Origin of the sequence: Agarivorans sp. 2_MG-2023 (genome assembly GCF_030548085.1) — a bacterium.
GTDB lineage: Bacteria > Pseudomonadota > Gammaproteobacteria > Enterobacterales > Celerinatantimonadaceae > Agarivorans.
Window position 1 is genome coordinate 1 of sequence record NZ_JAUORQ010000004.1, and the last position, 57671, is coordinate 57671.

Genomic DNA, 57671 nt, shown 5'->3' on the forward strand with positions numbered 1-57671 from the left:
GGAGCGGCACATCAGGTTCGAACTGATGACCTCAACCTTGGCAAGGTTGCGCTCTACCAACTGAGCTAGTGCCGCTTCTTTGCTTTGCTTGCTAATTAGATAACTAGTCAAGTTCAGCTTTTCAACACTCCAGCGTTGCCGCTGAATGTGCTGTGCATTTTAGCGGCCAGAATCCTTACGTCAACTGTCTTTTAGCAAGTTTCGTACTGTTCGTTGGATTTTTAGACTAAAGCTGCGATTTATTAGCCATTCTGCTTTAATTGTGGCCATGCCAGCATTAAATAACTGACCATCGACCATAACGTTAATATGGTTGCGACATAAAACAAGCCATAACTTGCTTGGGTAACCAGCGGATCAATTTGTGCAGTAAGGCCGGTAATAGCTGCCATTTGCGCAGCTGTTTTGTATTTGCCAATCCAAGACACGGCTACGCTTGAGCGTTTACCTAACTCAGCCATCCACTCTCTTAGAGCTGAAATTATGATCTCGCGAGAAATCATTATCACCGCAGGCACGGTAATCCAAAATGTTTGGTAATGCTCAACCAATAGCACCAAGGCAGCAACCACCATGGCTTTATCGGCTACGGGATCTAAAAACGCGCCAAACGGAGTGGTTTGGCCTAGGCGACGCGCTAGGTATCCATCTAAATAATCTGTTGCAGCTGCTAAACCAAAAATGAATGCAGCAGCAAGCATGCCCCACTCTACAGGAAGGTAAAAAGCTAAGACGAAAAATGGAATTAATACAATTCTAAACGCGGTTAGTAAATTTGGAATATTTATCATTATTTTTCATTTATAAAACTACTGCCGCTATGTTGCCTAATCTTGCCTAGTGATGCAACGTATCAAAAATCTTTTGCGCTAAAGTCGGGCTAATTCCGGGAACTTTTTTCAATTCGTCTACGCTGGCGTTTTTCATTTGTTGCATTCCACCTAAATGGGTAAGCAACGTTTGCCTACGTTTAGCCCCTATACCTGGAATATCTTCAAGCACACTGGTTTTACGTGCTTTGTCGCGCCTATTTCGATGACCTGTTATCGCGAAGCGGTGGCTTTCATCACGAATATGTTGAATTAAATGCAGAGCAGCTGAGTCACTCGGTAGATGAATCTCAGTCATTGCCTTACCAATTAGCAATGTTTCTAAGCCAGGTTTACGTGTTACACCTTTAGCGACACCTACCAACAATGGCATCGGATCGAGATTTAAAGGTTCAATACTGGAAAATGCCGCGGATAACTGCCCTTTCCCACCATCAATAAACAATACGTCGGGGATCTTTTCAGCCAATTGGGCTTTTTGATAACGCCTTTTTAGGGCTTGTGCCATAGCCGCATAATCATCTCCGCCGGTAATACCTTCAATATTGAAACGCCGATACTCTGATTTGTTAGGCCCCTGCCTATCAAATACCACACAAGACGCCACGGTACGTTCACCTTGGGTATGACTGATATCAAAACACTCCATCCGTTTTATCGGCTTATCTTGTTCAAGCAAGCTCTCTAACTCGGTCACTCTATGATGAATAGTCGCTTCTTGGTTAAGCTTAGTGAGTAGAGCGTTCTCCGCATTGGTATTGGCCAAAGCCACAAAACGGAGTTTTTCGCCACGCTTAGGTGAAGTGAGTTTTACCTTCGTACCTAGTTCGGATTCTATCGCCGCTTCAATCTCAGGCCAATCGCCTTCAACGTCAGGGAGCAATACCTCATTAGGCTGGTTACCTTTGCGCTGTTCAGAAAAATAATACTGCATCACAAAGCTTCGTAATACTTCTGGCAACTCTGCTTGTTTTGGCACTTTAGGGTAGTAGGAACGACTACCCAGCACTTGGCCATCACGAATAAGTAATAAATGAACCACTGCAATACCGTTTCTAAAGGCAAAGCCAAGTACGTCACTATGTTCGGTATTGCCGCTAACAAACTGCTGCTCTTGCACCTTCCGCATGGCTTGAATTTGGTCTCTAAAGCCTGCCGCAGCCTCAAAATTCAGGTTATCGCTAGCAGCTGACATTTTATCAACCAGCTGATTAATCACCTGCTGGCTTTTACCTTTTAAAAACATGCTCGCAAGATCGACCTGCTGCTGGTAGTCAGGCTCTGAAATAAAATTAACACAAGGTGCTGAGCAACGCTTGAGTTGATATTGCAAACATGGCCGTTGACGATTGGCATATTCGCTATCACTGCATTGACGAATAGGGAATAATTTCTGCATTAAGTGCAGACTTTCGCGCACCGCATTGCCATTAGGATAAGGTCCAAAGTAGTCACCCTTGGTGCGTTTAGCGCCGCGGTGCATCGAGATACGCGGATGTTTATGATTACTGATTAAGATATAAGGATACGATTTGTCATCCCTAAGCAATACGTTGTATTTGGGTAAATACTTTTTAATCAGGTTGTGTTCGAGGATTAACGCTTCGGTTTCAGTATGAGTAACCGTTACTTCGATATTGGCAATATTCGACACTAACGCGCGGGTTTTATTGCTATCAACATTTTTTCTAAAGTAACTACTTAAGCGTTTTTTGAGTGACTTAGCTTTACCAACATAGATCACGTCGTTAGCGGCATTGAACATCATGTAAATGCCGCTAGCTTCTGAGACTTGGTTGAGAAAAGCCTTACTGTCGAATGGCGTGTTTTTGTCAGCCAAAATTACAATTTGTCAGTATCAATCATACCGTGGCGAATGGCTAAATGCGTTAGCTCTACATCGCCGCTAATATCGAGCTTGCTAAACAAGCGATAGCGGTATGAATTAACCGTTTTAGGGCTAAGACTAAGTTGCTCTGATATATCCGTGACCTTTTCGCCTTTGGTAATCATTAGCATTATCTGCAACTCTCGTTCAGATAAACTTTGAAACGGATTGTCTTCTGCTGGATTAAATTGGCTTAGCGCCATTTGCTGAGCGATCTCAGGTGATAAGTAACGCTGACCAACATTAACTGCACGAATGGCCTGTAGCATTTCGTCTGGGGCTGCGCTCTTGGTTAAATAGCCACACGCACCTGCCTGCATTACCTTGGTAGGAAACGGGTTTTCGGTGTGTATGGTTAATACAATAATCTTGGCATCTGGATCGTAACGTAAAATTTTACGGGTAGCTTCCAAGCCACCGATCCCGGGCATGTTCATATCCATTAGGATAACGTTGGCTTGATTGCTTCTGCACCACTGAACGGCTTTCTCGCCACTTTCAGCTTCACCAACAACTTTAAATCCTCGAACGTCTTCTAAAATGCGACGGATCCCTGTACGCACTAGCTCATGATCGTCAACCAGAAATACGTTTATCAAGCGTTCTCTCCGCTGTAACTAAAACATCAATCTACTAATTGGGCGGGTTGGCAGACGGAGTGTTGCCTGCGCAGCAAATGTTATATCCCATCAAGATAAGAATTTAAAGGATTAAGCTTTATAAGTTTAGATTAGAACCGTGTTTATTGGCAGGTTGCGCAATAAACTAGCAATTTATCAGTTATACTGGATTGGATTTAGCTAAGCGGAAAACAAAAAGCGCCGACTCATTAGTCAGCGCTTTTCGTTTAATATGGCGGAGGAGGAGAGATTTGAACTCTCGAAGGGCTATTAACCCTTGCCGGTTTTCAAGACCGGTGCATTCGACCACTCTGCCACCCCTCCGCAGCAACGGGGCGCATATTACCCCCCTATCTTGGGCTTGTAAACTGTCTTTTTAAGGTTTTTTGACAAGAGCATGCCAAGTGCACATTTAGCAAACAAATTTTGCTTATAAAAAAACCCAGCCAAAGCTGGGTTTTTAATCTTTTAAGGCGACTTACTTAGGCAGGTAGCTTTTACCCATTAAGAAGGTGTCTACTGCTTGTGCAGCACCACGACCTTCGTTAATTGCCCAAACAATCAAGCTTTGACCACGGCGAGCATCACCCGCAGCAAATACGCCTTTAACGCTAGTGGCATATTCATCGTAAGCTGCTTTAGCATTTGAGCGAGCGTCTTTTTCTACGCCTAACTCATCAATAATGCCGGCTTCAGGTCCCATAAAGCCCATTGCCAATAATACTAAGTCAGCTTTAATAACTTCTTCGCTGCCTTTTACTGGCTCAGGAATCATTTGACCATTGGCGTTTTTAGCCCAGTTGATCTTGGTAGTATGAACTTCAGTAACATTACCTTGTTCATCACCAGCCATTTTCTGCGTCATTACTAGGTAACGACGAGGATCTTCGCCTTGAATAGCAATAGCTTCGTCTTGACCGTAATCACGCTTCAACGTGCGTTTAAACTCAGGCCAAGGGTTATCTTGAGCACGCTCTTGTGGAGGCTGAGGCATAATCTCTAACTGCATCACGTTTTTACAGCCGTGACGTAGAGATGTACCCACACAGTCAGTACCTGTATCACCACCACCAATAACCACAACGTGCTTATCTTTAGCGCTAATGTAACGACCGTCTTCTAGGTTGCTATCTAGCAAGCTCTTAGTATTTTTACCTAAGAACTCCATCGCAAAATGAACACCGTTAAGCTTGCGACCTTCAACTGGTAAGTCACGAGGTACCGTTGCACCAGTTGCCAGCAGTAAGGCATCAAAATCATCGTTTAAGCGAGTAATTGAAATATCTTTGCCAATCTCAACAGAGGTTTTAAAGATAATGCCTTCTTCACGCATGATGTCGACACGACGCTGAACAATCTCTTTTTGCAGCTTCATGTTCGGAATACCGTACATTAATAAGCCACCAATGCGATCTGCTCGTTCAAATACCGTTACCGTGTGACCAGCAGAATTCAATTGCGCCGCTGCAGCTAAGCCAGCTGGGCCTGAGCCCACGATAGCAACTGTTTTACCGCTGCGTTTTTTAGGAATGTTAGGCTTAACCCAACCTTCTTTAAACGCGCGCTCAATAATGTTTACTTCTTGGCTCTTAATGGTTACTGGTGGAGCGTTAATCCCCAATACACAAGAATCTTCACAAGGAGCTGGACATACTCGCCCCGTAAACTCAGGGAAGTTATTGGTTTTGTGTAAACGGTCGATGGCATCTTTCCAGCGACCACGGTAAACCAAGTCATTCCACTCAGGGATCAAGTTGTTAATCGGACACCCAGCTACGCGCGGGGCGTAAGCTGAGTCACCTGAATGACAAAATGGGATCCCGCAATCCATACAGCGCGAAGCTTGGTCTTTAACCGCTTCCTCGCTCATAGGCGTTTTAACTTCTAGCCAATCTATCAAACGCTCTGCTGGGTCGCGGTCTGTCGATAGCTTCCTGTCTATTTCCATAAATCCAGTTGGATTTGCCATGTCTCTCTCCTAAACCGCTTCAGCTTTCTGTTTGGCTTGTTCAGCCTTGGCTTTTTTCGCTTGCGCAACGCTATCAAGGTGCATATCGAATGCAGCAACTGCTACATCGTAATCCGTTTCATATTCACCAGTAGCTTTAGCGTCTTTCATGTAATTTTGCATACGTTCATAATCAGTAGGCATTACACGAACAAACAGACTTAGCGCATTGTCCCAATCTTCCAACAACTCTTTGGCTACATCTGAGCCAGTGTGAGCTAAGTGGTTCTCGATTAGGGCTTTTAACTCGGCGGCTTCAGCTGCATCTTCGATGCCACCAAGTCTCACCATTTCCATGTTACAGCGAGAAGCGAACTGCTTGCTGCGGTCTAATACGTAAGCCACACCGCCAGACATACCAGCAGCGAAGTTACGGCCAGTTTCACCAAGAATAACCGCTTTACCACCGGTCATGTATTCACAACCGTGGTCGCCAACACCTTCTACAATGGCAGTAACACCTGAGTTACGAACACAGAAACGTTCACCAGCAATACCGCGAATGTATGCTTCACCCGCTGTACCACCAAAGAAGGCTACGTTACCTACAATGATGTTTTTGCGCGCTTCAAACGGTGCACTTGAATCTGGGTAAACCACCAATTTGGCGCCAGATAAGCCTTTACCGAAGTAATCGTTGGCATCACCTTCAAGTTCAAACTTGATACCTGTAGCCGCAAACGTGCCGAAGCTTTGTCCTGCACTACCGCTAAATTTAACGTTAATGGTATCTGCAGGTAGACCTTCAGCGCCGTAGCGTTTAGATATCTCGTTCGACAACATAGTACCCACACTTCGGTCGGTATTGATGATTTCAGAGCTTAAAGAAACTTTCTCTCCAGACTCTAGCGCAGCAGCAGCATCTTTAATTAATCGACGGTCAACAATGTCGTGAATTAAGTGTTTTTGCTCTTGGCTACAGTAAAGCGTCTCGTTTCCGCTATCGTCAGCTTTATACAAGATTGGCGATAAATCTACGCCTTTGTATTTCCAGTGGTCAACGTCGGTGCGAGGCGTTAAACATTGGCTCTGGCCTACCATCTCGTTGATGGTACGGAAGCCAAGTTCAGCCATAATTTCGCGTAAACCTTCAACCATCATTTGGAAGAAGTTAACAACGTGGTCAACTTGACCCGCGTAACGCTCACGTAAACGACGGTCTTGAGTAGCAATACCTACCGGACAAGTGTTCAAGTGACACTTACGCATCATGGTACAACCTTCAACCACTAGTGCAGCGGTTGCCACGCCCCACTCTTCAGCACCTAACAAGGTAGCTACTGCTAAATCGCGTGGTGTTTTAAGTTGGCCATCAGCTTGCACTGTAATACGGCTACGCAGTTTATTTTGAATAAGGGTTTGGTGTGTTTCTGCTAGACCCAGCTCCCACGGCAAACCTGCGTGTTTAATTGAGCTAAGTGGAGAAGCACCGGTACCACCATCATAACCAGCAATAAGCACTACATCGGCGTAACCTTTACATACACCCGATGCAATTGTACCTACGCCCGCTTCTGATACTAACTTAACGTTAATACGTGCGTCGCGGTTGGCATTTTTCAAATCGTAGATTAGCTGAGCTAAATCTTCGATTGAGTAAATGTCGTGGTGTGGCGGTGGTGAAATTAGACCTACACCCGGCGTTGAGCCACGTGTTTTACCAATCCATGCATCTACCTTATCACCAGGTAGTTGACCACCTTCACCAGGCTTAGCGCCTTGCGCCATTTTGATCTGTAATTCTTCAGCATTCGCTAAGTAATGGCTGGTTACACCAAAGCGACCAGAAGCAACCTGTTTGATCTTAGAGATCATTGAGTCGCCATTTTCCATTGGCTTGAAGCGAATTGGGTCTTCACCACCCTCACCAGAGTTACTCTTACCGCCAATGCGGTTCATGGCAATTGCCAAGGTAGTGTGAGCTTCCCAAGAGATTGAACCAAAGCTCATTGCACCTGTAGCGAAACGCTTTAGGATCTTGTCAGCTGATTCAACTTCTTCTAGAGGTACACTTTCGCGGTCAGTTTTAAACTTCAGTAAGCCACGTAGTGTAAAGGCTTCTTTCGCTTGGTTATCTACATTGGCTGCGTATTCTTTAAATACCTTGTAGTCATTAGTAGATGAAGCGTTTTGCAGCAAACGGATAGTCGTTGGGTTAAACAAATGGCGTTCGCCATCTTGACGCCAAGCGTAATCACCACCAGTTTTAAGAATCAAGTCATTAAACGGGTTATCATCCGCAGGGAAACCTTCGCGGTGACGATTTAAAGCTTCAGTGGCAATTCCATCCAGGCTTAAACCTTCGATACGAGTTACTGTGCCTGTAAAGTATTTCTTAACCACATCAGAGTTAATACCCAGCGCTTCAAAGATTTGCGCGCCTTGGTATGACTGAAGTGTAGAGATACCCATTTTCGAGAAGATTTTTAACAAGCCACTATTTACTGCATTACTGTAACGCGATATCACATCATCGTTAGACATGCTGCTATCAATAATGGCTTGGTCACGCATGTCTAGCAGTGTTTCAATGGCTAGATATGGGTTTACCGCCGCTGCGCCGTAACCTAATACAGTGGCTAGGTGATGCGTTTCACGAATGTCGCCTGATTCAACAATCAAGTCTGCGTGAGCACGGATACCTTCGCGGATTAAGTAGTGGTGAACAGCGGCTGTGGCCAATACCGATGGTACTGCAGCATGGTCGCTATCTACTCGACGGTCACTCAAAATAAGGATTGAGAATCCGTCATCTACAGCGTCTTTAGCATGACGACAAATACGGTCGATTGCTTTTTCTAATTCATTTTCCGCGCCAGTGGCTTGGAAAGTAGTAGAAATAGTCGCTGCTTGGAAATGGTTATGATCAATGCTACGTAGCTTAGCCAACTGTTCGTTGGTTAATACTGGCTGCTTGATTTCTACTTTACGACAATGCAGTGGTGTTTCTTCAAGTAAGTTTAAGTCCGCGCCTACGTAAGTACGTAGCGACATCACCATTTCTTCACGAATTGGGTCGATTGGCGGGTTAGTTACTTGAGCGAACAACTGCTTAAAGTAATGTGATAGATGCGGATTTTTGTCAGACAAAATCGCCAATGGCGTATCTGTACCCATTGCACCTAATGGTTCTTTAGACGTTCCAACCATTGGCTTAAGAACGGCATTAATATCTTCTTGGCTGTAACCAAAAGCTTTTTGACGTTTTTCTAGGCTGTGCTGCGTAGCAAAACGGTCGTAACCTTCGGGTAAAGGCAGGTCATCAAGAACAATCTTATTCTCTTCTACCCACTTGCCGTATGGCTGACTAGAACACACAGTGTGTTTAACTTCATCGTCAGCAATAATGCGACCTTGTTCTAGGTCTGCAATAAAGATTTTACCTGGCTGCAAGCGCCCTTTTTGAACCACTTTAGATTGGTCTACAACTAAGGCACCTGTTTCTGAACCCATGACAACTAGGCCATCATCGGTAACAAGGTAACGAGAAGGACGTAGTCCGTTACGGTCTAAAGTTGCGCCAATCACTTTACCATTGGTAAATGAAATTGAAGCTGGGCCGTCCCATGGTTCCATCATGCACGAATAGTACTCGTAGAAGGCACGCTTCACAGGGTCCATATCGTCTTGAGTTTGCCATGCTTCTGGCACAACCATCATCATTACTTGCTCAAGTGGGCGACCACTTAACACCAGTAACTCTACACACATGTCTAGGTTGGCTGAGTCAGAACGCGTGATATCACACACTGGATTAATCATATCCAGTTCTTCTTTGCTGAAGTTTACACTTGCAAGCAGCGATTCGCGGGCACGCATCCAGTTTACGTTACCTTTAACCGTGTTAATTTCGCCATTGTGGGCAATGTAACGGAAAGGCTGTGCTAAACGCCAAGCTGGGAAGGTATTAGTAGAGAAACGCGAGTGGAACATGGCAATTGCCGACACTACACGTGGATCTTGTAAGTCTAAATAGTATTTACGTACTTGCGCGGTTGTTAACTGCCCTTTATAGACAATAGTGCGCGACGACATCGACGCCATGTAAAAGCTTTCGTTTACACCAGCAACCGTTGCATCAGCAATGTGCAGCGTGTATTTACGTAAAACAAATAACTTACGTTCAAAAATCTGTTGGTCTAGATCAGATGGGCGCGCAATAAAGACTTGCTCAATTTGCGGCTCATTATCAACTGAGGCCTGACCCAAACTTGAGTTGTCTTTTGGCACTACGCGGTAACCTAATAAGGTTAAGCCTAGTTTCTCAATGTTTCGGTTTAATATTTCGCGACATTCGCGACGAATAGCTTCATCACGCGGGAAGTAAACCATGCCCACGCCATACTCACCTGGGTTAGGTAAGCTGAAACCTAGTTTTGTCGCTTCTTCGTTAAAAAACTCATGAGGAAGCTGAATGAGGATACCTGCGCCGTCTCCACTATCGACGTCACAACCTGTACCACCACGATGCTCCATGCAAGTAAGCATGGTTAATGCGTTTTCGATCACATCATGACTTTTACGCCCTTTTAAGTGGGCAACAAATCCGATACCACAGCTATCGTGTTCGAATTCAGGCCTATAAAGGCTCTTATTGTGTTGAGTTATGTTTGTCATCCAGTAATTCCTATTTACTGCTATATTGATGTTATTCAGACCGACAAGACCTTGAACATCAATAGTATTTTCATTTAAAGAGGAGCCACATCAGCTCTCGATGATGTGTGAATAATCGTCTTTATCAGTAGATTATCCTTACAACCTCCAAAACAACAGCATTCAATAACGCAGGAGCTAGTCCATTCGTCACGAAAGTAACGGAAATGCTATCACAGATATAATGAGAATTTCAGACTTGACTTGAAATTAAGTGTGATTTTTTTTTACAAAAACGCCTAAGAGACTAAATAAACGAGTTTTTTCTCACATTTTTTGCAGAAAAATTCATTAAGTGACGATAATAACAGTAAATACTGTTTAAAAAGTAATTAAATAACGTAATTTGTAAACTAAAATCAGCACGCGAGTTACTGAAAACGAAACTCAAAGTTAGAAAATTAATTTAGCGATCAACAAACACAAAAAAACCAGCCTAAATTGGCTGGTTTTTTGTACAAGGGTGAGTGTTTAACTGGCGTCAAACTCACGCTGTAAGGGCGGCATCACCTGCTTCTTACGGCTAACTACGCCAGGTAAATCAATAATGGAGCCATCAATGCTTCCACCTAAAGTAGACGCCACCAATGCGGCTTCATCACTACAGATTAAACCAGTAGAATTTAATGTAGTGATATCAGTAAGCAATACTAATGCGGTGTGGTAGTTATGAGCTTGTTTAAGCGCCACTAATTCTGTTTCTAACTCATCTAAGCGCGCCAATACCGGTGCAACCGAGGTTAACTCAAGCTGAGCGATAGCAAATTGCTTACCGTTAATCTCGTAAACCTTTTGGTCGCGAAGCACCAACTCTGATGCAGGCACTGATGCGACATCTGACTTAGCAGCAAACTGCTCATCAGCGAAGGCATTAATATCGGCTACGCCGGCCAATTTCGCTAAGGCTTCTGCAGCTTCGCGATCTACAGGAGTAAATGTAGGCGAGTTAAACTTAACCGTGTCGCTCAAAATAGCACCAAGCATTAGCGTTGCCGCTTCTTTACTTGGTGTAATGTTCGAGGCTTGGTACATGCTATAAACAATGGTACAGCTACAGCCCACTGGGCGGATCCAACACTCTACTGGCTCAGCAGTAGTAATGTCGCCGAGTTTATGATGATCAACAATACCGCGAATATTGGCTTTTTTAGCATCTTTAGGTGCTTGGCCCCAATCAGAGTAATCAATTAACCATACATCTTCACCGGCAATCTCGGTGCGAACTTCTGGCGCTTGAAAGCCGATTTTATCTAAAAGAAATTGTGCTTCAGGGTTTGGTTCGCCCTGAGCAATAGCAGTAGCAGGTGTACCTTGCTTAGTTAATAACTCTGCTAAAGATATTGCACCAGCAATACTATCGCAGTCTGGATTAGTGTGTCCTAAAACTAACATCTGTTATCCGTCTCACTTAATCGTTGAAGGGTTGAGGCAAACTGCCCTGTTAATGCGCTGATCATAGGGCTATGTGAAACCGAGTGCAACACTCGCATTAGTATAAGGTAAGGTGATTTTGCACTGACAAACATTCAAAAAGCTAAGTCTTTGAGTGCTTTATTAAATTTATCTGTGATGAATTGGTGACGCTACCAGCATTTTTAGATGGCGGATTTGATTTTTTTTAGTTAAAAACTGGTTATACTACAATTTCGGTTTATATAAACTAACCAACTAACTCAGCCTGAACGGAGTGAAATAATGAATCAGCCTAGCACGATAAACTATAGCGCTGCATCGAAACTGGAAACAAATAAGGTATTGCGTAATACATACGCTTTACTATCGATGACCTTGTTTACCAGTGCAATTGCAGCTTTCTTTGCAGTAGTCGCCGGTATTGGTCACATGGCGTCTATTGGTATGATGGTTGCCGCTATGATCATCGTATTCTTCGTCTTACCTCGCAGCATCAATTCTTCGATGGGGCTTGTTTGGACATTTGTATTTACAACCTTAATGGGTGCCTCGTTGGGTCCATTGCTTAGCGCTTACCTACAGTTTCCACAAGGCCCAGCCATTGTGATGCAAGCCTTAGGTATGACAGGTCTTATTTTCTTCGGCTTGTCTGGCTATGTACTCACCACCAAAAAAGACTTCTCATTTATGAGCGGCTTTTTAATGGCGGGTTTAATTGTGGTTGTAGTGAGCATGTTACTTAACTTGTTCTTACAAATACCAATGCTTAGCCTAGCCATTAGTGGTGCAGCGGTAATGTTGTTCTCTGGTTTTATTCTTTACGATACCAGCAACATCTTAAACGGTACCGAAACCAACTACATTCGAGCAACTATCTCTATGTACTTGAATATATTTAATATTTTCGTACACTTATTACATATCTTAGGTTTCTTGAACGACGACTAAGCCAGATTGGTAAAGGATAAATACGCCCTGCCTTTGCAGGGCGTTTTCATTTATGGCACTAACGTTAAAAATTGATTCATCTGCACTTAACTGGACTGTAGCGTTAAAAGCTGCTGGTTTAGCTACGTTAGTATTAAGCCTAGGCTTGCTGCTAGACGTAGATCTCGCACTTACTGCCACTCTCGGTATTGTGGCTGCGGGATTAGCCGACAGCCCCGACTTCTATCAGCAACGCCTGCAAAGCACAGCCTTAATGGTAACCAGTTTTACCTTAGCGACTGTATCGGTCACTCTATTGTTCCCTTGGCCGTGGTTGTTCGCTGTTGGTTTATTTAGTTCATGTTACTTGTTTATGCGCATGCCGGTGCTTGGGCAAAAATATGGTTCTATCTCTCTTTGTTCCTTGATTATTGCCATTTACACCATGCTTGGGTATTCCACCTATGCAAACCCTTGGGTGCAACCACTTTGGTTAGTGATTGGTGCACTTAGTTATGCGCTACTCTCGCTGGTTATTAACGCCCTTTACCCTACCCGCTGGGTAGACAAACAGCTGGACAATGTATTTCGCCAAATCAGTTTGTACCAATTAACTAAAACCCGGCTATTTCAACGCGCAGCTAATATCAACGACATTCAAGTTAAGCTAACAGCCCAAAGCGCTGATATTGCAGAGCAGCTAGGCGTTATACGCCACGGCTTGTATGTGCACCAACAGCGTAACAAACAGCAAGTTGGCTCAAGCCAAATGGACCGATTTTTTAAAGCCCAGTTACTGCATGAGCGCTTAAGTTCGTCCCATTTAGATTACGAACGTTTGCAAAAGGTTCTTCCAAGAACATTGCTCGCTGAAACGAGAACTATATTAGTTAAAATCGCCCGGGTTATTGGTGCAAGACAAACCCCGCCAGAAATAGAACAAGAACTTAACTATGCAATTGATACTCTTGAGCAAAACCGAGCTAATTTAAAAGATGTGCCACCGCGCTTTGCCTACATGCTCAAAAACTTAAAGAAAGTCACCGCTCTATGCTTTCATGAGCAGCACTTTCCTGAACCAGAACAAAGCTTTTCACCTTTTAGTTCTATTTCAATAAAACAATATTTGCAGCAAGCTTTCGACTTTACACTCTCCATAAACCGCCATGCCTTAAGAATGGCTACCATTATGTTAGCCGCTTATGGCTTAATTCAGCTCTCGGGAGATGAACACGCCTACTGGTTGATGCTAAGTTGTTTATTAGTAGTTAAGCCGAATTATCACGATACTAAAAAGCGAGTAGACAAACGAGTTTATGGCACTATCGTGGGTGTTGTGCTTGCAGCAGGACTCAGTTATTTAGCTCTTCCTGAGATCATTCTTATAGCATTGCTCCCAGGCTTTATATTGCTGTTCTTTTTGTTCTTCCATTTTAACTATGCTATCTCAGTGGCTGTTATTACTGTGTTTGTAGCCATGTCTTTAGACATACAGGGCTATCCCGCAAACGAAGCGTTAATGGTAAGAACCTTTGTCACTATTCTTGGGGCGGTAATGGCAATGACAGCGATGCGTTATCTGTGGCCCGATTGGCAACATAAGCAAAGCCGCAAAATTATTAGCCAGTTATTTGCCAATATTGCTAAGTATCAGCAAGCCATATTCGAGCAGTATTTCTCTCAAGCTACCGATGAGTCAACGGCCTTTCGCTTAAGCCGCTACCACGCCTATCAAAGCGAAGCCGAACTGGTTCGCCATTGGCAACATATGCTGGCAGAACCCAGTGCTAAGCAGCGATTATCACCTGATTTGTATCAACTGGTAGGTTTAAGCCATCATTTGCTGTCTCACCTGTCTGCCCTCTCTACGCATCGTAATCAGCTGCAATCTAGCCATGCTGCTGAACGCTTAGCGAGTCTAGGCGAGACCATTCAAAACGAGCTGTGTTTAATGCACGATTACCTGTTGCTAAAATCGGAGCAAAGGCCAAGTTTAAGCCTGCAGCATGAGGCTTTAATGCGCGCCATTAACCAACTATTGCCTCAATTAGTTGGCAACGAACTATTGATTGCTTACCAGCTACAGCTCATCGGTAAAGACTTAAAGAAAATTCGACAGTTATTGCTTAATGGTAAGTGGTAAACTAGCCGTGATAACAGGCTAATAAGGCACCAAACACTGGCATGATTGAATTTAACGGCAAACAATACCCTACCGATAAAAACGGCTACTTACTTGAGTTAGAGGTATGGACAGAAGCGCTAGCCGCTCATATTGCTGAACTAGAAAACATTGAAATGAATGAAGCCCATTGGGAAGTGGTTCACTTTGTTCGAAATTTCTATCTGGAGTTTAATACCTCACCAGCCATGCGGGCGCTAGTTAAAGCCATGGCCAAAAAGTTTGGCCCAGAAAAAGGCAATAGTCGATACTTATATAAGCTGTTTCCAGAAGGCCCGGCCAAACAAGCAACCAAAGTAGCTGGCCTACCTAAACCAGTTAAATGTATCTAAGTTAAATAACAAAAAAGCGCCTTAAGGCGCTTTTTTAATACTCTTTTATTAGTTAGTGCTAAGCAGAAATAAGCTCTACTCCGCCCATGTAAGGTTGCAGGACGTCTGGAATACGAATACTGCCATCAGCATTTTGGTAGTTCTCTAAAATAGCCACCAAGGTACGGCCGACTGCTAAACCAGAACCATTTAATGAGTGTAACAACTCTGGTTTTTTAGCGCCGGTTGGTCGAAAACGCGCTTGCATACGGCGCGATTGGAAGTCTTCACAGTTAGATACTGAAGAAATTTCTCGGTAAGCATCTTGCGCCGGTACCCATACTTCTAAGTCATAGGTCTTAGTCGCGCCAAAGCCCATATCGCCGGTACACAAAGTAACTACCCGGTATGGCAATTCAAGTTTCTGAAGAATATTTTCCGCATGTTGACGCATTTCTTCCAAGGCGTCGTATGATTTCTCAGGGTGAACCAGCTGCACCATTTCAACTTTATCGAATTGGTGTTGGCGAATTAAACCGCGAGTATCTCGCCCGTAAGATCCCGCTTCACTGCGAAAACACGGAGTATGAGCAGTCATACGAATGGGCAACTCAGTTTCATCTACGATGCTATCACGCAGCATATTAGTGAGCGGTACTTCGGCCGTTGGAATCAAACTCATGCCAATACCTTCTTCGGTTGCCGGCTGAGTATGAAATAAGTCTTTACCAAATTTAGGCATTTGACCCGTGCCATACAAAGAATCAGAGTTAACCAAGTAAGGCACGTACATCTCTTGGTAACCATGTTCTTCGGTATGGGTATCTAGCATGAACTGAGCAATGGCACGGTGTAACCTAGCAATTTTGCCTTTCATTACGATAAAGCGTGAACCACTAATCTTTACCGCGTTGGCAAAATCTAAACCTTGTAAGTCAGTACCTACATCAACGTGATCTTTAACGTCAAAATCAAAACTCGGTAGTTCCCCCCAAGTATGCAACTCTACGTTCTCGTCTTCGTCTTTGCCTATTGGCGCACTTGGATGAGGTAAGTTAGGTAGCGTTAAAGAATAATCTTTAATTTCTTCCAGTAACGCGTTTAGCTCACCTTTCGCGGCGTCGAGCTTCTCACCTAATTGGCCTACTTCGGCAAGTAACGGAGCAATATCTTCGCCACGGCCTTTGGCCTGACCGATTGATTTGGAACGGGTGTTACGCTCATTTTGTAGTTCTTGGGTGCGAACTTGTAGTTCTTTACGACGACTTTCTAATTCAGTCAATCGAGCTACATCAAGTTCAAATCCACGAGTCTTTAAGCGCTCAGCGGTGGTGTCTATTTCGCCGCGCAACAAATTAGCGTCTAACATTCAATAACCTACTTCCAATTCAATTTGATAATTAATCACAATACCCAGCCAAATAACGCCTAGTAAGGTATTGCTAAATGTTTGCTTTACAAAACTCGCTTATTATAGAGCAACTACCTACAGACACAATCTAGCTTTCGACTAGATCGCGCAATATAGGCGAATTACTTTGAATAAGTGAGTGCTTATTTGGCTTGCTGGTCGAGATTATGTAAATAACTCAGTTTTTCAGCTATCTGTTTTTCTAAACCGCGCGGTTGTGGATAGTAAAATTGGCTACCGTGTAAGGCGTCTGGCAGGTATTGTTGACCAGCCGAATAAGCATTGGGTTCGTCGTGTGAATAACGATACTCTGCCCCATACCCTAGCTCTGCCATCAATTTTGTGGGTGCGTTACGTAAATGTACTGGCACTTCTGCATCGCCGTATTCCCTGGCTGCAACACGGGCGGCTTTAAATGCGGTATACACCGCGTTGCTTTTAGGTGCGCAAGCCAAATAAACCACCGCTTGAGCAATCGCACGTTCACCTTCTGCAGCGCCTACTCGAGTAAAGCAGTCCCATGCACTAACCGCAATTTGCATCGCGCGAGGATCGGCATTTCCCACATCCTCTGAGGCAATTGCTAAGCAGCGACGCGCAACCGATAAAGGGTCGCCACTGGCTTCTAAAATACGGCTATACCAATACAAGGCAGCATCTGGCGATGAGCCACGAATTGATTTATGTAAAGCCGACAACAAATCATAAAACTTGTCGCCTCCTTTATCGATATGGCTATAACGCTCTCCAGCCACTTGCTTAAGCAGACTAAAGCTTAAGTACTTACCTTTCGCATCTACTTCAGCCAGCTCAGACATCATCTCAAGCAGATTGAGTGCACGACGCGCGTCGCCGCTCACTAAGCCAGCTAAGGCCTCAAGCACACCATCTTCGAAGTGCAGATTTTGTTGCTTTAGAAGTGAGTCATCGTTAATCGCACGATCTAGCAGCTGCATAATTGCCGCGCTATCTAGTGAGCGTAATACATAGGTTTTTGCCCGCGACAATAAAGCGTTGTTAAGCTCAAAGGAGGGGTTTTCGGTTGTTGCACCCACAAAAATAACGGTGCCATTTTCTACATATGGTAAAAATGCATCTTGTTGGCTTTTGTTGAAGCGATGTACTTCATCAACAAACAATATAGTGCGGCGGCTTACTTGCTGATTTTGTTGAGCCCGCTCAATAGCAGCCCGAACTTCTTTAATGCCACCAGTTACGGCAGAAATTTTTTCGACTTCTGCGTCAGCATAATGCGCAGCTAGCTCAGCAATAGTGGTTTTACCGGTGCCAGGCGGCCCCCATAAAATCATTGAATGTAGCTGGCCACTTGATACTGCTTTATACAAAGGTTGATCAGCCGCTAAAATGTGCTGCTGGCCAACGTAATGCGCTAATTCTGTAGGGCGCATTCTTGCTGCTAGAGGCCGAAAATCGGCCTCAAAGTTTAACTCCAAACTCATTAGCGTTGGTCGTCAATCATTGTATTTGCCGGAATATCGAATTGAAACAGTTTGCTATCAAACTTTGGGTTAGCTTTAAAACTGTCTAATGTAAATTCACTGCGCTGGCCGGTACTTTCAATGATGTCGAAACGCGAAATACTGCTATCGGCATTTAGTTTCACCCAAAACGCAGCTTGCATTGGATCTTGTTTAGATTTAACTAAATAACCCTGCTCTAACTTTTCTACCTGATAGTTCTGCCAACTCTCTTTACGATCGTCTGCTAGCAAAATAAAGGGCGATTGATTAATCGCTTCACCCGCATCCATGATGGTAACCTGCTCAACAAACGGGCTGTAATACCAAATAGTTGAACCGTCCGACACAATCATATCTTGCTCTGGCATCACTTGTTGCCAGTTAAGTTTGGCAGGCCTTGCTAAGCTAAGTTTACCTTCTGCCTCGTGAATATTAACACCGTCGGCATCTATCACCGTTTGTTTAAACTGTGCTTGAAAGCCCTGCAAGTCTGCAAGGTGTTGTTTTAATTCCGCAGCGGCGTCAGCCGCTACAGCCTGGCCTGATACCAATGCAGCGAAAGCAATACTTACTAATGTTTTCATCTTATCTCTTTAATCAATTCGAACAGGAGGTGGTGCAATCACTTCTCGATTGCCGTTGTGCCCTGGGGCACTCACAATGCCTTGAACTTCCATTTGTTCAACGATACGCGCCGCGCGGTTATAACCAATTTTAAACTTACGTTGTACTCCAGAAACAGAGCCGCGGCGAGTTTCGGTTACGTGCATTACCGCTTGGTCAAATAAAGCATCTAATTCTTCGTCGGATTCAGCGACTTCGCCAGGTAGCATTGCATCTGGGCCAGCTTCGCCGTTTAATATCTCATCAATGTAATCGGGTTCGCCGCGTTCTTTCCAGGCTGAAACCACTGCGTGAACTTCGTGATCGTCTACAAATGCACCATGCACACGTGTTGGAACACCGGTACCCGCTGGCAAGTACAACATATCGCCCATACCCAGTAAGGTTTCAGCTCCTTGTTGGTCCAAGATGGTTCGAGAATCGATACGACTAGAAACTTGGAATGCCATTCGTGTAGGAATGTTGGCTTTAATCAAACCCGTAATCACATCAACCGAAGGACGCTGTGTTGCCAAGACTAAGTGAATACCTGCAGCACGGGCTTTTTGCGCAATACGTGCTATCAGTTCTTCTACCTTTTTGCCTACAATCATCATCATGTCGGCAAATTCATCAATCACCACCACAATATGCGGTAGCTTTTCTAAGGTAGGCGCAATTTCTGCCATGCTGTCTTCTGGCTTCCACAGAGGATCGACAATAGGATTACCCGATGCCATGGCATCCAACACTTTTTGGTTATAGCCTTTTAGGTTACGTACGCCGAGTGCTGACATTAATTTGTAGCGTCGTTCCATTTCACCCACACACCAGCGCAGTGCGTTAGCCGCCTCTTTCATGTCTGTAACTACTTCAGACAGCAAATGAGGAATGCCTTCATAAACCGACAACTCCAACATTTTAGGGTCAATCATGATCAAGCGAACATCTTCGGGGGTAGATTTATAAAGTAGGCTCACGATCATTACGTTTACCCCAACAGACTTACCCGAGCCTGTTGTACCAGCCACTAACAAGTGCGGCATTTTGGCAAGATCGACCACTACAGGTTGACCGGCAATATCTTTACCTAACACCATAGTGAGTGGCGATTTAGCCTGATGAAATACTGGGCTATCTACCACTTCGCTTAAGTAAACTATTTCTCTGAAGCGATTTGGCAGTTCTAAACCTATCACTGACTTACCGGGAATAACCTCAACCACACGCACACTAATTGCCGATAAAGCTCGCGCTAAATCTTTAGACAAATTGGTGATTTTGCTTACTTTTACTCCAGGCGCTAAATCCAATTCAAAACGGGTAATTACTGGGCCAGGGTGCACTGCTACTACCGATGCTTGAATATTAAAATCCAGTAATTTGGCTTCGACTAAACGAGAAACTTGTTCTAACTCTTCTTGAGAAATCGGGTTTTGCTTTTTGTCTGGCCTATCCAATAAATTCATATCGGGTAGTCTGCTTAATCGAGGTTGAGCTGCTGCAGCCGGAGTTTGTGGCTGACTGGGTGCGACAGTTTTCGCCTTAGCGGGCATTGAGCCACCTTCAAAGGGGATATCAGGCATTGGCTCTGGTGGTGTTTGGTCAAGAATCACGCTTGGTGGGTCTACACTTTCGTCTTCAAAGGCAAACTCAATATCTTCTTTAGCTTGAGATAACTCTTCCTCAAATGAACTGTCTATTGAAAAGCTCGGTTCAATCACTTGTGAGCCCACTACAGGCTCCGCATCTAATTTTTCTTGTAAAGAGGGCTGCTGTTCATCTACAAAATCAGTTTGCAAATGAATATCAGACTCCATATTTGGCTCTGGCAATTCAGTGCTTTCTTCAGCTTTTGCTTCTGGTTCAAAGTCGCGCATTAATACATCTTGCTCTAATTCGCGTTGTTTCTTATTCCGCATTCGCTCGGGCAAAGATACCAGGCCACTATAGGCTGCGTTTAAAAGACTGCCCAGTTGCTCAACAAACTGAATCCAAGATACGCCGGTAAATAAGGTTACACCACCGGCAAATACTGCTAACAAAATAATACTAGTGCCTAACAAACCAAACACTGGGATCATTAGCTGAGTGAAAATATCTCCCACTAAGCCTCCTGAAGAAAAAAAGAAAAAATCATCAATATGAATGCTCGCTAAAGTGGTTAAACTCGCGAAAGTGAAAACAAACCCAATAACCCTTAAACCTAGAGTAAAGAAATTGAGTTGGGCAACCGGACAGGGTCGCCAAAATAAAGCCCAAGCTAAAAAACCACTTATCAAAGGAACGCTATAAGCCATAAAGCCAAAACTAAATAGCAGTAAATCGGCAAACCAAGCACCAGAACTGCCAGCTGCATTAGCAATGGATTGTTCAACTGCTGTTTGCGACCAACTCGGATCACTAGGATTAAATGTTAATAAGGCTACCATTAGGTAAACACCTAAAGCGCCCATTGCGATAGCGCATACTTCCGCAATACGAGCAAAGCCAGACAATCTGTTGTCTGTAAGATCTGTCACAAGCGTTCCCTTGAACTAAAAATATCCAATAAATGTTCTGTTTGGTTAAAAACAAAACAAGCGGCATTAGCCGCTTGTTTAACTTTATCAAAAATGAATTGGAGGGGGAAACGACTCCGTTAGTTTTTGATAACTAGTCGATTACTCTGCTTCACTTCTTCCATAACAACGTAAGTACGCGTGTCGTTTACACCAGGCAAACGAAGAAGAGTTTCGCCTAACAACTTACGATAAGCAGACATATCCGCTACGCGAGTCTTTAATAGGTAGTCAAAATCACCAGATACTAAGTGACATTCTTGAATTTCTTCAAGCTGCTGCACTGCATGGTTAAATTGTTCAAATACATCTGGCGCACCACGATTCAACGTGATTTCAACAAAAACCAACAGTGAAGCGTCTAAATACTGAGGATTTAAAATTGCGGTGTAACCGGTAATGTAACCTTGGCGCTCCAGGCGTCTAACCCTTTCTAGACAAGGTGTAGGGCTTAAACCTACGCGTTTTGAAAGTTCCACATTTGATATGCGGCCATCTTTTTGCAACTCATTAAGTATGTTGCGATCAATACGATCCAGTTCCTTCATTGGTCGACCTTTTGCTTCCATTAGTGGTGATACGATTGTTGTCCCTAAGTACACCAAGTTGAGCTGACTTTTTATGCATTATTACTGGTTGTCACTGCATAAACTATGTGGGTATCCCTTCACACATAAATAAGTCATTACAAGCGAGATGCAGAGCTAAAACCCAAGCGAACAGATTTTTCTAAACTTTTGTTTTATCCCCGAGCATTATTTATTCCACAAAATGCCCAGACTATCAAGTAAAAAGCCGAATTAAAGGCTAGATAAATACGCATATCCATATAAAGTTTTATTATTTGTTGGGATTAACGAAGACGATTATGCTGTATCCAACAAATTGGCTTGCCTGTGTAGACCGCAAGTTTTTCATATTTTGATGCTTGATATTGAGTTTTATACCCTCATATACCAAGCAAGGACTTTAAGGAATTGAAACAATCATGAGCAACGCGAAACATCATAAACTAATCATTCTCGGTTCAGGCCCTGCGGGTTACACTGCAGCGGTTTACGCTGCCCGAGCAAACCTTAGCCCTGTTCTTATCACAGGCATTCAACAAGGTGGCCAGCTAACCACGACCACAGAAGTTGAAAACTGGCCTGGCGATGCCGAGGGATTAACCGGTCCAGCGTTAATGGAACGGATGCAAGCTCATGCTGAAAAATTTGAAACTGAAATTGTGTTTGACCACATCAACGAAGTCGATTTTAAAGAGAAACCATATAAGCTTAAAGGCGACAGCGCTGAATATACCTGCGACGCTCTAATTATCGCTACAGGCGCTTCCGCTAAGTACTTGGGGCTTCCATCAGAAGAAGCATTTAAAGGTAAAGGTGTATCGGCTTGTGCAACCTGTGATGGATTTTTCTACCGCAACCAAAAAGTAGCTGTTGTGGGTGGCGGTAACACTGCTGTTGAAGAAGCCCTATATCTTTCAAATATCGCTTCAGAAGTTCACCTTATTCACCGCCGCGAAGAGTTCCGTAGTGAAAAAATCCTTACTAAACGCTTAATGGACAAGGTGGCAAACGGCAATATTGTTCTTCATTTAAACCAAACATTGGATGAAGTACTGGGTGACGAAATGGGCGTAACTGGTGTTCGCGTGCGAAACGTAAACGACGACACCACTCAAGATATCGACGTTATGGGCGCATTCATTGCCATCGGTCACCAACCTAACACTGGCATTTTTGAAGGCCAATTAGCAATGAAAGATGGTTACTTAACCATACAATCTGGTACCGAGGGCAATGCAACTCAAACCAGTATTCCGGGGATCTATGCCGCTGGTGATGTTGCAGACCACATTTACCGTCAAGCAATTACCTCTGCTGGCGCTGGCTGTATGGCTGCCTTAGATGCTGAGCGTTACTTAGATAGCCTAAACGACTAGAGTTACCACCTGCGTCAATCTAAAGCCGGCCTCAATGCCGGCTTTTTATTGCCTATTCACTTTGATTTTGCTGATATACTCAGCCAATAACCATTTTACATCCAAGTTATTTTGCAGCCGGTATATCTAGATCTTAATCGACCCTTTCCTGACCCACACCAAGCACTTAGCGATCCAAACGGGCTACTAGCTATAGGCGCTGACCTGAGCAGTAAACGGCTAATCGATGCATATAACAATGGTATTTTCCCGTGGTTTAGTGATGAGCAGCCAGTATTATGGTGGAGCCCCGATCCTAGAATTGGGCTAGAATTATCAAGCCATACCATTAGCAAAAGCATGCGTAAATTTATCCGTAAATCTTCATTAAAAGTCACCATCAATCGTGATTTTGAACAGGTTATTCGTCAATGTGCATTGCAGCGAGAAGGTGAGACCTGGATTAACAACGACATGTACCAAGCTTACATAAAGCTTCATCAACTTGGTCATGCTCAGTCAGTTGAAGTATGGCAACAACAGCAATTAGTCGGTGGCCTTTATGGCGTTAATGTAGGCCAGGTGTTTTGTGGTGAGTCGATGTTCCATACCGTAAGCAACGCTTCAAAACTGGCCTTTCACCTTTTCTGCCAGCACTTTGCTGCTCATGGTGGCGTTTATATTGACGGCCAAGTAGAAAACCCTCACTTGCTAAGTTTAGGTATGCAAGCTTTAGCAAGAGATGATTTTCTAAGTTTATTGAAAACTACCAAAGATAAACCGTTAAATCCAAACTGCTGGCGGCCACAGGAAATACGTTAATGCAATTGCCTATTGGCTTAAGTCAAATAAGCCCCTGCCCTTACCTACCTGAACAAAAAGAGCAGTTATGTTTTACCCTATGTAATTCTCAACAAAAGACCGACTATTACCCACAGTTATTGGCCTTAGGATTTCGCCGTAGCGGCAATGAGCTATATCGCCCAGCCTGCGAACACTGTCACGCCTGTCAGTCCTTACGCGTTGATACTCAAGCATTTAGCGCTAGCCGCTCTCAAAAACGTATTTTGAACAAAAACAAACTAGTGACAATGCAATGGGAGGAAGAACTTAATCAAGTTGATTACCAGCTCTTTGAACGTTACATAGCCGCACGGCATCAAGATGGCAGCATGTACCCTGCCAGCGAGGAGTCATTTTTTCAGTTTTTAAGTTGTGAGTGGTCAAATACTCGATATCTAAAACTGTTTCTAAATGACCAGCTGATAGCGGTATGCGTCACCGATGTACAAGAAAATGCCTACAGCGCGGTATATACATTCTTTGAGCCGAACTTAGCACAACTGTCACTGGGTAATTTGGCGGTACTAATGCAAATATCAGCCGCTCAACAAAACAATAAGTCATGGTTGTACTTGGGTTATCAAGTCGATAACTGCAAAAAAATGAACTACAAACGGAACTATTTGCCACATCAACGATTTATTAATGGGAAATGGCAATAGATTTGGAGGATAAACTTTACACAAGGCAGTAAATCTGGCATTCTCCCTGCGTTTTTATAAGTGCGTGTCAAACAGAGGACTCAATGGCGAAAGAAGACAATATTGAAATGCAAGGCACAGTGTTAGACACCTTGCCTAACACAATGTTCCGTGTAGAACTAGAAAACGGACATGTTGTTACAGCCCACATTTCTGGCAAAATGCGTAAGAACTACATCCGCATTTTAACCGGGGATAAAGTTACGGTTCAACTAACACCGTACGACTTGTCAAAAGGGCGCATTGTTTTCCGCGCGCGCTAATCCGCATATTGTTGTGAGCAACAATTAAAAAAGCCAGCTTATCGCTGGCTTTTTGCATATTGGCTTGATTTATACTTCAGCCACTTCATCTTCATATTGAAAATCAAGCTTGCCATCTTTCAAACCAATATCAACATGGCCACCTTGGTTTAAACGTCCAAACAAGATTTCGTTAGCGAGTGGTTTGCGTAGTTGTTCGCGAATAACCCTAGACATTGGCCTTGCGCCCATAGAGCGATCATAGCCTTGTTCAGATAACCACAAACGTGCTTCTGTATTCACTTCCATTGATACGCCATTAGCATCAAGCTGTGCTTGCAGCTCTACAATGAACTTATCCACCACTTGCTCGATGATGTCTTCACCTAAGTGATTAAACCAAATAATGTTATCTAAGCGGTTTCTAAACTCTGGAGCAAAAATACGGTTAATTTCTGCCATCGCATCAAAACTCATATCCTGCTCTTTAAAGCCAATCGCTGAACGTTGAGTTTCTTTCACACCAGCGTTACTAGTCATAACCAAAACAACATTGCGGAAGTCGGCATGACGGCCGTTGTTGTCGGTGAGTGTACCGTGATCCATTACCTGCAATAACAGATTGAATACATCTTCGTGTGCCTTCTCAATCTCATCGAGCAATACCACACAATGAGGATGTTTGAGTACTGCATCCGTTAACAAACCACCTTGGTCGAAACCAACATAGCCAGGAGGCGCTCCTATCAAGCGAGAAACAGCATGGCGTTCCATATACTCTGACATGTCAAAACGAATAAGCTCTACACCCATAGCTTTGGCTAACTGTTGAGTAACCTCAGTTTTACCGACACCAGTTGGCCCGGCAAACAAGAACGAACCGACCGGTTTTTGTTCTGCACCTAATCCTGAGCGGTTTAAGCGAATCGCATCCACTAATACATCAATGGCTGGATCTTGCCCAAACACCACCATTTTAAGGGTATCGTTTAAGCCGCGTAAGGTTTCCCGATCAGAAGACGATACTTTGGCTTCAGGAATACGCGCAATTTTTGCAACAATCGCTTCGATATCACCGGCACCAATGGTTTTTTTACGGCGACTTACCGGCAGCATTCGCATGCTAGCACCCGCTTCATCGATAACATCAATGGCTTTATCAGGTAAATGACGCTCATTAATATACTTGGCTGCTAATTCTGCAGCGCTGCGCATTGCTTGTTTGGTATAACGTACGTCGTGATGAGCTTCATAGCGACTCTTCAAACCCATCAAGATCTTAGTGGTATCCTCGACTGTTGGTTCCACCACATCAATTTTTTGGAAACGGCGAGCTAACGCTCGATCTTTCTCAAAAATTTGATTGTATTCTTGGTAAGTTGTTGAGCCAACACAACGCAATAAGCCGTTGCTTAAAAGAGGTTTAATCAAGTTAGCGGCGTCAAGTTGGCCGCCTGATGCTGCACCTGCGCCGATAATGGTGTGAATTTCGTCGATAAACAAAATGGCGTTTTCAGCATTTTCTAGCTGTTTTAGCAACGACTTAAAACGCTTCTCAAAATCACCGCGATACTTAGTACCGGCAAGCAAAGAGCCAATGTCTAAAGAATAAATAGTAGCGTCTTTAATGACATCAGGGACGTCTTCGTGAACAATTCTATAAGCAAGCCCTTCAGCAATGGCGGTTTTACCTACCCCTGCTTCACCCACTAACAACGGATTGTTTTTACGACGACGACATAATACTTGAATAGTACGCGACAGTTCTTTGTCACGACCAATAAGAGGATCGATTTTACCTTTCAACACTAAATGATTTAGGTTGCTAGCAAAACTCTCTAGTTGTTTAGTTTCTTCAGATTGCGCTTCAGTATCCGCTGCAGGGCCTTGCTCAGCACTTGGTTCATCATCTTTGCGAATACCATGCGATATAAAGTTAACCACGTCTAAGCGGCTAATATCCGCTTTTTTAAGGAAGTAAACCGCTTGGCTCTCTTGCTCACTAAAGATAGCGACTAATACGTTAGCCCCGCTAACTTCACTGTTGCCTGATGATTGAACATGAAACACTGCACGTTGCAGCACACGTTGAAAACCTAGAGTAGGCTGAGTCTCGCGCTCGCCATCGTCCTCTGGAATGATTGGGGTGGTTTGTTCAATGAAACTACTTAACTCTTGGTTAAGTTGATTGAGATTAGCCCCACACGCGACTAGGGCTTCTTTTGCGGCAGAATTTTCTAGTAAACCCAACAACAGGTGTTCTACCGTCATGAATTCGTGTTGCTGTTGTCTCGCTTCTTTAAACGCTTGGTTTAAAGTTTGTTCCAACTCTTTATTTAGCATGCATAGGCCCCCTAAAGACAATCAATACTACGTAGCTATGCTTTCTCCATGGTGCACATCAAGGGATGGTCATTTTGTTTAGCATAACTATTTACTTGTGCAGCTTTTGTTTCAGCTACTTCGGCCGTGAAAACCCCACAAACTCCTTTACCTTTATAATGAATGGTTAACATTATTTGTGTTGCTTTATCTAAATCCATATTAAAAAACAACTGCAACACTTCGATAACAAACTCCATAGGAGTATAGTCATCATTATTTAATACCACCTTATACATTGGTGGCGGTGCCGTCTCGCTTTTGGCCTCTTTGGTGAATTCTTCAACATCTAGCCAGTCAGATAATTTGCTCATAAAAACTATAGTAGTAAAAACGCGTTTCTGTATTCAACATAACCGCTTTGAGTTAACAAGGCTAGTAGAAAAATGCCTTGAAAACTTGACTGTAGTAAATATTTTACTAAATTGTTAAACAGCTGACTTAAAGTTGCGTCAAAAATGACCAACAAGTTGGTTTGGTAGATAAATTTAATAGGGAAATGTCGTATGCCAAACGGTACAGTTAAATGGTTTAACAACGCAAAAGGATTTGGTTTTATTTGCCCGGATACAGGCGGAGAAGATATCTTCGCTCACTATTCGACAATTCAAATGGAAGGGTATCGCACTCTTAAAGCTGGCCAGCCAGTTCAATTTGAAACTCAGCAAGGGCCGAAAGGTAGTCATGCTGTTAGCATTGTCTTTGACGATAGTCAGCAATGACCTTTTAATAGCAATACTCTGCTAGGCCAAATGCCAGTCTTAATGACTGGCATTTTATTTTCTAGCTCCCCCACTCTCATTTATCAGCAGATACAAAAAAGCCGATAACAATGTACCGGCTTATTGAAATGGCTTAGCTCGAAATTAACGCAAGCTATCAACTATTTCGTTAAAGATAGCACTTGGGCGCATTGCTGCAGACGCCTTAGCGGCATTAGGCTGGAAATAGCCGCTTAAGTCTACACTTGGGCCTTGAGCCGCATTTAACTGTTCTACAATCGCGCTCTCTTGCGCAACTAGCTTATCAGCAATGGCTGCAAACGCTTGCTTAAGCTCCTTATCACCTTCTTGCTCGGCTAAGCATTGAGCCCAGTACATACACAAGTAGAAGTGACTCCCACGGTTATCAAGCTCTTTAACTTTGCGTGAAGGCGACTTGTTTTGGTCCAAGAAAATGCCCGTTGCTTTATCTAAGGTCGCAGCTAGAACCGCAGCTTTAGCATTATTGGTGACTTGTCCTAAATGCTCCAAAGAAGCAGATAGAGCTAGAAACTCACCTAAAGAATCCCAACGTAGGTGGTTCTCTTTCTCGAATTGCTGAACGTGTTTCGGTGCTGAACCGCCAGCACCCGTTTCAAACAACCCACCACCATTCATTAGCGGTACAATCGACAACATTTTAGCTGATGTACCCAGTTCCAATATTGGGAACAGATCCGTCAGGTAATCACGCAATACGTTACCCGTTACTGAAATAGTGTCTAGGCCCAGTTTAACACGCTCTAGCGAGAACTGAGTTGCATCATTAGGTGCTAAGATCTTAATCTCTAAACCACTAGTATCGTGGTCACCTAAGTAGCTCTCTACTTTAGTAATCAACTGAGCGTCATGGGCACGGTTTGCATCTAACCAAAATACTGCTGGAGTATTGCTTAGGCGCGCACGGTTAACAGCGAGTTTTACCCAGTCGCGAATAGGCGCGTCTTTAACCTGACACATACGGAAAATGTCGCCTTGATTAACTGATTGGCTAAGTACTACTTGGCCATTTGCATCAATTACTTCAACCGTACCCGCCGCAGGAACAGCAAAGGTTTTGTCATGCGAACCGTATTCTTCAGCTTTTTGCGCCATTAAGCCAACGTTAGCTACAGAGCCCATTGTCGTTGGGTTAAATGCGCCATTCTCTTTACAGAAATCGATTGTTTGCTGATAAATACCGGCATAGCTACGATCTGGAATAACCGCTTTAGTATCTTGTTGCTTACCGTCGCTATTCCACATTTGACCAGAAGCACGGATCATTGCAGGCATTGAAGCATCAATAATCACGTCACTAGGTACGTGCAGGTTAGTAATCCCTTTATCCGAATCCACCATCGCTAACGCAGGACGCACAGCGTAAACAGCTTCAATAGCGGCTTTTATTTCTTCTTGTTGTGCACTGTCTAAGCTTTGAATTTTAGCGTATACATCGCCTAAACCATTACGTACGTCTACACCTAGCTCGTCAAATAACTCACCGTATTTAGCAAATACATCTTTGAAGAATACTTTAACTACATGGCCGAAAATGATTGGGTCAGACACCTTCATCATGGTCGCTTTCATGTGAAGTGAAAACAAAATACCTTTTGCTTTAGCGTCTTCTATTTCTGCTTCAATAAAGGCTGATAACTGGGCCACATTCAGTGCCGCAGCATCAATAACTTCACCGGCTAATACAGGGAAAGCCTCTTTTAGCGTGATAGTTTCACCAGCGTCAGTTTTTAATTGAATCGCTACAGTGCCAGCCTGTTGAATAGTTGCTGATACTTCACTACCGTAAAAATCGCCTTGCTCCATACTGGCTACATGGCTTAAAGAATCTTTAGCCCAAGCACCCATAGAGTGTGGATTGTTACGAGCATATTGTTTAACAGAACCAGGCGCGCGGCGGTCTGAGTTACCTTCACGTAGTACCGGGTTTACAGCACTGCCTTTAATTTTGTCATATCTAGCTTTAGCGTCACGCTCTTGGTCGTTGCTTGGCTCTTCTGGGTACTCTGGCAAGGCATAACCTTGAGCTTGAAGCTCTTTAATTGCCGCTTTTAACTGCGGAACAGAAGCACTAATGTTAGGTAACTTGATGATGTTAGCTTCAGGCTTTTTCGCCAATTCACCTAACTCTGCTAATGCGTCTGAGATTTGTTGTTGCTCAGTTAAGCATTCTGGAAAGCTAGAGATAATGCGACCCGCTAAAGAGATATCGCGGGTTTCTACGTGTACACCAGCAGCGCCGGTAAACGCTTGTACAATAGGTAGCAATGAATATGTGGCTAAGGCTGGCGCTTCGTCCGTTAAGGTATAAATAATCTTTGACGTCATGTCGGTCCCTAAAGTTGTGGTTGCTCTCGCTACGGCTGCCATTTTTTGAATAATGATCGAGTCCGCGAGGTGGTCAATTTTACATATAAAAGCAAATAAGCTGCTGTTATTAGCAACTGACCGTCCAATAATTCGGCCAAAATAATAAACCATTTACAAACGCATTAACATTGTTTTACTAGTGGTACATGCATTAGCTGTTACAATCGACGCTATGAATAAGTTTGCAAAAGCGCCAAAGCCGCGCCGTTTTAAACGAAAGGCTGAAGCTAAACCCATTAAACCGCTCAACGGCCCACGCCGTTTAGTTTTATTTAACAAACCTTTTGACGTACTCAGCCAATTTACCGATGGCCAGGGCCGAGCCACCTTAAAAGACTTTATTGATATTCCAGAAGTGTATGCCGCTGGCCGCTTAGATAGAGACAGCGAAGGGTTACTACTGTTAACAAACGACGGAAAGCTGCAACATCAATTAGCGAACCCTAAAGCCAAAACCAGCAAAACCTATTGGGTACAAGTAGAAGGTGCGCCAACAGAGCAAGATTTAACGCCACTACGTAGCGGTGTAACGCTCAAAGACGGCCCTTGTTTACCCGCCAAAATAAAAATAATAGCCGAGCCAAACCTTTGGCCACGCAATCCGCCCGTTAGAGAGCGTAAATCTATCCCTACTACCTGGCTCAGCATTAGCATTAAAGAAGGTAGAAATAGGCAAATAAGGCGCATGACAGCAGCGATTGGTTTCCCTACTCTACGCTTGGTACGTTATCAAATTGGTAGCTATACCTTAGATGGCATCAACAATGGTGAGTACCAACAATTAATTGGTGATCAACTAGCATAGTTTGGCTATGTGAAATGCTGTTTTCATCACAGATTTTCTGGTAGAATTCGCCCCAAATTTTTTCCAACTAGTTAGCATGAACTCAAACAACACTAAAAAAGTGATTGTCGGTATGTCCGGCGGCGTTGATTCCTCAGTTTCAGCCTACTTGCTTATTCAGCAAGGCTATCAGGTTGAAGGTCTTTTTATGAAGAACTGGGAAGAAGACGATAACAGCGAATACTGTGCAGCGGCTGAAGATTTAGCCGATGCCCAAGCTGTGTGTGACAAATTAGGTATTAAACTTCATACCATAAACTTCTCAGCGGAATACTGGGATAACGTGTTTGAACACTTCTTAGAAGAGTACAAAGCGGGTCGCACGCCAAATCCAGACATTATGTGTAACAAGGAAATTAAGTTTAAGGCATTCTTGGAATTTGCCGCAGAAGAACTGTCTGCCGATTACATCGCAACCGGTCACTACGTGCAACGCCGCTTTAAAGACGGCCATTGGCAAATGTTACGTGGCTTAGACAGCAACAAAGACCAAAGCTACTTTTTGTATACTTTAGAAGAGAAGCACGTGGCTCAAACGTTGTTCCCTGTTGGTGAAATCGAAAAACCAGAGGTTCGCCGAATCGCCGAAGAACAAGGTTTGATCACCGCCAATAAAAAAGATTCCACCGGAATATGCTTTATTGGTGAGCGTAAGTTTACTGACTTTTTGGCTCAGTACTTACCCGCTCAACCAGGTGATATAGAAACGTGCGAAGGCAAAGTAATTGGTACTCACCAAGGTTTGATGTACCACACCCTAGGCCAACGTAAAGGTTTGGGTATTGGCGGCACCAAAGACGGTGACGAAACGCCATGGTACACAGTAGATAAAGACATTGAGCGTAATGTGCTTATTGTTGGCCAAGGTCATGACCACCCTCGCCTTAAATCACAAGCTTTAATCGCCGCGCAACTACATTGGGTTGACCGCAAAGTGATTAAGCAGGAGTTGCGTTGCAGCGTTAAGATCCGTTACCGCCAGCAAGACGTAGCCTGCACCATTATCCCGCAAGGCGATGACGAAATTAAAGTCGTTTTCGATGAGCCTCAAATTGCCGTTACGCCAGGTCAATCTGCGGTATTTTACTTAGACGAAGTATGTTTAGGTGGCGGTATTATTGAACAGAAAATTGGCCTATAGCGCTTATGAGTAATCCTCTATCTGATCGTGTTATTGCCTTTGCAGGCATTTGCCAAGCGGCCAAGCTGGTACAAGACGTTGCTCGCACCAGTAACTGTGAAGAAGCCGGTTTAAGTACCTGCCTTAACAGTATTTTGGTTACCAGCCCTGATCAAACGGTTGAAGTGTTTGGTTCATTGGAAGAGCTAAAACTAGGTTTAGGCGTAATGAACGCTCAGCTTAGTAGCCAACAAGAAAAGCGCAACGCCGAAATCACTCGTTACTTGGTTAGCTTATTGGCGCTGGAACGACGTTTAAACAAACGCCCAGATCTTATGAATATGATGGGCGAGCGGATTACCCAACTCGATCGCCAGTTACAGCATTTTAACCTACTCGACCAACAAGTATTAGGCGGCATCGCTGATATCTATAGCGACATTATTAGCCCGCTAGGGCCACGCATTCAAGTTGCCGGTAACGTGAGTTACTTACAACAACCGGTGGTTCAACACAAAGTGCGTGCATTACTCTTAGCCGGTATTCGTGCTTGTGTACTGTGGCGCCAATTAGGCGGACAACGCCGCCAACTACTGTTTTCAAGAAAGAATTATTTACAGCAAACATCAACACTTTTACACACCATTGATTAGTTAATTTAGGAGAACACCATGGAACTGTCGGCCTTGACAGCCATTTCCCCGATAGACGGACGCTACGGGGATAAAACTTCTGAACTGCGCAGTATTTTTAGCGAATTTGGCTTAATAAAATACCGCGTAAGGGTAGAAATTCGTTGGTTACAAAAACTTGCCCAGCAAAACAACATTGCAGAAGTGCCTGCCTTTTCTCCTGAAGCCATTGCTTTTTTAGATAGCATTAACGATAACTTTAGCGAAGCCGATGCTGCTCGCGTTAAAGAGATTGAACGTACTACCAACCACGACGTTAAAGCGGTTGAGTACTTTCTTAAAGAAAAAGTAGCAGGTAACGCAGAGCTTAACGCCGTATCTGAGTTCATTCACTTTGCCTGTACTTCTGAAGACATTAACAACTTGTCTCACGCCTTAATGCTAAGCGAAGCACGTAGCGAAGTATTAGTGCCTTACCTGCAACAGCTAATTGATGCGATTACCAATCTTGCTAAAGAACTGCGTGAAACACCGTTACTGTCTCGTACTCACGGGCAGCCGGCTTCACCAAGTACTATGGGCAAAGAGATGGCTAACGTAGTAGCACGTTTACGTCGCCAGCTTAAGCAAATTGAAGCAGTGGAAGTTTTAGGTAAAATTAACGGTGCTGTAGGTAACTACAACGCTCACATCTCTGCTTACCCAGAGGTAGACTGGCACCAGTTTTCTGAAGAGTTCGTTACCAGTTTAGGTGTTCAGTGGAACCCTTACACTACGCAAATCGAACCGCACGATTACATTGCCGAGTTGTACGATGCCATTGCCCGTTTTAACACTATTTTGTTAGATTTCGACCGCGATGTTTGGGGCTATATCTGCCTTGGTCACTTCAAGCAAAAAACCATTGCTGGTGAAATTGGTTCTTCAACCATGCCACACAAAGTGAACCCAATTGATTTTGAAAACTCTGAGGGTAACTTAGGCATCGCCAACGCATTGTTTGGTCACTTAGCCGCTAAACTACCGGTTTCTCGCTGGCAGCGTGACCTTACCGATTCTACGGTATTACGTAACCTTGGTGTGGCAATGGGTTACTCGCTAATTGCTTATCAAGCTACGCTTAAAGGCGTAAGCAAGTTGCAAGTAAACGAAGAAAACTTATTGAAAGATCTTGATGGCAACTGGGAAGTATTGGCCGAGCCAGTACAAACCGTTATGCGCCGTTACGGTATTGAAAAGCCATACGAGAAACTGAAAGAGTTAACTCGCGGTAAGCGAGTGGACGCCGAAGCAATGCGCAACTTTATCGACGGTTTAGATATGCCAGAATCAGCGAAAGATGAGCTGAAGAAAATGACCCCTGCCAACTACATTGGCGATGCGGTTAAGTTAGTTGACCAGCTTTAAACGCTAGGCTCACTATCAAAAGCCAGTAGCAACGCTACTGGCTTTTTTGTATCTAAAGGCTAAACACCAAAAAGAAAAATCCCCGCCATAGAGGCAGGGATTTGTGTAAAAGTATCTATGCTAGAAAACCCTAACAGTTAATTTGCAGAAATAGTCTCTACCCATTGCATATTGTATTTAACCGCTTCCATAAACTGGCTTTGGTCGTCTTTTACCTTACCAATGAAGCTATAAGTATCTCCATCATTCAGAGCTCGACTAAAATCAAAGTCATATGCCGCTGATTGCACGCCATTTTCAACTAAATCGAAACATTCAGTACTGGTAACGCTAAAACCATCTGGGCCGTTTAAGGTAAAAGCACTATAAAACTCTCTTATCGTAGAGCAGCTAATACTTTCACCATTCGCAGGATCAAAGTAAAGATCCGCATCGTACAACGCTCCTAGGTCACTAGTGTCTTTTTTCATCGATAGTGACACCGTACCTAGCTGATACTGTAATGCTTCACTTTTAGGTAAGTAAAAATCGAATGCACGTTTGAACCAAGTATCACTGGATTTACTTTGTAAGCGTTTCTCCGCTTCTTGCAAATCACTATAATAGGCATAACGTTCGCCTCCGAACGCTTCAACCATAAACGCGCCCTCTGATAGATCATCAGCAAGGGCTTGAATAAATAGCTCGGTGTACTCAAATTGCGTTGCACTTATTGTATCGTCAACTTCAGCCGTAATACGGATAGACAGTTTATTGTTTACAATTTTGTACTCGCCCACTTCAACGTCTGCTTGTGTATCACAAGAGGTTAAATTTTCTGGACTACGACGGTTCATAAACATCTTACCGTCTTCAAACAACGCTGTATCACACCAAATACGGGTGAAGTTGCTGGTAGAATCATCACCATCGTCACTACCATATTCGGTGTAGTACCAGTTCTTACCAATCAACGCTTCGACATTGTGTTCAGGGTTTTGTGATGGGTTCCATTGTTGAATGGTACTTTCGATAAGCGTTAAGTTTTCTGACTCCAGCAAAGTAAAAAGCGATTCGCCCTCAGCTTGGTCATAAATGATACTTAACGCCTGCTCACCCTCACCAAAGGTGCGCATGTAAACCCAAGTGAAATCACCTTCATCTGAGCTACTTAGGTTTAATCGTTGTATGTCATTTTCAGCAGTAACAGTCCAGTCTCCACTAAACCCTTGTTCGCCCCAATTATGATGTGGCCACGTTGCTTCGAAGCTACCCGCTTTAAGCGCCGAGTTTACATAAATATTTTGGCTAGTTTGCTTGTAAACAACTTGCTGTAAGAATATATCAGTCCCATCGGGGTGATCTTCAATTGCTTGATATAAAGTATTGTTAGCGACTGGCACTGCTGCAGTGTGAGTAAACGGTATATCATTACTGTCGAGCCAGAATAACTCATTATCCATAGCAAACATGATCTGGTAATGGTTGTCTTTGGCATATTCAAAGGTGGCGACAAAAGAGAAGTCAGCATCTCCTTCGTCATCTCCAGCCATGCTTAAACTACCATCTTGATTCAAGGTAACCGGGTCACAACGCCACTCTTCTTCAGCGGGTGGATTTGCTTCTACGTCAACTAAATCGGCGGCATCTTTAATGTCATGCTCATGAGGGTTCCAACAAAATTGTTTTTCACCGTCAACGATACGCAGCGAAACCCAACCAAATTCAATCCCATCATGATCCATGCCTACTTCGCCCATGCGCCACGCGCCGGCCTTAGCAAAGTGCTCTTCTTTAAATCGGTACTTTACCGGAACCACTGGTTCAACGGGATCTACCGGTAGATCTGCTGCGGCAACCACTAAAGCAAAATTACTATCTACTGCTGGGTTTTCACTGTCAGTAGCAGATACCGTTAAACGGCCTGTTTGCTGCTTAGTTGGAGTGCCAACTAGTAGTAAGTTATCTGCTTCCAAGCTTGCACTTAAGCCAAGCACGTCGGTGCTTACCGTTAATGTGAAATCTTCATTATCGGTAAACAGATCACTCAGCGATATAACAGAGTCAACCGATGTAGCTACTTTAAGCTCTAATGCATTTAGCTGCTCTTGTACTAGGGCTTGAGCAGTTTTGTTGACTTCTGGGGCGTGGTTAAACGCTTTTGCTACAGCAATAGCAAAGTGAGCTCTTACTTCAGCATTAATTGAATCACTGGCGCCAATAGACAACACAAAGTCACCGCGTGTGGTCGGTGTACCACCCAATAGTAACTGCTCTTGTTCAACCCTTAGTGTTAACCCCGGTACATTAGAATCAGCAGAAATAATAAGCGCATCATCATCTTCAAATAGTTGCGTTAGATCGATTGTTTCGTTTACTTGCTCATTAGCTCTAAGTTCGAGTTTGAGTAACTGCTCTTGAATTTGTTGTTGCGTGGCAGTATTAACCATTGGCGCTTGGTTAGGCGAACTAACATTTAACTCAAGGACCAAGGGGTATGAGCGTGTTTTTTGATCGCTAGCATAAACATATAAAGTAAACTGCCCTGCGACTTGAGGCGTGCCGCTAATAATGCCTGAGTCAGAATCGATACTTAAACCACTATCAAAGGCATCCATTGAATAGCTAAGTACATCTGCTTCGTTAGCATCGTTGAAATAAAGGCTTACGTCTTGATCAACGCTTTCACCTAGCTCAATGCTAACCGGAGCGGGTAACTGCTCCAGATCTACATATGGGCGGTAATTTGTTTCTACTTTCTCGTAGCCATTTGTTGGGTCAACCACTACAACCGGAGAGTAGTGCTCTAAATCTTTCGCTGGGTCAGCAATAATTTCTGATGTCTCTTTTGACACATCTTCAATTACTTTTAGCTGCTCAGACGGATCTAAAACATCATCATTATCAACTAAAGTTTCACCTACAATGTTAACCGCTTCAGCCTTTTCGTCCCCGCTTTCAGCCGCTTCAATGTAGTCTCCAAAAATGTCTTGCTCGGTATACACCACGTCAGAATCTTCGCTATTAAACGAATCTACCACTGCGGCTTCAGCTTGCTCTTGGCTTAAGCTGTCGTCAGCAATCATTTGCTCAACCACTAGGTTAGTCATTGGACTAACTACTGCAGAACCCGCTGGAGCCGCTAATTCAAACTCATCTACCACTACCCCTCGGTTGGAATCAACGGTTACGCCAGCAATCGCTTTTATACAAATGGTTTTGTCTGCATGCTCTGCCGATAATGACAGTTCTCCCTTGTCATCTGTTGCGCCCACTCTTAACTCACAACTATCTCCAGCGTACACATCTGCATTGGCTAAATAGCCATCAATAGCGGTCACGGTGAACAGCGAAGGACTGCTCGGTGAATCATTTGAATCACTGCCACAACCAGACAACGCTAAGGCCACTGCAGCCGTTAGCAAACTAACTTTCTTCATCAATACAACCTTGTTATAGGATCAGATTACCTCAAGTTTTCTAACTCGAGGGTTTACGGGTCTATACAAGCCAAAAACGCCACTAAGCCATACCCTACCGGCAGACTTAATCTCAAATTTGAGGTTTGGATAATCGAGTGATTAACAATGACTAACAAATAACCTGGCGGTTAAACACTGTTCAGAAGTTGTCGTTAAAACGAGCGTTAAGTCATTAAAAAATCGCGCTAATTCTACTTATTTGCCCTAAGACAAGTTAACGCTAAATAAGACTTCAATTAAGTCGGTTTGCGACTTATAGTGCGCGGCAATATTAGGAGAGATTTTGCAAAAATTAGACACCAGAGCTTATGACCAGTTGTCATTAAAACTACTTAGAATATTACGTGCGGTATATGAAACATCCAGTACCTACAAAGCGGCACAACAGTTATACGTATCTCAATCGGCGGTAGCCAGGGGATTAGATAAGCTACGACAAATACTAAACGATCCCTTATTTGTAAGAAGTAATAATCAACTCATTGCTACACCATATTGTCAGCGAATTTACTTAAGAGTACCCCATTTATTAGATGCCTTATTGTCGACTATTTCTACACAAGCAGAATTTTTACCAGAGCAGTTAACTGAACAGTACTCAATTGCACTAAACAGTACTTTTAGCCACCAATACGGAAGCGCTTTTTCCAAAGCAATATTAACTCAGGCTCCCAATGCTACTTGGTGTTTTAAAACGTGGTATCCAGGCGCTGAAGTTGATATTCAACATAACCGTATATCTTATGGCATTCAATACCATAACAACGAGTTTCCATCCACTATTCATCAAGAACCCATTAGCCAGCAAACCATGGTGATGCTAGCAGGAGAAGATCACCCTCTCGCGAAACTACAGCGAAAAATTCGCTTAGAAGAGTTACAACACTGGTCTTTTATAAAGTTTTCGGTGGTTGGTTGGAACGATACTTATAGCAAAATTAAGCAACTGATGAGCGAGCAAGGTTTACCTTTTAAGCAATTGGCAGAAACCGACTCAGTGGAGAACTTAATTAGCACGCTTCAACAGCACCCCTTCGTTAGCGGTGGTTGTCGCTCTCTTGCCACCAAAGAGAACCGTTTAGTGGAGTTAGATATTGAGCAAAGCAAATACAGTAAGCATTACTGGCTTAATGCCTGCTATCCACGCTCAGCTAGTCATACAGCTTTAATACAATGGTTAAATGCACTCACCAAATCTTGTGCAAAACAATAAGTATATTTTTGGAATAAAAAAAGCAGCCAATGGCTGCTTTCTTGTTTAAGGATTCAAAGCAAACTTAAGCCGTTAGGCCTTGGCTCGCTAAGTACTCTTCGTAAGTGCCATGGAAATCAACAATACCTTCTGGCGTCATCTCAATCACACGTGTAGCCAAACTTGATACAAACTCACGGTCGTGGCTTACAAAGATTAACGTGCCAGGGTAGTTTTCTAAGGCTAAGTTTAATGATTCGATAGATTCCATATCCAAGTGGTTGGTTGGTTCGTCCATCACCATTACATTTGGTTTTTGTAAAATCATTTTGCCAAACAACATACGGCCTTGTTCACCACCAGAAATGACTTTTACTGACTTTTTAATATCATTTTGTGAGAATAATAAACGCCCTAGAGTACCGCGCATTACTTGCTCGTCGTCGCCCTCTTTACCCCACTGCCACATCCAATCAATCAAGTTTTTATCTTCTTCAAAGTCAGCTGAGTGATCCTGTGCATAGTAGCCAAGCTGCGCATTTTCAGACCATTTAATGCTGCCGCCAAATTCTGTGTCGCCCATCAAACACTTTAAGAACGTAGTTTTACCAATGCCGTTAGGTCCGATAACAGCAATACGCTCACCCACTTCAACCATTAGATCTAAATCTTTGAATAAGGTCTCTTCGTAAGTTTTCTCTAAACCTTCAATCTGTACAGCTAAACGGTGTAACTTTTTCTCTTCTTCAAAACGAATATATGGATTTTGACGACTTGAAGGCTTCACTTCGGCCAGTTGGATTTTATCAATTTGCTTAGCACGAGACGTAGCTTGCTTAGATTTAGAGGCGTTGGCAGAGAAACGGCTAACAAAGGTTTTAAGCTCAGCAATTTGCGCTTTTTTCTTAGCATTGTCAGACAGCATTTGATCACGAGCTTGGGTAGCAGCGGTCATGTATTCGTCGTACGAGCCAGGGAATGTGCGCAGTTCGCCGTAATCTAAATCAGCCATGTGGGTACATACGCTATTTAAAAAGTGACGGTCGTGCGAAATGATGATCATGGTGCAGTTACGCTCGTTCAACACACCTTCCAACCAGCGAATAGTATTAATATCCAAGTTGTTGGTAGGTTCGTCGAGTAACATAATGTCTGGGTCACCAAACAATACTTGAGCTAGCAAAACACGTAGTTTCCAGCCCGGCGCAACTTCACTCATTGGGCCATAATGCTGTTCAATGGGAATACCTACACCCAATAATAACTCGCCTGCACGTGCTTCAGCGGTGTAACCATCCATTTCGGCAAACTCGGCTTCTAGCTCAGCGGCACGAATACCGTCTTCTTCGGTCATTTCAGGGTTGTCATAAATAGCATCACGTTCAGACTTAACTGCCCACAGCTCTTCATAGCCCATAATCACGGTATCGATAACCGCATTATTTTCATAAGCGAACTGGTCTTGTTTTAGCTTACCGATGCGCTCGTTGGGATCTTTAGAAACATTACCGCCACTTGGCTCTAAATCACCACCCAATATCTTCATAAAGGTCGATTTACCACAACCGTTTGCCCCAATTAGGCCATAACGATTACCCTCGCCAAATTTAACTGAGACATTTTCAAATAATGGCTTAGCGCCAAATTGCATGGTGATATTAGAAGAAGTAAGCAATGTAAATATTCCGCATGGTTTAGTGACCGCGGCCAATTTGCCGTGTAATCACTTTGCTAAAAAGTTTGGTCGCGCATTATGCCACAACTTGACTAAACATCGCACATTTAACGACAACGATCACATAAGTGTAGCGACTAAGTCATTTCTCGTTTGAATATTAAGCACTCAACCAAGCGCTTAGCCCTTTTATATGACGCCTAGCGTTATTTGGATTATTCTAATCATAAATCACCGCAACCGAGGACGATTTATGTCTGATGCAAACTCTGTCGCTAAGTCTGACAGTCAATCACGCCTGCAATACTTGATTAAAGAAAGCAAAGCACAGAATCAGCTGTGGATCTTAATTGATGATGACGGCTGCGTTATGCTCAACTCTGAAGACGAAGACTGTGTTCCTGTTTGGCCAAGTAAAGAATTTGCCGAAGACTGGGCCACTGGAGATTGGGCACACTGTAAAGCAGAAGCTATTTCACTGAACAAGTGGCGAAGCCGATGGACAGAAGGGTTAACCGGTGACGAACTATACGTGGCTGTATTCCCGAACGAGCTAGAGGAAGGGCTAATATTGTCGCCTTACGAATTTGAAGACGCGCTAGGAAAAGGGCGTTAAAACGAAAAAGCCTCGTATAGTGTTCAACTATTGCGAGGCTTTATTTTATCAATCGTTAACGATTTACCAACCCTGAGTATGTTTCTCGATGAGTTGACAATATAACTCTACTTGCTCAGGGTTATCGTTCAACGCAGATATATAGTGATACTGTTCACCACCCGCCTCTAAAAACTCATCACGTAACTCACAAGACACTTCTTCAATGGTTTCTAAGCAGTCTGCTGAAAAAGCAGGCGAAATAACATCTACCGATTTAACCCCTTGCTCAGCTAATTGATGAAGCAGCTGATCGGTGTAAGGTTTCACCCAAGGATCTTTACCAAAGCGCGACTGGTAACATAAACGCCATTGGTTTTGTTTTAATCCCAACAAGCCTGCCACTTTAGCCGCGGTATCTTCACATTGTTGTGGATAAGGGTCGCCATTTCTAGCATAACGTTCGGGAATGCCATGGAATGAAAACAGTAATACCTCGCCGCGCGCTGTGAGCTCCCAATGTTGCTTAATTGAATTGGCTAATGCTTCAATGTAAGCGGGCTCAGCATAATACTCTTTCACCATACGTAACTCGGGCAAGTTATAGGTATTCTTTAGACTTTTTGCGTAAGCATCAAATACTGGGGCAGTAGTAGAAACCGAATATTGCGGGTACATAGGCAACAACAATACTTTTTGATGGCCAGCCTTTAGCACCTCATTAACAGCCTCCTGGATATCAGGTGAGCTGTACGTCATGGCTAGGTACACTTCAACCTTGCCACGAAGTTTGGCTGACACTTTTTGATGAATTTGCTCGCTAATGACTTTTAGCGGGGAGCCATTTTTTAGCCAAATTTGCTGATACAGCTTAGCAACTCTGCGTGAACGCAGTGGCAAGATGACACAATACAACAAGGGCAACCAGAGTATTCTGGGCAGATTAACCACGCGTTTATCTGATAAAAATCGACCTAAGAATTTAGCAACGGCGTTTGGCGTAGCTTCGTCTGGGGTACCTAGGTTTACCATAATTACGGCACATTTTAATTCGCTGTCGTTTTGCGGCATTCAACTATTCCCTATATATAGATGACACAGTGTACGGCATTTTTAGGCATAAAAAAAAGCGGCAAAAGCCGCTTTTTTCTTATCACGATGAGCAATTAATCAAGCAATTCAATTAATTGATTGCTGATAGCTTCAACTGACTGAGTTCCGTCAAGTTTAAAGTATTTGCTATTGCCCTGTTCAGCTTCTTTACCGTAGTAGCTTACTAGTGGTTTAGTTTGCTCATGATAAATAGCTAAACGGTCACGAACGATGCTTTCTTCATCATCAGGGCGAATAACTAAGTCTTCGCCGCTAACGTCGTCTTTACCTTCAACCTTAGGTGGGTTGTATACAATGTGGTAAACACGGCCACTACCTGGGTGAACACGACGGCCACTCATGCGTTTTACGATTTCTTCATCGGCTACGTCAAATTCCAAAACAGCATCAATGTTAATGCTGGCTTCTTTCATTGCGTCTGCTTGTGGAATAGTACGAGGGAAGCCATCTAGCAAAAAGCCTTTGGCGCAATCGTCTTCAAGAATACGTTCTTTTACTAAACCAATGATCAACTCATCTGAGACCAGTTGTCCTGCATCCATTACTTCTTTTGCTTTGATGCCTAATGCGGTGCCAGCTTTTACAGCTGCACGAAGCATGTCACCAGTAGAAATTTGAGGGATGCCATAACGCTCCATAATAAACTGTGCTTGGGTACCTTTACCCGCACCTGGAGCGCCTAAAAGAATAATGCGCATAATTTGCTGTTCCTTGGTCTAGTTTTTAGTGCTTTTACAAGAGACGTGAATTTACACTGATGGGGCCAATACTACAAGGGAAGCTCGACTAAAGTTGAGTTTGACGAAGCTGCGCGTAGTAGCGTTGTTTATTGCTGTACATGTTTTGGTCAGCCAGTTTATATAAGCCGCTAAAATCAACATCACCGGTTGAGGCATAACCCAAAGAGAAACTCACTAGAGGCTCTCCACCAAAGCTATTTAAGTCGATCCCTACCTGGTTATTTTGTTTGTTTTGCAAGGTTTGCTCTAACAATTCAGCATTAACCAACTGCTCTCCTACCAACACAATGGCAAACTCGTCACCACCAATGCGGTAAAAGTCAGAGGTGATACCTTGGCAACACTCCGCCATAACTTTAGCGACCGAGATAATCAATTGGTCACCTTTTTCATGGCCTTTTTCATCATTCATTTGTTTAAGGCCATTTACATCAATAATGAACAATCCCACTTCGGCATCTAATTGGGTTTCCAAGGTAAATTGAAGCTCGTCAAAGGCTTGGCGATTGCGGATCCCAGTTAACGAATCGGTTCTGGCAACATGATCTAACTCTTCATTCAGGGTACGGTTTTCCAAAAATGCGCTCAGCTCAGTAATAAACAACAAAATACGATTGCTGTACTCTTCACTAAGTTTTGGTTCATTAACCAATAGCCAACCCATTTCACCACCGCCACAACGAATACCAAAAACATTCACCAGTTGCTGCTTAAACTCAATGCTAAAGCGATCCCAACGTTGCCGAGATTTTTCTGATACGCGGTTTTGCAATACCTCAAAACTATCAATCTCTAGCGACAAACTTTCATAAACTGTGCGATGGCCGCGCGATTTAGGCAAATGGATTATCAAACCCATATTGGGAAAACACATCGCGAGGATACGCAATGCATCTCGAGATATTTGCCGATTACCAACACTGGCTTCAAGCACTCGTCTAAATTGCACCAATTGTTGGAAGAAGAAGTTACTTTGAGCCAGGTTATCCATGGATTCTTCTAAATCCCTTGTGCGCTCTTCCACCTTAAACTCTAATTGGCTGTTAAGTGTTTGAACTTCTTCTAAGTAGCCTGCCCGCAGTTTGTCTACTTTGGCCAGTTCTTCGTTCTTTTGGTTTACCGTACGAAGCTGTTCACCAATTGTCGATTTCATTTCAGCGAGTAAATTAGCAACATCGGCAAATTCACGAATTGTCACTTTTCCGTCGGCAACCCAGTCGGCTTCTCGGCCTTTTTCAAAGTCGCGGATCAGCGCGTACAATTGTCCAAAGGCTTTGGCGACCAAGTGGGCAAATAGCATTACAACGAGAATAATCGCCACAATCACTACTACGCTGGTTGCCATACCGGGTGCCATGGCCTCTTTTACTTGATGAGTTAAGCTGTCTAAGCGCTGGCCAACTTTAATTTTAAGCCATACAGAGTTTTGGTAATTGCGCCCACTAATAATCAATCTGCTTGAATGCGTAACATCGTACTCATCATCGCCAATCAAGTTACCTTCTAGCTGCTCTTCACGGTAAAACACCGCTAGGCTTTCGTCAGCTTGTAGCTCTTTCTCTACCGTTGAGCCCAGTTTATAAATAGGCACAACAGCAATCAGATAACCTCTCACATGTATATGGTCGATGGCTTTGTCGGAGTAAATTGGCACCACATGAACCAAACTATGGTGACGCCCGCCTTTGTTTACCAATGAATAATTGTCGATTAGGTAAACTTTGCTTTTTGAGTCGATATCTTTGATTTTGAAGGGTGACTCGAAACGATTGTGAAGAATATTAGATTGCTCTAACGCAAGAATATTTCCGCCATAGGACTCAATCACATATCCATCAGCTTCCACCAAATACAGTGATTCAATCAACGGTGTATCCAATACAAAATTAGCGAGTACGTCCGGCAGGTGAATTGAAAACAGCAGATCATCAATGCCTTTCACTATGCTGTCTTGTTCAGACAACAAGCGTAAGCCATTAGTTAAAATCTCGTTGCTGTGCGACAACTCCGCGGTAATTTGATTAGCAGATGCCACCAAACGACTGTCTACCGACTTATAAACAAAACTATACATTTGCTTATAGAGCGTAAACGACAGTACGGTTACCGGAATAATGGCAACAAAGATTAACAATATAAAGGTGATAGACCGAAGCCTAATGGTCATTTTTTGCTTCCGCGTTTACGAACTTCTTTATCGGCAACATTTTGCATAAATTTGGTGGCTTGCTCGACCGAATAACTATGGTCAATAAAGCGATTAAACCCGCGTTCCATAGCCAACCATACAATTGTCATTTCAGCATCACCGGGCATAGCCTTGGTTTCTGCCATTTGTTGCAGCATTTGCTGGTCGTTCTCGGTATCACTATTTATCTTTTGCTCAAGCACATCCAGATTGGCAGGAATTAAGCCACCTTGTTCATAAATAATATCTTGCGATGTGGATTGCTGCATAAACAAACTAAATTGTTTTATCTGTTCATAATTAGTGTCTGTTTCCGCCAAACGAGGAAAAGCCAAAACGTAACCAGAAAACATTGGCAACATGGGTTTACCCGCTATGCTAGGTAATACACTCACGCCAAGCTTATCGCCGACGCTTTGCTTGAGTTCTTTGTATATCCAATCACCATTAATCATGTAAGCTGCGTCTCCATTTTTAAAACGTTCAACGCTACAATCATGATTACAACTTGAATCAACGAGACCTATATCTTTCAGCTGCTTGTAATAGCTTAATGCCTTTTGCATTTCAGGCGTATCGAGAGTGATGTTACCGTCCTCCATTAACCAACCTTGATAGGCGGTTAGGAAAGGAATGAACCAATACATTTCTCGATAATTCCAAACAATAGCATCACGCCCATCGGCACTCAGCAGTGTTTGCTGCTCTAATAACTCAGCCCAGCTTTTCACTGGTTGTTTCACCAAATCTTTATTGTAATAAAGTACTAAGTGATTGCCTTGAAACAAAGGAATACCGTATTGCTCACCATCCGTATACCCAGCAGCTAATACCCGTTGTTCAAGCTGCGGAATAATCCAGTCTTCAGGTACTGGAGCCAATGAAATAAGATCATGCATGCCCACAAAATCACTGGGTACATACAGAATATCCGGCAAGGTATTAGTACGCGCTTGATTAAGCACTTCTTCGCGTAAACGCTCTGAAAGAAAATTGTTTTTCTCAACGGTAGCGCCGCTTTGTTTTTCAAACTCAGCTATCGCGTTATCGAGATATTGAGATGGGTTATGTGCATTCCACAATGACACCTTTGTATCGGCTAGAACGGCAAAACACGTAAAGCCCAAAACAAGTAACCATGTGCGCATGTTAGCTACCTAATGTTTTTTATTTTTTTTAGTGTAGCAATGAATTATCGCTTTAACTGTGAGCTTACACGCTGCCCTCACTGACAAGTGCTCGGATCAGTTTACTAGTTTGTATAATCATTCATCAATCAGCGACTTAAAATACAAAAAAGGCAGCACGTAGTGCTGCCTTTTTACCCTATATTAGCGTTTAGTCTAATAGTTGGTTAATACGCTTAATAAACTCTGAAGGGTTTTCTAGGCTACCGCGCTCTGCCAAGGTTGCTTGATCAAACAATACATTAGCCCACTCGGCAAACTTCTCTTCATCTTGCTCGTCTGCTACGCGCTTAACTAAAGCATGCTGCGGGTTCAGCTCAAAAATGTACTTTTGCTCAGGAACATCTTGACCCACCGCTTGCATCAACTTCTGCATTTGGGTACTCATGTCGTTGTCATCTACCACAATACACGAAGGCGTGTCGGTTAAACGGTAAGTTAAACGTACATCTTTAACCTTGTCGCCTAAGCTTTCTTTAACACGGGTAACAAAGCTTGCGTATTCGCTTTCGTCTTGCTCTTTTTGCTTCTTAGTTTCTTCATCATCTAAGTCGCCTAAGTCCAAGTCACCTTTAGTCACAGATACTAGCGTTTTACCTTCTGCTTCTGGCAAGTGGCTAATCAACCACTCATCTACACGGTCGTGCATAAGCAAAACTTCAATGCCTTTACGCTTGAAGATTTCTAGGTGCGGGCTGTTTGCTGCAGCGGCGTAACCATCGGCCGTTACGTAGTAAATCTTGTCTTGGCCTTCTTTCATGCGCTCGATGTAATCAGCGAATGAAACATTCTGTTCGGCGCTATCACTGTTAGTAGAGGCAAAGCGCAATAGCTTGGCGATTTGGTCTTTATTCGCCATGTCTTCTGCTGGACCTTCTTTCAATACTTGGCCAAACTCAGCCCAGAATGATTGGTACTTCTCAGCATCATTTTTCGCCATGCGCTCAAGCATTGTTAGTACACGTTTGGTACATGCACTACGTAAATTAGCAGTGGTTTTGGTGTCTTGTAGAATTTCGCGAGAAACGTTAAGCGGTAAATCGTTTGAATCTAACACACCCTTAACGAAACGCATGTAACCCGGCATAAACTCGTCAGCGTCATCCATAATGAATACACGTTGTACATAAAGCTTAAGGCCGTGCTGGCGCTCGCGGTTCCACATATCAAATGGGGCTTTGCTCGGGATGTACAACAAGCTGGTGTAATCTTGCTTGCCTTCAACCTTATTGTGCGCCCAGCTTAGTGGATCGGCAAAGTCGTGAGAGATATGCTTGTAAAACTCGTTGTACTCTTCTTTAGAGATATCGTTTTTACCACGAGTCCATAAAGCAGTCGCTTTGTTAATCGCTTCCCATTCACCAGGGATAGCTTCAACTTTTTCGCCTTCAGGGCCTTCAGACTCTGGGGTTTCATCTTTCCACATTTGAACAGGAATAGAGATGTGATCAGAGTACTTAGTGATAATTGAACGAACTTTCCAGCTATCTAGAAACTCTTGCTCGTCTTCGCGCAGGTGCAGAATAATGTCTGTGCCGCGACCTTCTTTAGTAATGTCGGCAACGGTGTAGTCACCCTCACCAGCACTTTCCCAACGCACACCTTGGCTTGCTTCTGCGCCAGCTGCGCGTGTTTCTACTGTCACTTTATCGGCAACAATAAAGGCTGAATAGAAACCTACACCAAATTGACCAATCAGTTGTGAGTCTTTCGCGCTATCGCCGCTTAACTGGCCAAAGAATTCTTTAGTACCTGATTTAGCAATCGTACCCAAATGCTCAATCACGTCATCGCGTGTCATACCAATGCCGTTATCAGACAAGGTAATCGTTTTAGCATCTTGGTCAAAACTAACACGAACACGTAAATCACCGTCGTTTTCAAACAACGTGTTATCTTCTAATGCTCTGAAACGCAGTTTATCTGCGGCATCGGCGGCGTTAGACACCAACTCACGAAGGAAAATTTCTTTATTAGAATAAAGTGAGTGAATCATCAACTGCAGTAATTGTTTTACTTCAGTTTGAAAGCCATGTGTTTCTGCATGAGCTGCATCAGTCATCGAGTTATATCCTTGCTTTAAACATACTTCTTTAGTTGATAAACGATATGGGGGTAAGCAATTTTGATTTCAAGCAATGCACTAAAAAAAATTATCTACCACAAATAAAAAAGCTCACTAAGATTAGTGAGCTTTGTGTTTAGTGTTAACCAACCATTTAGTCGAATTGCTGACGCCCAATGAGCGAGTGAGACAACGTTGTTCCATCCACACTATCTAATTCACCACCAAGCGGCACTCCATGGGCAATGCGCGATACTTTTACTTTATAGCGCTTTGCCATATCGGCGATGTAATAAGCAGTCGCCTCACCTTCTACAGTTGGGTTGGTTGCAAGTATCAATTCTGAAACATCTTCATTAGCTAAACGCCGTTCTAGCTTATCTAAATGCAGTTCACTGGGGCCAATGCCGTCTAATGGCGATAGATGGCCCATAAGCACAAAGTAACTACCAAAAAACTGCGCGGTTTGTTCAATTGCGGCAACATCGGCTGGCGTTTCAACCACACAAATCCCCCCTTTGCTGGTACGCTTTGGCGATTGGCAAATTGGGCATAAGTCTTCTTCTGCAAAATTTCGGCACACCTCACAGTGACCAACAGCGTCCATCGCCTTCGTGAGATGCTCGGCTAATTGCAAACCATCTCGACGTTTTCTTTCTAACAAGTGAAACGCCATACGTTGCGCACTGCGGGGGCCTACCCCAGGTAAAACCTGTAGCGATTTAATCAGTTGGTCAATACTAGGGCTATATTTCATTAAACTTCCACTAAACTCTATTTAAGCGAGGCTAATGTAACAGTGTGATTTACAAAATTCATCTTAACTCAGCAAATATTTATGCGATATTTAGTTAAGCTGTTTACTAGCCTAACAGCGGTAGCCTGCGTATTATAAAATGTGTAAAGCAGTATTGGTGATTACGGATTAATCACCAAATAAAACAAGGAAGAACAATGAAGCTGAAAACAAGCCTAGTTGCAGCCACCGTGCTCGCAACACTCAGTGCCAACTCTATGGCCGAAGAAACCTATGTCCAAATTGGTGATTACACTCAAATATTGCTGCCATTAGGCGGTTTAGCAGTGAGTTTAGTGAAAGAAGATTATGCCGGTAGCCTTCAGCTTACTAAGTCTTTTGCGACGACCATGGTATTTACCCACGGTATCAAATTTGCGGTAGATAAACGCAGACCTAACTTCACCACTAATAACTCCTTCCCTTCAGGGCACACCGCAGCAGCATTCAGCGGCGCGTCATTTTTTCAAACACGTTATGGCTCTGCATGGGGCGTTCCTGCTTATGCCTTGGCGGCTTACACAGGTTGGAGCCGAGTACATGGCGACAAACACTATTGGGATGACGTGGTCGCCGGAGCCAGTATCGCCACCTTAAGTAACCTATTTTTCGTTAACCCTATTGATGAAGACATTCGCGTAAGCCCCATGGTTGACGGCGACGCGAAAGGTTTAAAAATATCTCTGTCTAATGGCTTTTTTGAAGGGGGGACACGCTCTAAAAAGCCGGCAACTACTTTTGATCCGCAATTCAAATTCGATTTTTTACTTGGCCCTACCCGCTTAAAATCAAATGATATCGGTAGTTTTGCCAACGACAAAAATATTGAATTTGGCCAAGAGGATACAATAACCACCGCCGCAGCGCGCTGGACCTGGTTTGCTAGCGACCAACATAGCTTTAGCTACCAGACTCAACCTTACGAAGCTCGTGACCAAGGTAAAGTAGAAGGTAGCACTGATGTTTATGCCCAATACCAAGTGTGGGATAACGCGGTAAACTGGCAATATGACCTACAACTAGACAAACAGTGGATCGCCAAAGCAGGTTTAGGCTTATTAGTGCAATATGCCCAAGCATCACTTTATCCAGACTCTAGCTTTTCTAGCGAGCTTTCTGGCGAAGAAGAATGGCTATTTTATCCTTTAGTCAACGCCACTGTCGGTTACCACTTTACCCCAAGCGTAAACCTAGCCTTGGCCGGTGAGTACGGCAATAATGGAGACGGTGAAGTTGTATCTTCTGACTTAAGTGTAAATTATGCCTTTAACCAACGTTGGGACATTGGCGGTGGTTACAATTACTATAAGCGCGACCAGGACAATGCTAAAACCTTTAGAAAGGTTGAGTTTGACAGCATTTATTTACGACTAGGTTACGCATTTTAATGACTCGGGCGCATTAAGCGCCCAAATTTTGAGCTTTAGCTAGCAAGGATGCCCGTGAGAACGCGTTTGAAATCTACATTACTGTTTAACTTATTAAGCATCATCGTTATTGCCAGCTTAGTAGCAATTAGCTTACCTTTTCTTTATAAGCAACACACCGCAGCAATTGAAGCAGAAGTTAACACCGCCCTCAGCTTATTTGAAATAAGCGCGCGCCGAGCGGTGAATACTCAAAACAAAAGCATCCTTACCGACTTAGCTCAGCAACTCCTTAAATCACCAAGCATTAACTACGTAAAAGTGACTGATCAAAGTTCTAAGCAATTAATGGCAGAGGCAGGTGAAGCGCGTAAATCAAGCCAATCAGACGCCCAGAAAACCAATAAATTGGCCGCACAAGTTGATAACCAACAACGGCCGGCCAGCCAAATAAACCCTGTAGCTTGGGTAGAAATAGAGTTTGCCACTCCCAGCAATGTTTACTATTGGCTTTACCCTCATCGCTTAGCACTTATCAATTTAATAATTGCGATACTTTTAATACAGCTTGCCTTAAGCCTTATCGCTAGTAGCCTGTTAAATAAGCACAAAATCCCTTCAAAAAATGATACCAAAATCCAAAAAGAGCCCAGTATGGGGGAGCAAAAGCCCTTAGTCACTAGCTCTAAAACTGCCTTAGAAATGGCCAATACTAAACTACAGAAAGAGCTCACTCGTACTAAGTCTAAACACGAAAAAGATAAAACCAAGTTAAAGCAACTGGTCGAGTTATCTAGTCGAGCGAACAGTTTAAAACAAGCCTTGCTTGAACATGCTGACAATGCCACCTTCATTGTTGATGAGCATAATCACATCATTGAATCTAGTCCGATAGGCTTGGCATTTTTAGGAGTAGATAAAAATAAACTGGTTAAAATAAACCTAAATAAATATTTTCATACGGTAAACAATCAGGATCATGAGCCTGCTGATTTTATGGAGCTACTAGTATCCTTCCCCGAGAGCTTCTGTATGCTGGCAACAAGCAAGCAGAATCAACAAGCCTATGCGGCAACCCACGTAGCCTTACCTTTTAATGAAGACAGTCTTTATTTAGTTAGTCTGAGTCCGATCCTTGAGCATAAAAGCGACCTGGCGAGTAAGCAAAAACGTGAGCAACGCATTGAACAATTACAACTTGCTTCACTCTACACACCGTTAAAAGCAGGCTGTATAGAAGCCTTAAATCAGTTAAACAATGCTAGCCAATTAGCATTTTCACACACGATTAATTACCAAGCGTTAGACGCACAACTTCGCTTAAGTACTCTTATGAAGTGCTTACCTTGGGAACAAGCGCATAAAGCTGATATTGCCCTTCAAGCTAGGTCTATATTAGCCGAGTTAGAAAGTCATTTACTCACCTTCAGCCCTTTGTACAGGTCAAAAAGCTTGAGTTGGTCGTTAGTGGTGAGCCCTGAAGTAAAACAGCAGTATTTCGTCAACAGCGAACATTTAAGTGCCATTTTACATCTTCAGTTGTATTTAGTGTCTTTGTACCCAGAGGGCTCACAGGTGCTGTTTCAGCTTACCACTGAACAAGAGCAATTGGTGTTTAGCATTGATAGTGAGAACGCGCCGGCTTTAAGCGAATTACAACAATCAATCATTGGCTGCAGCGCTGCACTAACCAAGCAAGTTAATGCTAGGCAACAACAAAACCAAGATACCTTGAGTTTAACCTTTGATTTTGCGCCCTTAAACGACAAAGTATTGTTTTCAGCTCAAGACAAGCCTCAAACAACCCAGTGCATCGTCGCCTTGCCTGATCCGTTTGTTCAGCGTTGTCTTAGCCTACAATTACAACTGCTAGGCGCAGAAGTAATAGAGCAAGCGCAATATAGTCAGCTAGATGATAGCCGCGAGGTGGTATACATCAGCACAGATGATCAGTTGCCAACAGAGCTTGATGAGCTAAACCTTAACCAAATAAAAACTCTGCAACTACTTGAAGATGATTCTCAGATACAACAAACAAACCACTCTCATCTAACTTGCCTTAGGGCAAAAGCAAATAGCTACTTAATGGCCACATTATCGTTGGAAGAAGAAAGCGAAGAACAGCAGAATCTTAGCGATATAGCTCAAGCAATTATTAAAGCTGAAGATCTAGAACTACAGACGACTAGAACAGACTTAAGCATAGCCTCATTTAGTCAGTCCAAACATGACTTTCAAGAGCTTAAAACAAGCCAACAGCAATTTAATTGGCAACACCGAGTATGGCAAGAAGCCTATAACCAGATAAAAAACTTGGACCAAGTGGACTACTTGCTGATTAAGGCTGAAGACCTTAACCCAAAACGTATTCAGCAAGTTAAACAGCGCAGTCAGCGCCCTTCTTTATTAGTAGTAACAGATACAGAGTCAAATTCAGCACTATTAGTAGAGCAACTTCAAGGCGTAAGTTACTACCCCTTAGTTAGCCCTCTCACTCAGCAACAGTTAGTAAATGCAATTCAACTCGATCAACAATTTGGTCAGGGCTTTGAATCAATCTGCGATGATGAGCAGTTATTACATACTCACCAGCTTTCTGAGTTTAATTACTTAAGCCTGATCAAATCATTGAGTGAGCTAAATTCCAATGACCTAAAGGGCACAGATTGCGCTACTTTGACCAATAAAACGGGTGCTAGCTTGGCTCAACATAGTTTCAAAGAAAGCTACTTAAATGAGTTGTATCGGGTATTTACTATTGAAACCAAAAATAGAGCGAGTCTAATCAATGGCTACGTTGGAGAACAGCGCTGGCCTGAAGTACAACAACATATAAACCATATTGCGCACGACGCTGGGAAGTTTTCTTTGGCACCACTTGAGAAAAGCTTGAATGAGCTAAACCAGGCCTGTATTCAACAAAATGAATTAGCGGTTAAAGATGCCTTAAGCAGTTTAGTCAGTTAGCGTGAACTTACGGAAATTTCGTTAAGTAGAGCAGAAAAGAACAAGGCATATTTGCCTTGTTCTTTTTTATTTAGTCGGCGATTAAGTCATAGTCTCGACGGAGAATATCCACCACCTCTTGTTTAGGGTTATCACCCATAACAATTTTTGAGCCAGTGATCTTCTCAGCAATACCAATATAGGTGCTAGAGATTTTCATCAGCACTTCTACCGGCAAGTTGTTATCACGAGCCAATGCTTCACGTTCAGGCATACGATTTTTGTTTAACAAAATATCTGGATCAGGGAAGTAGCTAAGCAAGGTTTGGCGGAAATCTTCTTTCGAGTTTTCAACCACTTTACCTTGGCGGTACTGCGGGCCATCCCAAATGCGCGATGAATCAGGTGTACCCACTTCATCCATGTAGATTAGCTTATCGTTACCCTGCGCATCGGTGACATAACCAAACTCAAATTTAGTATCAACAAACACTTGGTCTATATCACTTAACGCTTGGCTAATAACATCGAAACCTTGCTTTAATAGATTCTCGTATACGTCGATATCAGAGGCCGAGGTAAACTTGAAGGCCGCAAAGTTATCTTCAATATTGTTGCGAGTTACGTTCACATCATCAGCTTCAGGTACACCAGGAATATCTTTTAGGATGCCTTTAGTAGAAGGAGTAATGAGCAACTCAGGCAGCTTTTGGTCACGCTTTAACCCTTCTGGTAAATCAATACCACAAAAGTTACGTTCGCCCTTATCGTAAGCTCGCCACATAGAACCCGTAATGTATTGGCGACAAATGGCTTCAATCATTACCGGACGGGCTTTTTGTACAATCCATACGAAAGGATGAGGAATGTCCAAAATGTGGCTATCGGCTAAGCCCTGCTCTTTGAACAGCTTAAACCAGTGATTAGATATCGCATTCAAGGCAGCGCCTTTACCGGGAACGCCTTTTAGGCCGTCTTCACCATGCCAAATGCAGTCAAATGCAGAGATACGATCGCTTATCACCATAATGGCTAATGGTGTATCAGCCGCTACGTTGTAGCCTTTTTCTTTAATGAGTCGTTTGCTGTCGGCTTCGGTTAGCCAATATACGGAGCGTACTTTACCGCTGTGTACTGGGCTGTCGGTGCGAATGGGTAAATCGTTATTCACTGCTAATACTTTATCAGCAAGACTCATGGTAAACAGTCCTATATTTAAAGCGAAAAATCAGCAAATTATGATTGCTTACATGCTGATTTAACGGGGAACATTCATTTGCTGAGGGATTTTACCAGAAAGTATCACAACTGCTAGCCATTCCCCCGTTCATACAGCAATTCCTTACTGCAATAGCTTTTCGACCCATTGGTTTCAGAAACCAAGGAATGTTTAAAGCTTTTTGCATTGGCGAATACACGTGTAACAGCGAAAAAACGGAAACTTAAACGGCAGCAGCGCTCTTGCTGCCAGTTTGTTCCTACCTTGTTTGCGTTATAACTGTTTGCAAATTACTCGTCGCATTGCCCATCAAAATACCAGTAACCCGCATTAACTAAATCGATAAGCCAATCGAGTTGTTTACTATCTTCATCAAAGGCACGCAAAGAATAACTATCCACAACCGACTTATCACACATCGTTTTAGCTAATGCCCACGAACAATTAGGTATTGCATAAGCTTGGCCATCAACAAATATTTGATAAGGCGTTACATCCAGATAAAGCGCCTTAATACCTGCACAGCGAGTTAAAGCAATGCCTTGTTCCATGCAGGCATGTAATTCTGAGTAACTTAGTTCATCTTCGCTACCGCTCAGTGCCACAAGATCTGAGCTATGGGCGTTTTCGCTTAGGTGCTCACCCAAAAACTGCGCTGTGGCTTCTGGCGAATTAAGCAATCCTAGCATTAACTTATTTAACGCTAAGCTATCGTTTTCAGCGATCCGCCCAAACTCTTGAGTCGCAGAGCGTTTCGGGTCAGCAAAACGCTTAGAGCTTAAGTCATGGCGTAATAGATAATCAGCAAATCCTGACAATAAATCTTTAGCATTAGGCGCTCTAAAACCAATGGAGTAATTAATGGCCGGTTCGACTGCGTAACCTTCATGTGGGCAACCTGGTGGAATATAAAGTACGTCACCAGGCTCTAGAATGACATCAATCTCAGCGTCAAAAGCTTCACAGTGTTTAAGTTTGGCATGAGGAGCAAACTCTTTAAGCATTTGCTTTTTACCCACCCGCCAATGGCGCTTGCCCTCGCCTTGAATAATAAAAACGCAATACTGGTCGATATGCGGTCCCACCCCGCCTTCCGGCGTCGAATAAGACACCATTACATCATCAAAACGCCAGTTAGGAATAAACTGAAATGCCTCAGCCAGTTTCGCCACCTCTGGGTGCCAATGGTCAACCCCCTGCACTAACAAAGAGCTGTGAGAATCACCGAGCAGATCAAAGTTTTCAAAAGGGCCTAATTCAGCTTGCCACTGCTGGCCCCTAGAGGTTACCAAGCGCGACTGAATTTCAGGCTCCATTGCCAATCCAGCCAATTCTTCAGCAGTTAATGGATCAATAAATGCCTGCATTCCTTGTTTAAGTAAACATGGCTGTTGCTGCCAATAATTGGCCATAAAATCTTCAATATTAAACGCGACTTGATATTGCATGCACTTTACCTCTTGTTAAGCAGCACGATTGTACCCGATAAAGGCAACAAAGTTTGCATTGCTTAACGGTGATTAATTAAGACAAAAGCATTAAAAGTTTGTATGCTTATTCACAGAAATACAGGGAAAGTTACACGCACCATGACTACGCATTTTAAGCTTTTTGATCTTCATGAAGATGCTACAGAAGAACAAATAAAATCTCGTTACAAACAACTTGCCTCACGCTGCCACCCCGATAAAGGCGGCTCTGCTGAGTTGATGGTGATGATTAAAAATAGCTATCAAAAACTCATGATTGGAGAAGGCTCTCTAGTAATAAATCAACCACTGGATAGCAGTAACAAACAAGTTTTAGCGCTAAAGAAAACCATCCACCAGCAGCAATTTTATATTCAAAAGCTCAGTGTAGCCGTCGCTAAAAAAGCTCAGCAAAAAGAAACCAAACAATTACAAAAAGTAGTATTTCCTGCAGCAACCAGTGTGTTGCTGATCGCGATTATGATTTTGGCATCTAATTGGTACCAAAGTGAGAAAAAGCTAAACGCATTGATTAACCAACAACCTGCACCATCAATCATAACGCCAGCACCAGTGTTGCCAGTCCCCAATTCGCTCAACCCCGAACAAGGGTATAAAACTTGGGAGCTAAAACAAAAACTGCGTTTAACCAGCGCTAGGCAGCAATACTTAGAGTCTGATTTAGCCACTAGTTTAGAGGTGATTCAAGGATTGCTGCTTAATAGCAATACTGAACAACTGAATGTTCAGCAGCAACAGTTTTTACTTCAACAGAATATTGCCTTAGTTCCCGCGCCTCCCCTCATTGCAGTAAACACATTTGAAGCGTTGCTTAATGAACTACAGACAGAACAAACAGAGCAAGGAATTGAGCAAGAACCCATTGAAGAGCAGGCATTAGACAATGTTTTAGACAAAGACCCCGAGTTTGCCTTAGACCAAGCAACGAGCCTAAATGTTAGCTCTCAGGACGATGAAGCAGTATTTATTGAGGAAGATACCGAACAACCAAGCAGTGAAGAGGTTAAACCGGATTCTTGATTAACTGATAAGCCTCTAATTTAGCTTGTTCATTTTGTTCTTTAATTAACGCGATTTGCTTTTCTAAGGCGTTTTTCTTTTCGCCGCAAGGTAGTTTTCTACATAAACTACTTAACTGTTCTAGTGGGGCTAGCAGTTGGTCAAACTGTTGGCTAATGTGTTCCATAACACCATCTCATCTTTTAAGAAGCGTTAAGTGTACGCATCAAGTACTTGAAAACAAGCCTCCAAATGGGTGAAACTGCGCGAAGTGACAGAAAACGGACTCTTTTTTACCACTATGCCATATAGCTCTCTACTCGCACCGATCAACCAGTTCTTATTTTGCTCAACTCCTCAAGCTTGGATAGAGCAAGCTCGTAAACCCGAGAACCTCAGTTTACTGCTTGCCGACCATGCAAATGCTGAATGGAAAGCAGCTGCTACTGCTAGCAAACTGATCAGTAAATACGTAACAAATAGCGCGCCCGAGTTACAGCAAGAGCTAAAAAACCTACTCG

The 57671-nt window shown here is 43.3% G+C and carries 43 protein-coding genes and 2 tRNA genes (1 of these 45 running past the window's edge); 18 read left to right on the forward strand and 27 right to left on the reverse strand.

Annotated features, from left to right (window positions below):
- Positions 1-2 precede the first annotated feature (2 nt).
- The 8 genes from Q4549_RS07050 to Q4549_RS07085 all read right to left on the reverse strand — a co-directional run bounded on the left by Q4549_RS07050 (position 3) and on the right by Q4549_RS07085 (position 11394).
- Positions 3-75 (reverse strand) — tRNA-Gly (locus Q4549_RS07050).
- Between the two features lie 167 nt (positions 76-242).
- A complete protein-coding gene (gene pgsA / locus Q4549_RS07055) occupies positions 243-794 on the reverse strand; it encodes a CDP-diacylglycerol--glycerol-3-phosphate 3-phosphatidyltransferase (RefSeq protein WP_201798767.1) in 552 nt (183 codons plus the stop codon).
- 43 nt (positions 795-837) lie between these two features.
- Positions 838-2670, reverse strand: coding sequence for an excinuclease ABC subunit UvrC (gene uvrC, locus Q4549_RS07060; protein WP_303551138.1), 1833 nt, complete (start codon positions 2668-2670; stop codon positions 838-840).
- A 2-nt stretch (positions 2671-2672) separates the two neighbouring features.
- The gene (gene uvrY, locus Q4549_RS07065; RefSeq protein ID WP_303515555.1) at positions 2673-3317 is read right to left on the reverse strand and encodes a UvrY/SirA/GacA family response regulator transcription factor; all 645 of its coding nucleotides are present in this window, start codon (positions 3315-3317) and stop codon (positions 2673-2675) included.
- A 254-nt stretch (positions 3318-3571) separates the two neighbouring features.
- Positions 3572-3662, reverse strand: a tRNA-Ser gene (locus tag Q4549_RS07070).
- 154 nt (positions 3663-3816) lie between these two features.
- Positions 3817-5307 (reverse strand): glutamate synthase subunit beta, encoded by a 1491-nt coding sequence (locus Q4549_RS07075; protein ID WP_303551135.1) that lies wholly within the window; start codon positions 5305-5307, stop codon positions 3817-3819.
- Between the two features lie 9 nt (positions 5308-5316).
- Positions 5317-9963 (reverse strand): glutamate synthase large subunit, encoded by a 4647-nt coding sequence (gene gltB / locus Q4549_RS07080; RefSeq protein WP_303551132.1) that lies wholly within the window; start codon positions 9961-9963, stop codon positions 5317-5319.
- A gap of 510 nt (positions 9964-10473) precedes the next feature.
- Positions 10474-11394: a manganese-dependent inorganic pyrophosphatase gene (locus tag Q4549_RS07085; RefSeq protein ID WP_303515561.1), complete on the reverse strand. Its 921-nt coding sequence runs from the start codon at positions 11392-11394 to the stop codon at positions 10474-10476.
- 303 nt (positions 11395-11697) lie between these two features.
- Between Q4549_RS07085 and Q4549_RS07090 the strand changes: the two genes are divergently transcribed.
- The 3 genes from Q4549_RS07090 to Q4549_RS07100 are packed head-to-tail and all read left to right on the forward strand — an operon-like array spanning position 11698 to position 14856.
- Complete coding sequence (locus Q4549_RS07090; RefSeq protein WP_137674752.1) at positions 11698-12363, forward strand: Bax inhibitor-1/YccA family protein; 666 nt, start codon at positions 11698-11700, stop codon at positions 12361-12363.
- Between the two features lie 52 nt (positions 12364-12415).
- Complete coding sequence (locus Q4549_RS07095; protein WP_303551129.1) at positions 12416-14485, forward strand: FUSC family membrane protein; 2070 nt, start codon at positions 12416-12418, stop codon at positions 14483-14485.
- A gap of 41 nt (positions 14486-14526) precedes the next feature.
- A complete protein-coding gene (locus Q4549_RS07100; RefSeq protein WP_137674750.1) occupies positions 14527-14856 on the forward strand; it encodes a TusE/DsrC/DsvC family sulfur relay protein in 330 nt (109 codons plus the stop codon).
- 58 nt (positions 14857-14914) lie between these two features.
- Here Q4549_RS07100 and serS read toward each other — a convergent pair whose 3' ends face one another.
- The 5 genes from serS to lrp form a co-directional block, all read right to left on the reverse strand.
- Positions 14915-16204, reverse strand: a complete 1290-nt coding sequence (gene serS, locus Q4549_RS07105; RefSeq protein WP_303551128.1) for a serine--tRNA ligase — start codon at positions 16202-16204, stop codon at positions 14915-14917.
- Between the two features lie 185 nt (positions 16205-16389).
- A complete protein-coding gene (locus Q4549_RS07110) occupies positions 16390-17706 on the reverse strand; it encodes a replication-associated recombination protein A (protein ID WP_303551126.1) in 1317 nt (438 codons plus the stop codon).
- Positions 17706-18311, reverse strand: a complete 606-nt coding sequence (gene lolA / locus Q4549_RS07115; RefSeq protein ID WP_303515573.1) for an outer membrane lipoprotein chaperone LolA — start codon at positions 18309-18311, stop codon at positions 17706-17708. Before lolA ends, Q4549_RS07110 begins: the two co-directional genes overlap by 1 nt.
- A 9-nt stretch (positions 18312-18320) precedes the next feature.
- Entirely contained in the window at positions 18321-20828 is a 2508-nt protein-coding gene (locus Q4549_RS07120) for a DNA translocase FtsK (protein ID WP_303551300.1), read from the reverse strand.
- A gap of 143 nt (positions 20829-20971) precedes the next feature.
- Positions 20972-21460: a leucine-responsive transcriptional regulator Lrp gene (lrp, locus tag Q4549_RS07125; RefSeq protein ID WP_040306996.1), complete on the reverse strand. Its 489-nt coding sequence runs from the start codon at positions 21458-21460 to the stop codon at positions 20972-20974.
- 419 nt (positions 21461-21879) lie between these two features.
- On the opposite strand from lrp, the gene trxB reads away from it, so the two are divergent.
- From trxB to infA, 4 genes are all read left to right on the forward strand, one after another.
- Positions 21880-22836, forward strand: a complete 957-nt coding sequence (gene trxB / locus Q4549_RS07130) for a thioredoxin-disulfide reductase (protein ID WP_137674745.1) — start codon at positions 21880-21882, stop codon at positions 22834-22836.
- Positions 22837-22944: 108 nt separating this feature from the next.
- Positions 22945-23637, forward strand: coding sequence for a leucyl/phenylalanyl-tRNA--protein transferase (gene aat, locus Q4549_RS07135; RefSeq protein WP_303551297.1), 693 nt, complete (start codon positions 22945-22947; stop codon positions 23635-23637).
- A complete protein-coding gene (locus tag Q4549_RS07140) occupies positions 23637-24320 on the forward strand; it encodes an arginyltransferase (protein ID WP_303551124.1) in 684 nt (227 codons plus the stop codon). The genes aat and Q4549_RS07140 overlap by 1 nt, the downstream gene beginning before the upstream one ends.
- A gap of 83 nt (positions 24321-24403) precedes the next feature.
- Positions 24404-24622, forward strand: a complete 219-nt coding sequence (gene infA / locus Q4549_RS07145; RefSeq protein ID WP_016401030.1) for a translation initiation factor IF-1 — start codon at positions 24404-24406, stop codon at positions 24620-24622.
- Between the two features lie 69 nt (positions 24623-24691).
- Here the strand turns inward: infA and clpA are convergent, their stop codons facing one another.
- Positions 24692-26944, reverse strand: a complete 2253-nt coding sequence (clpA, locus tag Q4549_RS07150) for an ATP-dependent Clp protease ATP-binding subunit ClpA (protein WP_303551121.1) — start codon at positions 26942-26944, stop codon at positions 24692-24694.
- A 35-nt stretch (positions 26945-26979) separates the two neighbouring features.
- Entirely contained in the window at positions 26980-27297 is a 318-nt protein-coding gene (clpS, locus tag Q4549_RS07155) for an ATP-dependent Clp protease adapter ClpS (protein WP_137674741.1), read from the reverse strand.
- Positions 27298-27489: 192 nt separating this feature from the next.
- Between clpS and cspD the strand changes: the two genes are divergently transcribed.
- Positions 27490-27705: a cold shock domain-containing protein CspD gene (cspD, locus tag Q4549_RS07160; RefSeq protein ID WP_137674740.1), complete on the forward strand. Its 216-nt coding sequence runs from the start codon at positions 27490-27492 to the stop codon at positions 27703-27705.
- A 144-nt stretch (positions 27706-27849) separates the two neighbouring features.
- Here cspD and Q4549_RS07165 read toward each other — a convergent pair whose 3' ends face one another.
- Positions 27850-30072: an NADP-dependent isocitrate dehydrogenase gene (locus Q4549_RS07165; RefSeq protein WP_303551118.1), complete on the reverse strand. Its 2223-nt coding sequence runs from the start codon at positions 30070-30072 to the stop codon at positions 27850-27852.
- Positions 30073-30286: 214 nt separating this feature from the next.
- Between Q4549_RS07165 and Q4549_RS07170 the strand changes: the two genes are divergently transcribed.
- From Q4549_RS07170 to purB, 4 genes are all read left to right on the forward strand, one after another.
- Positions 30287-30919: a pseudouridine synthase gene (locus Q4549_RS07170; protein WP_303551116.1), complete on the forward strand. Its 633-nt coding sequence runs from the start codon at positions 30287-30289 to the stop codon at positions 30917-30919.
- Positions 30920-30995: 76 nt separating this feature from the next.
- Positions 30996-32099 carry a tRNA 2-thiouridine(34) synthase MnmA gene (mnmA, locus tag Q4549_RS07175; protein ID WP_137674737.1) on the forward strand — a complete coding sequence of 368 codons (1104 nt, stop codon included), beginning with the start codon at positions 30996-30998 and terminating at the stop codon, positions 32097-32099.
- Positions 32100-32104: 5 nt separating this feature from the next.
- On the forward strand, positions 32105-32731 hold the full coding sequence (hflD, locus tag Q4549_RS07180; RefSeq protein WP_303551112.1) for a high frequency lysogenization protein HflD: 627 nt from the start codon (positions 32105-32107) through the stop codon (positions 32729-32731).
- 18 nt (positions 32732-32749) lie between these two features.
- On the forward strand, positions 32750-34117 hold the full coding sequence (purB, locus tag Q4549_RS07185; RefSeq protein ID WP_303551109.1) for an adenylosuccinate lyase: 1368 nt from the start codon (positions 32750-32752) through the stop codon (positions 34115-34117).
- A 137-nt stretch (positions 34118-34254) separates the two neighbouring features.
- On the opposite strand, the gene Q4549_RS07190 is transcribed toward purB, so the two are convergent.
- Positions 34255-37536: an Ig domain-containing protein gene (locus tag Q4549_RS07190; RefSeq protein ID WP_303551107.1), complete on the reverse strand. Its 3282-nt coding sequence runs from the start codon at positions 37534-37536 to the stop codon at positions 34255-34257.
- A 325-nt stretch (positions 37537-37861) separates the two neighbouring features.
- Between Q4549_RS07190 and Q4549_RS07195 the strand changes: the two genes are divergently transcribed.
- On the forward strand, positions 37862-38791 hold the full coding sequence (locus Q4549_RS07195; protein ID WP_303551104.1) for a LysR family transcriptional regulator: 930 nt from the start codon (positions 37862-37864) through the stop codon (positions 38789-38791).
- Between the two features lie 64 nt (positions 38792-38855).
- On the opposite strand, the gene Q4549_RS07200 is transcribed toward Q4549_RS07195, so the two are convergent.
- The gene (locus Q4549_RS07200; protein WP_137674732.1) at positions 38856-40445 is read right to left on the reverse strand and encodes an ABC-F family ATPase; all 1590 of its coding nucleotides are present in this window, start codon (positions 40443-40445) and stop codon (positions 38856-38858) included.
- Between the two features lie 253 nt (positions 40446-40698).
- On the opposite strand from Q4549_RS07200, the gene Q4549_RS07205 reads away from it, so the two are divergent.
- A complete protein-coding gene (locus Q4549_RS07205; protein WP_303515604.1) occupies positions 40699-41061 on the forward strand; it encodes a DUF2750 domain-containing protein in 363 nt (120 codons plus the stop codon).
- A 63-nt stretch (positions 41062-41124) separates the two neighbouring features.
- On the opposite strand, the gene hemH is transcribed toward Q4549_RS07205, so the two are convergent.
- From hemH to recR, 6 genes are all read right to left on the reverse strand, one after another.
- Positions 41125-42111 carry a ferrochelatase gene (hemH, locus tag Q4549_RS07210; protein ID WP_303515607.1) on the reverse strand — a complete coding sequence of 329 codons (987 nt, stop codon included), beginning with the start codon at positions 42109-42111 and terminating at the stop codon, positions 41125-41127.
- Positions 42112-42206: 95 nt separating this feature from the next.
- Positions 42207-42851: an adenylate kinase gene (gene adk, locus Q4549_RS07215; RefSeq protein WP_303515610.1), complete on the reverse strand. Its 645-nt coding sequence runs from the start codon at positions 42849-42851 to the stop codon at positions 42207-42209.
- A gap of 88 nt (positions 42852-42939) precedes the next feature.
- Positions 42940-45060: a GGDEF domain-containing protein gene (locus Q4549_RS07220; RefSeq protein WP_303551101.1), complete on the reverse strand. Its 2121-nt coding sequence runs from the start codon at positions 45058-45060 to the stop codon at positions 42940-42942.
- Positions 45057-46229: an extracellular solute-binding protein gene (locus Q4549_RS07225; RefSeq protein ID WP_303551099.1), complete on the reverse strand. Its 1173-nt coding sequence runs from the start codon at positions 46227-46229 to the stop codon at positions 45057-45059. The genes Q4549_RS07220 and Q4549_RS07225 overlap by 4 nt, the downstream gene beginning before the upstream one ends.
- Before the next feature lie 190 nt (positions 46230-46419).
- Positions 46420-48330 (reverse strand): molecular chaperone HtpG, encoded by a 1911-nt coding sequence (htpG, locus tag Q4549_RS07230; protein ID WP_303551096.1) that lies wholly within the window; start codon positions 48328-48330, stop codon positions 46420-46422.
- 157 nt (positions 48331-48487) lie between these two features.
- Positions 48488-49090 carry a recombination mediator RecR gene (recR, locus tag Q4549_RS07235; RefSeq protein ID WP_303551093.1) on the reverse strand — a complete coding sequence of 201 codons (603 nt, stop codon included), beginning with the start codon at positions 49088-49090 and terminating at the stop codon, positions 48488-48490.
- Between the two features lie 197 nt (positions 49091-49287).
- Between recR and Q4549_RS07240 the strand changes: the two genes are divergently transcribed.
- On the forward strand, positions 49288-50517 hold the full coding sequence (locus Q4549_RS07240; protein ID WP_303551090.1) for a phosphatase PAP2 family protein: 1230 nt from the start codon (positions 49288-49290) through the stop codon (positions 50515-50517).
- Positions 50518-50571: 54 nt separating this feature from the next.
- Positions 50572-53463 (forward strand): hypothetical protein, encoded by a 2892-nt coding sequence (locus Q4549_RS07245; protein ID WP_303551087.1) that lies wholly within the window; start codon positions 50572-50574, stop codon positions 53461-53463.
- Positions 53464-53533: 70 nt separating this feature from the next.
- Here Q4549_RS07245 and Q4549_RS07250 read toward each other — a convergent pair whose 3' ends face one another.
- Both Q4549_RS07250 and Q4549_RS07255 read right to left on the reverse strand, forming a co-directional pair.
- On the reverse strand, positions 53534-54640 hold the full coding sequence (locus Q4549_RS07250) for a phosphoribosylaminoimidazolesuccinocarboxamide synthase (RefSeq protein ID WP_303551085.1): 1107 nt from the start codon (positions 54638-54640) through the stop codon (positions 53534-53536).
- A 311-nt stretch (positions 54641-54951) separates the two neighbouring features.
- Positions 54952-56109 carry a cupin domain-containing protein gene (locus Q4549_RS07255; protein ID WP_303551083.1) on the reverse strand — a complete coding sequence of 386 codons (1158 nt, stop codon included), beginning with the start codon at positions 56107-56109 and terminating at the stop codon, positions 54952-54954.
- Between the two features lie 141 nt (positions 56110-56250).
- Between Q4549_RS07255 and Q4549_RS07260 the strand changes: the two genes are divergently transcribed.
- Positions 56251-57171 (forward strand): J domain-containing protein, encoded by a 921-nt coding sequence (locus Q4549_RS07260; RefSeq protein ID WP_303551080.1) that lies wholly within the window; start codon positions 56251-56253, stop codon positions 57169-57171.
- On the opposite strand, the gene Q4549_RS07265 is transcribed toward Q4549_RS07260, so the two are convergent.
- A complete protein-coding gene (locus Q4549_RS07265; protein WP_303515632.1) occupies positions 57155-57337 on the reverse strand; it encodes a hypothetical protein in 183 nt (60 codons plus the stop codon). The genes Q4549_RS07260 and Q4549_RS07265 overlap by 17 nt on opposite strands.
- A 114-nt stretch (positions 57338-57451) precedes the next feature.
- Between Q4549_RS07265 and miaE the strand changes: the two genes are divergently transcribed.
- On the forward strand, positions 57452-57671 hold the start of the coding sequence (gene miaE, locus Q4549_RS07270; protein WP_303551078.1) for a tRNA-(ms[2]io[6]A)-hydroxylase. 719 nt of this gene lie beyond the right edge of the window; 220 of the gene's 939 nt are visible here — the first part of the coding sequence; the start codon lies at positions 57452-57454; its stop codon lies off the right edge, out of view.

What these genes read in the sequence shown, in the direction of transcription:
- Q4549_RS07075 (WP_303551135.1), bottom strand. Translation starts at nt 5,307, where the DNA reads ATGGCAAATCCAACTGGATTTATGGAAATAGACAGGAAGCTATCGACA.
- gltB (WP_303551132.1), bottom strand. Translation starts at nt 9,963, where the DNA reads ATGACAAACATAACTCAACACAATAAGAGCCTTTATAGGCCTGAATTC.
- Q4549_RS07085 (WP_303515561.1), bottom strand. Translation starts at nt 11,394, where the DNA reads ATGTTAGTTTTAGGACACACTAATCCAGACTGCGATAGTATTGCTGGT.
- Q4549_RS07090 (WP_137674752.1), top strand. Translation starts at nt 11,698, where the DNA reads ATGAATCAGCCTAGCACGATAAACTATAGCGCTGCATCGAAACTGGAA.
- Q4549_RS07095 (WP_303551129.1), top strand. Translation starts at nt 12,416, where the DNA reads ATGGCACTAACGTTAAAAATTGATTCATCTGCACTTAACTGGACTGTA.
- Q4549_RS07100 (WP_137674750.1), top strand. Translation starts at nt 14,527, where the DNA reads ATGATTGAATTTAACGGCAAACAATACCCTACCGATAAAAACGGCTAC.
- serS (WP_303551128.1), bottom strand. Translation starts at nt 16,204, where the DNA reads ATGTTAGACGCTAATTTGTTGCGCGGCGAAATAGACACCACCGCTGAG.
- Q4549_RS07110 (WP_303551126.1), bottom strand. Translation starts at nt 17,706, where the DNA reads ATGAGTTTGGAGTTAAACTTTGAGGCCGATTTTCGGCCTCTAGCAGCA.
- lolA (WP_303515573.1), bottom strand. Translation starts at nt 18,311, where the DNA reads ATGAAAACATTAGTAAGTATTGCTTTCGCTGCATTGGTATCAGGCCAG.
- lrp (WP_040306996.1), bottom strand. Translation starts at nt 21,460, where the DNA reads ATGGAAGCAAAAGGTCGACCAATGAAGGAACTGGATCGTATTGATCGC.
- trxB (WP_137674745.1), top strand. Translation starts at nt 21,880, where the DNA reads ATGAGCAACGCGAAACATCATAAACTAATCATTCTCGGTTCAGGCCCT.
- Q4549_RS07140 (WP_303551124.1), top strand. Translation starts at nt 23,637, where the DNA reads ATGCAATTGCCTATTGGCTTAAGTCAAATAAGCCCCTGCCCTTACCTA.
- infA (WP_016401030.1), top strand. Translation starts at nt 24,404, where the DNA reads ATGGCGAAAGAAGACAATATTGAAATGCAAGGCACAGTGTTAGACACC.
- clpA (WP_303551121.1), bottom strand. Translation starts at nt 26,944, where the DNA reads ATGCTAAATAAAGAGTTGGAACAAACTTTAAACCAAGCGTTTAAAGAA.
- clpS (WP_137674741.1), bottom strand. Translation starts at nt 27,297, where the DNA reads ATGAGCAAATTATCTGACTGGCTAGATGTTGAAGAATTCACCAAAGAG.
- cspD (WP_137674740.1), top strand. Translation starts at nt 27,490, where the DNA reads ATGCCAAACGGTACAGTTAAATGGTTTAACAACGCAAAAGGATTTGGT.
- Q4549_RS07165 (WP_303551118.1), bottom strand. Translation starts at nt 30,072, where the DNA reads ATGACGTCAAAGATTATTTATACCTTAACGGACGAAGCGCCAGCCTTA.
- Q4549_RS07170 (WP_303551116.1), top strand. Translation starts at nt 30,287, where the DNA reads ATGAATAAGTTTGCAAAAGCGCCAAAGCCGCGCCGTTTTAAACGAAAG.
- mnmA (WP_137674737.1), top strand. Translation starts at nt 30,996, where the DNA reads ATGAACTCAAACAACACTAAAAAAGTGATTGTCGGTATGTCCGGCGGC.
- hflD (WP_303551112.1), top strand. Translation starts at nt 32,105, where the DNA reads ATGAGTAATCCTCTATCTGATCGTGTTATTGCCTTTGCAGGCATTTGC.
- purB (WP_303551109.1), top strand. Translation starts at nt 32,750, where the DNA reads ATGGAACTGTCGGCCTTGACAGCCATTTCCCCGATAGACGGACGCTAC.
- Q4549_RS07190 (WP_303551107.1), bottom strand. Translation starts at nt 37,536, where the DNA reads ATGAAGAAAGTTAGTTTGCTAACGGCTGCAGTGGCCTTAGCGTTGTCT.
- Q4549_RS07205 (WP_303515604.1), top strand. Translation starts at nt 40,699, where the DNA reads ATGTCTGATGCAAACTCTGTCGCTAAGTCTGACAGTCAATCACGCCTG.
- hemH (WP_303515607.1), bottom strand. Translation starts at nt 42,111, where the DNA reads ATGCCGCAAAACGACAGCGAATTAAAATGTGCCGTAATTATGGTAAAC.
- adk (WP_303515610.1), bottom strand. Translation starts at nt 42,851, where the DNA reads ATGCGCATTATTCTTTTAGGCGCTCCAGGTGCGGGTAAAGGTACCCAA.
- Q4549_RS07220 (WP_303551101.1), bottom strand. Translation starts at nt 45,060, where the DNA reads ATGACCATTAGGCTTCGGTCTATCACCTTTATATTGTTAATCTTTGTT.
- Q4549_RS07225 (WP_303551099.1), bottom strand. Translation starts at nt 46,229, where the DNA reads ATGCGCACATGGTTACTTGTTTTGGGCTTTACGTGTTTTGCCGTTCTA.
- htpG (WP_303551096.1), bottom strand. Translation starts at nt 48,330, where the DNA reads ATGACTGATGCAGCTCATGCAGAAACACATGGCTTTCAAACTGAAGTA.
- recR (WP_303551093.1), bottom strand. Translation starts at nt 49,090, where the DNA reads ATGAAATATAGCCCTAGTATTGACCAACTGATTAAATCGCTACAGGTT.
- Q4549_RS07240 (WP_303551090.1), top strand. Translation starts at nt 49,288, where the DNA reads ATGAAGCTGAAAACAAGCCTAGTTGCAGCCACCGTGCTCGCAACACTC.
- Q4549_RS07250 (WP_303551085.1), bottom strand. Translation starts at nt 54,640, where the DNA reads ATGAGTCTTGCTGATAAAGTATTAGCAGTGAATAACGATTTACCCATT.
- Q4549_RS07255 (WP_303551083.1), bottom strand. Translation starts at nt 56,109, where the DNA reads ATGCAATATCAAGTCGCGTTTAATATTGAAGATTTTATGGCCAATTAT.
- Q4549_RS07260 (WP_303551080.1), top strand. Translation starts at nt 56,251, where the DNA reads ATGACTACGCATTTTAAGCTTTTTGATCTTCATGAAGATGCTACAGAA.
- Q4549_RS07265 (WP_303515632.1), bottom strand. Translation starts at nt 57,337, where the DNA reads ATGGAACACATTAGCCAACAGTTTGACCAACTGCTAGCCCCACTAGAA.